Below are 56,230 nucleotides of genomic sequence, written 5' to 3' on the forward strand. Positions count from 1 at the left end.
GAGAGCGGCCGCGCGCTCGGCGACCTGGTCGGCCGCGGTGCGCGCCAGCACGACAAGCTCGTCGAGCTGGAGGTGGACGCTACGGAAGTTCTTGCCGATCACGTTCCAGTGCGCCTGCTTCCCGACCAGGGACAGGTCGACGAGGTCGACGAGCGTTGCCTGCAGCACCGCTCCGACGGCATCGCGGTCGGCGTCAGCCAACGGGCTGGTGATCGGGTTCTTGGCCATGGTGAAACGCGCCTCCTCAGACGGTGACGGTGAGCGCCACCTCGATGTTGCCGCGCGTCGCGTTCGAGTACGGGCAGACCTGGTGGGCCTGCTCGACGAGCTTCTCCGCGACCGCCTGGTCGAGTCCGGGGATCTTCACCGCGAGCTCGACGGCCAGCTGGAAGCCGCCGGTGCCGTTGGAACCGATCCCCACCTTGGCGGTTACCTCGGAGGAAGCGACCTGAATCTTCCCGGCGCGCGCGACGGCTGCGATGGCGGAGTTGAAGCACGCGGAGTAACCGGCCGCGAACAGCTGCTCCGGGTTGGTCGCGTCACCGCCGGGGCCGCCCATCTCCTTCGGGATCGACAGCACCTCGTCGATCACACCATCGGATGAACGAACCTCGCCGTTGCGGCCTTCGCCGTAAGCAGTCGCCTCAGCCGTGTACAGCGCTTCCATTCCGCTCTCCCTCGAGTCAGTGGCTTGCCTTCACTCCAGGAGAACGCATCGTGCACGACTTATCTGCCCGGTCGTGACTCAGTTCACGTCCAGTCGAGACGCCTGCCGCAGTGCGAACTCGGCCACCTGACGGCCGATCACCCGCAGGTTGCGGTCCACGTCGGCGTCCGAGCAGGCACCGTCGCCGTCGAACTTGACCTGGGCGGAGTTGATCGCGGCGCCCAGCGGGGTCGGCCAGCCGCGCAGCGCGTGCACGATCGAACGGACGGCGGCGAGCGTGTTCACCGCGGCCTGCCAGCCGTACGCGGCGGTGATGGTGCCGACCGCGCGGCCGTCGAGGTACGGGCGTTCGTCGTCGCGCAGGTCCTCGATGTAGTCGAGGGCGTTCTTGACCAGACCGGACACGGTGCCGTGGTAGCCGGGCGACACGACGATCACGCCGTCGCACCTGCGCAGGTCCTCGACCATCTTCATCGCGATGTCCGTGCGGTCCGGCACGGACGGGTCGTAGAACGGGAGCACCAGGTCAGGGCCGCTGTACTGGATCGTCTCCGCACCAATCTCGCGAGCACCCTCCAGGGCCACCCGCAGCGCCCGTTCGGACTGCGAGTCGGACCTGATCGAGCCCCCGATGCCCACCACCGTCACCGTCATGACAACGATCCTTCCACCTCCAGCTACCTGGAGATCCAGCACTACTCGCGAGTAACCTGCACCACATGTCCAACTTCCAGGCGGCCGCGCTGGCCGGTGCTCTCCGCTTCGCGTTCGGTCTCCCCCGTCCTGTGCGCCGGCTCATCGCCGGTACCCCGATCCGCCTGGACGGCCAGGACCTGCACCCCGAGGCGCAGCTGCTGCTCAAGCTCCAGCAGCTGTCCGGGACGGGGTGGCGCACGAGGACAGCATCCGAGAGCCGACTGGACCTGGAGTTGAGTACGAAGCTCGTCTCCGGTCCGAAGATCACCGGAGTGGGTACGCGGGAGCTCACGATCGGGGAGTTCGCCGGTCGTCTCTACACGCCGGACGGCCTCGCGGCGGGCTCCGCGTTGTTGATCTTCTATCACGGTGGCGGCTGGGTCACCGGCAGTCTGGAGAGCCACGACAACCTCTGCCGGTTCCTGGCCAGGGAGGCCGGTGTCCGGGTGCTCGCGGCCGACTACCGGCTCGCGCCGGAGTACCCGTTCCCCGCCGCGGCCGACGACGCGGCGGAGGTGCTGCGCTACGCCGTCACGAAGGCCGAGGACCTGGGCATCGACCCGAGGCGGATCGCGTTGGGCGGCGACAGCGCGGGCGGCAACCTGGCCGCGGTCACCGCGCACAGCGCCGAGGTCGACCTCGCGTTCCTGCTGCTCCTCTACCCCGCCGTGGACGCCTCGGTGCGCCGCCGCTCCCGCGAGATCTTCGGCAACGGGTTCTTCCTCACCGACGAGAAGATCGACTGGTTCATGGAGCAGTACGGCGCCGACGACAGGCACGACCCGCGCCTGTCGATCATGCTGGCCGAGGACCTGTCGACCCTGCCGCCCACCTACATCGCGACCGCTGGCTACGACCCGTTGCGCGACGAGGGCGAGGCCTTCGCGGAACGGCTGGCGGCCGAGGGTGTGCCGGTCGTGCTGCGCCGGCACGAGGGCCTGTTCCACGGCTTCGCGAACGTGCTCGGCGTCGGCGGGATCTTCCGCGAGGCCGTGTCCGAGGCCGTGGGCGCGCTCCGGACCGGTTTCGCGCTGGCCAACTCCGCTCAGGACGTGACCGAGACCGCCTGACGTCGGCGGCTGAAGATCCACCCGAGGCCGGCGACCACCAGTCCGGCCAGACCGGCGACGACGAAGCCGAGCGGGGGTCCGCTGTGGTCCACGGCGATCCCCGCGAGCGGCTGGCCGGCGGCGACGCCGAACGTGAACGCGGACCCCTGCAGTCCCAGCGCGAGCCCGCGGACAGAGGGCGGCGCGTGCCTGCTGATCAGCTCGGTCGAGGCGGTGATCGTCGGCGCGCACACGAAGTTCATCGGGATGAGCGCGAGCGCCAGCAACGCCACGTTGCCGTCGGCCAGGCCGACCGGGATCTCCAGCAACGCCATGCAGGCCAGCAGCACCACCCCGCCCGGCACCCGTTTGAGGCTGCCGTAGACGAGCCCGCCGATGGCCGAGGCGGCACACATCACCACGAAGATCAGGCCGAGCCAGCTCTGCCTGCCCGCGTGCTCCAGCGAGGCGATCGACGCGATCTCCATGCCGGACAACACCATCGTGGCGCCGAACGGGACGATCAACGCCGTGATCACCGGCCCGCGCAACCACTCCCGCACGCGCGGTCGCGGACCGGAGACGTCCTCGTCCTCGTGCACCAGCACCGGGTTCACGACGAAGAGCACCGCGCTCGCGGCCAGGATCGCCACGCCGATCGCGACGAGCGCCGTGCCGGTCGAGAACCTCGTCGCGAGCAGCACGCCGGCCGCGGGCCCGACCATGAACGACAGCTCGACCGAGATCGAGTCCAGCGAGAACGCGGGCCGCCGCTCCGGTTCGGGCACGAGCGCCGTCAGCGCCTGGCGGCCGATCGAGATCACCGGCACCGCCACGAGCCCGTTGGCGAACGCGAGCACGAGCAGCACGTAGTAGTCCATCAGCGGCGCCGTCACCCAGAAGGCGCCTTCGAGCACGCTCAGCGCCAGCACGAACCGCAGGCCCTTGCCGTCGACCAGCCTGCCCATCAGCGGCGACCCGAGACCGAGGCCGATCATGGTCGCGAACCCGACCGTGCCGGCCGCCGCGTAGCCCTTGTCGAGCGTGGTGACGACGTGCAACGTCACCGTCACACCCGCCGCCGTCGGGGGGATCCTGGCGAACAGCATCAGCAGCATCAGGGGACGGACCCCCGGCAGCGCCAGGACGTGTTTGAACGGGGCGAGGTTCACGGTGCCATCGTCACCTGACTGGCAACGGGTTTACGCGACCTGGCCAGCAGCCAGGCGACGCCCGCCACCAGCAGCCCGATCACGCCGACGATCGCGAACCCGGCGGGCGCCCCACCGCGATCGATCGCGACACCGGCGACCGGCGCGCCGATCGCGTTGCCCATGGTGAACGCCGACCCCTGCAACCCGAGCGCGAGGCCGCGGGCGGTGGGCGGCGCGAGCCTGCTGATGTGCTCGCCGGACGCCGCGATCAACGGCGCGCACATGAGGTTCATCGGCACGAGGAGCAGGCACAGCAGCAGCACGTTGCCGTCGCCCAGGCCCACCGGAATCTCCAGGGCGGCCATGAGCACCAGCAGCACGAGCACGCTGGGTGCCCGCTTCACGCCGCCGTAGACCAGGCCGCCCACGATCGACGCCGCGCACATCGCGAAGAACACCAGGCCGAGCCAGCTCTGCTTGCCGATGTGCTCCAGCGACGCGATCGCCGAGACCTCCATGCCCGCGAGGCACACGGTCGCTCCGACGCACACGACCAGTACGCCGACGATCCGTCCGCGCATCCACTCGAAGACGCGGGGCTTCGGTCCGTCGACGACCTCGTCCTGGTGGACCATCGGCGGGTTCACCCAGTACAGCAGCACTCCCGCGAGCAGGATCGAGGCGCCGATGAACAGCAACGCGGCGTTCGTGGAGAACTTCGTCGCGACGAACACGCCGAGCGCCGGCCCGCCCATGAACGACAGCTCGACCGAGATCGAGTCGACCGACAACGCGACCCGGCGCCGGCTCTCCGGCACCAGTGCGGTGATCACCTGCCGGCCGATCGACATCATCGGCACGCCGAGCAGCCCGACGGCGAACGACGTCACCAGCAACGTCCAGTAGCCCATCATCGGCGCGGTGAGCCAGAACGCCGCCGAGGCGGTGACGCTGATCGCGAGCATCGACCGCAGGCCGCGCTCGTCGATCAGCTTCCCCATCAGCGGGGCGCCGAGGCCCATGCCGATCGTGCCGGCCGCCCCGACCAGCCCAGCGGCGCCGTAGCCCTGGTCCAGCGTCACCGCGACGTGCAACGTGAGGATCACGCCGGTCGCCGCCGGGGGCATCCTCGCGAAGAACATCAGCAGTGCCAGCGGCCGGACTCCTGGCAGCATCAGGACGTGTTTGAAGGGGGCGAGGTCCACACCGCCATCCTCGTCTGGATGGCAAAAGGTTTTCTTTGCTAACGATGTGATTCGTACAGCTCTTCCAGCGCCCAGTAGGCCTTCGCGACGAACGGCCGTGCCTTCGCGTACCTCTCGACGAGCCCCTCGTCCGGTGTGATCGTCTGCATCGGCCGCACGAGGTCGACGGTCAACGACTCGATCTCGTCCAGCGCGCGCCACGCCAGCAGCGCGGCACCCACGGCCGAGCCCCCGGTGTCCTCGGTGAGGTGCAACGGCATCCCGAGCGTGTTCGCCAGCGTCTGGGCCCAGATCGGTGAACGGAAGGCGCCACCGGTGATCCGCAACGACTCCACGTGCGGCACGGCTTCGAGCACGAGCGCCAACTGCTGACACACACCCTCGACCAACGCCCTGGTGATCTGCGGAGGGGTGTGTTCGCGGCGCAGGCCGAGCAACGCGGCGTGTGCCGTCGGGTCCCACCACGGCGCGCGCTCGCCGAGCAGATAGGGCAGCGCGACCAGGCCGTCCGAGTCGACGTCGGCGGCCTGGGTGAGCAGCTCACCGACCGGGACTTTGAACATCTCCGCGGCCCACTGCGCGACCACACCGCCGTTGCTGATCGCTCCACCGCGAACCCAGAGGCCCTCACCGATGGCATAGCTGAAGGTGCGGCCCTCGGGGTCGACACCGGGTCCCCGCTGAGCCACCCGGAGCGCGCCCGACGTGCCGAGCGAGACCGCGCCGGCTCCCGGTGACGCCGCGCCGACGCCGAGGTTGCCCAGCGGCCCGTCGCCACCGCCGACGATCACGGGGATGCCGGGGCGCAGACCGGGGATCTCGGCCGTCAGCGGCGTGGAGTGGGTGGGCTCGACCAGCGGCGGGAGCTGATCGGCCGTGACGCCGGCGAACTCCAGGGACGGCTCGTGCCACTGCAGGGTGTGGATGTTCATCAGGCCCGTGCCGGAGCCGGACGAGTACTCGTTGACCAGCACGCCGGTCAGGTGCAGGTGCAGGAAGTCCTTGATCTGGCACCACTTCGCGGCGCGGACGCCGTGCTCGTGGAACCAGGCGAGCTTCATCAGCGGCGTGAACGAGTGGATCGGCGCGCCGGTCGCCTGGTGCAGCGCACGGCCTTCCTCGGTGCCCCGCAACCGTTCGGTCTGCTCGACCGCGCGGTTGTCGGCCCAGCTCAGCGCAGCGGTGACCGGACGCAGATCGGCGTCCAGGCCCATGATCGAGTGCATCGCGCCGGTCAGCGAGATGGCCCGGACCTCGGGCGAGGCCAGCTCGCGCAGCGCGTCGAACGCGGCGGCGAGCACCTGCTGCGGGTCATGGGTGGCTTCGAGACCACTGGTGTGCATCGGATAGGCACGTTCGGTCTGGGCGACGACGCGGGCCTGCGCGTCCACCGCGGCGACCTTCGTGGCCGTGGTACCGAGGTCTACGGCGAGAACGATCACTGGACGCCCCGCACGGCCGTGAAGACGCCGAAGCTCGGGGACGTCCGCAACGGGCCCCAGAACTCCTCGCCGCGCTCGTCGTCCGGCGTCACGGCCGGATGGCGCGCCACCTCGGCGAGACCCGCCCGGGTCAGCGCCGCGTCGAACACCCCGCGCTCCCAGTAGAAGGAGTCGAAGTCGAACGGCGGGTCGCCCAGCACGTGCACCTTGACCGGCTGCTTCACGTTCATCGGGCCGGTGCGGGTGACCTCGTAGCCGTAGCGGCCGTACTGGGCGAGCAGGTCCCAGTCCGCGTCCGGGTTCGGCACCAGCACGACGAGCCGGCCGCCTTCCGCGAGGTTCGCCTTCAGGTTGGCGATCATGGTGTCGAGCGCCTGCTCGTCCTCCGCGTAGCCGAGCAGCCACACGGCCGTGACGACGTCGAACTCGCCGAGCACGGGCAACGTCGTCGCGTCGTGCTGCTCGTAGGTGATGCCGCGCGGTTCGCGTTCCTCGACGTAACGCGCGTAGCCGATCATCTCGCCGGCCGAGTCGACGCCGACCACGCGAGTCGCGCCGAGGTCGTGGAACAGCCGTGCGTAGAACCCGGTTCCGCAGGCCACGTCCAGCACCGACTTGCCGAGCAGGTCACCGACCGCCGACAGCAGGGTGGCGCGCTCCGCCAGTCCGGTCGGGATGTGCTTGGCACGCTCGTAGATCGCACCCAGCGCGTCGTACTGCTCGTCGCTCTCCGCCATGGGGTCACCCTATGAGGGCGGATAGCGGTTCAACCACTCCTGGCTCGTCGGCGCGGCCGGGCTCGTCTCGGTTTGCCAGTCCGCGACCATCTGGTCGATCACCTCGCGGAACTGCACCCGTTCCACCCAGTCCGGCCGGATCTTGTCGATGCCGTGCAGCGCGCCGACGAGGTTGCCGCACATGGACGCCGTCGAGTCGCTGTCGCCGCCGTGGTTGACCGAGATGAGCAACGCCTCGTTCGGGTCGTCGGTGACCAACGCCGAGTACAACGCGATGGCGAGCGCCGTGTCGCCGACGCCGCCACGGCCCAGTTCCTCGACGCGGGCCACGCTCGGGTCGCCCAGCGCGGCGAGTTCGATGGCGTGCTCGATGCCCGCGACGACCTCTTCGTGGCCTTCCCGCCGGACCAGGAACTTCATCGCCGTGGTCACCGCATCGAGCAAACCCTTGCCCTGCAACGCCTCCTGCACCAGCACCGCGAACACACCGGCGGACAGGTACCCGCTCGGGTGCCCGTGCGTGAGCGCCGCCACCCTCATCGCGTCGTAGAACGCACTCGACGCATCCTCGGCGTACCAGGCGATCGGCGCGACCCGCATGACACCGCCGCAGCCCTTGGAGTCGTTGACCGGCCGCTCGATCGTGCCCGGCACGCCGGTCCTGGCGAACTCCTGCAACGCGCTCGTGCACGTGAGGCCGGGCGCCCGCATCCGGAAGAGGTCCTCGTGCGTGACGAGCCAGCCGTCGGGTTCGTCCGAAGTGGACAGAATGCCGCGAGCCTTGGTCCACGGCGTTTTCTGCGTGTGCAGCCACCGTTGGTAGGCGTGCTGCACGACGTTGTCGAAGTTCGCGTCGCCCTTGGTCCGCTCGCTGACGTGCGCCCTGATCATCGCCTCGAACGTGAACAGCGTCATCTGCGTGTCGTCGGTGATGGCGGCGTCCTCGGGCAGGTCCGTCACGCCGTCTGGGCCACACCTCTCGTAGACGACCTCCATCGGCAGGTTCTCGGTGTTCGCGCCCAACGCGTCACCGATCGCGCCGGCGATGAGGCAGCCACGCAACTTGCCCGTGTCGAACCTCGGCTCGTGCTTCGGTTGCTCCCGCACGACGAACTTGCGCCCTTGGTCGTCCACACCGAGCGTCAGCTCGACCTTGATGGTCCGCAGCGGCACGGCGTCGGTGCGACCGGACTCCATGATGCGTTGCAGCGCCTCGACGTCCGCCTGGTTCAGCCACGGTGACCGCTCCGCCGCGAACGTGCCGTGGCTGCCGCAACCGCACATCCGCAGGTGCTGCGAGCTGTCGTCGGCGAGGTCCCAGCACTTGAGCACCGTGTCGAAGCTCAGCCCGGGGTTGATGTGCAGGTAGGTCGGCCGCTTCCCGCGGAAGTCGCGGTGCACGACGATCCTCGTGACGAACGTGTTGAGCGAAACGCGGTGCCACAGCGTGGTTCCCTGCGGCAGCAGCTGCTCCGAGGTGTAGACGGCGAGCGTCTCCGGGTAGTCGAACGCCGTGGTCGACGCCTCGCCCGCGATCAGCACCTCACAGTGCATCGCGTTGTGCCCGAAGAGGTCCGGCGGCAGCCAGCCCGCCTGGACGTAGGCCAGGAGGCGCTCGACCGGTGTCGTGGGCGACGGCCCCCGCAGCGGCACGTGGGCCGGGTTCGGGTGCAGCTCACCACCCGCCGCGGGCACCCAGCCGACGACGGCGGGGAACCTCAGCTCGCTGGTCATGCCGTGCACGGACACGAACTCGGGGTCGTAGACCGGTTCCCACGGCCGCGGCTGCACGACGGCACTGCCCTCGGCGAGCTCGGTGCAGGTGCCGAGCACGTGCACCTCGACACCGTGCTTGGCCCACCTGCTGCTCGCCCGGACGACCCCGTCCTCGCCGGGAACGTCGAACCCGACGTCCCAGCCGTTGGTCGTCTGGTGCACGCCCTGGGGATCGACGCTGTACTCGGGCCCCTTGTGCTCAGCGACCCACTTCTCCGCGAGCGCGCGCGCTTCCTCCGGGCTCACCACGACCTCCGGTACAGCTCTTCGGCCACGTGCCGGACGTCGTGCTCGGGTCCGCCGTTCAGCGCGCCGGCGATCGCCCGTGCGACACCACGCCCTTCACCACGAACGGCCTGTGCCAGCGCGCCAGCCGCGGTGAACGGCTCCGCGTCGGGCAGGCCGTCGAGCTTCTCCGGCGTGAAGAGGTGGTCGGCGAGCAGGACCACCGCGTCGAGGGCGGGTGAGTCCGGGCCGTGGGTGAGCGCGACGAGTTCGGCGATCCGGTCGCGGTCGAGCCGGCGCACGGCGGCGGGCAGCGCCCAGATCAACGCGCCGGGCCCCTGCGAGCGGATGGTGGTGTTGGTGTGCCGGATCGGCACCTGGGCGAGTGCGGCCTGCCGTGACACCAGGTCGGGCTGGACTGCCGGCTGCGCGGCCCACTCGGCCAGCGCGGACTCCGGATCCTCCGCCGAACACGCGACCAGCTGGTCGACCAGTCCTGTTCGGACGCCGGCGCCCTGCGCGAAACCCTGATAGGCGGCCACGACCTGGTTGAGGCGCGGCGGCCTGATCCACTCGATCTCCCCCATCGGGGTCGGACCTTACCGGTCACGCGAGGCGACCGATGGCGATTGCGAGTTCCTTCCCGTCGGCCCCGTGCCCCCGAGCCTCGGTGCCGAGAACCTGGAGCCATTGGTTCAGTCGCTTGGAGTCGACCTGTTCGGCGCGGGTGACCGTGCTCGCGGCGATCCGCATCCCGTGGTCCACGTCGCCGGCACGGAGGTGCAGCGTCGCGAGGCTGGTCAGGTCCATGAGGTTGTCGCGTTCGAACCCGGGCTTGTGCGCGTTGACGGTCAGGCGCAGCGCGTTCAGCGCCATGGTGGCGTGCTTCGGCTCGGTGCCGCTGAGCGCGAAGCAGACATGCCCCCGCACCGTGTCGGCACCCCACTTGCGGAAGAACTCGAGCCACTGCGGGACTTCGCGATCGGCGTGCTGGGCGAAGTTGTCCTCGCTGCGGCTGGTCAGGCCGAGCGCACGATCGGCGATGCCCATCTCCGAGTACGCCCTCGCCTGATAGCACGCGGTGACGAAGCCGATAGCCCCGAACCGGGAGTCGGCGGCGGGCAGCTCGGCGAGGTGGAAGAGTTTCAGCGCCGCGTCCGGCTCACCGTTAAACATGTAGATGTGGCCCATGCGGCACAGCAGGAACGCGCTCAGCGCCGGATCGTCGGCCTGCTTGGCGTGTTCGAGCGCGCGAAGGTAGTGGTGGCGGGCCTGGTCGGGCAGCAGACAGTCGAACGACGCCAGTCCCACCACGCTGTGCAGGTCGGCGACCGCCAGGTGCAGCTCGCGCCGGACCGCATCGGTCATCGAGGCCCCGAACAGCACCTCGGACGCTTGCGCCTGGGCCACCGCCGCGGTTCGGGAGACGCCGCCACCGACCTGGTAGTCGAGCTGCCGCAAGGCTGCCGTCGCGGTATGGAGCCGACGGACGTCCGACATCCCGACCTGGCTGGGAGCGACGAACTCGAGGTCGGGAGTGGCCGCGGCGACTGGCTCGCCGAGGACAGCCTCGCCCACGATGATCGCGGCGGCACTCGCGAGGAACCTGCGACGCTTCACGGCCTCGTCCTCCCCAACCTCGTCTCGACGGTACTGAGGAACCTCGGCGAGGCCTAGGTACGAGCGGGGGACGCGGAGGCCGTCGGCGATGCGGGCGAGGACCCGGTAGGACGACCAAGACCGAGGGGCTGACCAGGCCGGACGCCGTCGTCGCGGTGAGCGGGCCCGCCCGGTGGGCGAGGGCGCGGCGCATGTCCGGTGCGTCCCAATCAACGGTCACGAACGCGACCGTACGCCCCCAAAGAACCGGAAAGCAGCAGGTAAAAGCCCCTGTCACCCGGTGAAGGGCGACAGGGGCCGGTTAAAGCCCTCAGAGGCGCTTGGCGAGCTCTTCCGCGACCTCGTAGGTGTTCAGCGCGGCACCCTTGCGCAGGTTGTCACCGCACACGAAGAAGTCCAGCGTGTTCGGGAAGTCCAGCGCCTGGCGCACGCGGCCCACGTACGTCGGGTCGCCGCCCACCACGTCGGCGGGCGTCGGGAAGCGCTTCGCGGCCGGGTCGTCGATCAGGACGATGGTCGGCTGCTCCTCGAAGATCTTGTGCGCCGCCTCGACGGTGACCTCGCGCGCGAAGGTCGCGTGGACCGACAGCGAGTGCGTGGTGACGACCGGGACGCGGACGCACGTCGCGGAGACCTTCAGGTCCGGGATGCCGAGGATCTTGCGGGCCTCGTTGCGGACCTTGAGCTCCTCCGACGACCAGCCGTCGTCCTTCAGCGACCCCGCCCACGGCACCACGTTCAGGGCCAGCGGGGCCGGGAACGGCGAGTCGTCGGCCGACAGACCGGCGGCCGCCAACGCCTCCGCCACGTCACCCGCGACGACACCGGCCTCCTTGCCGGCCAGCGCGGCGATCTCGGCGTACAGGCGGTCGATGCCGGACTGGCCCGCACCGGACGCGGCCTGGTAGGAGGCGACGACCAGTTCCTTGAGCTCGAACTCGCGGTGCAGGGCACCGAGCGACGCCATCATCGACAGCGTCGTGCAGTTCGGGTTCGCGATGATGCCGCGCGGGCGGTTGTCGATCTGGTCCGCGTTGACCTCGGGCACGACCAGCGGCACGTCCGCGTCCATCCGGAACGCGCCCGAGTTGTCGATGGCGATGGCACCACGAGAGGCGGCGATCGGGGCCCACTCCGCGGAGACCTCGTCCGGCACGTCGAACATCGCGATGTCGACGCCGTCGAAGGCCTCGGGCGACAGGGCGACGACCGTCAGGTCCTGGCCGCGCACGTTGATCTTCTTGCCCGCCGAGCGCGGGGAGGCGATCAACCGGATCTCGCCCCACGGCACGGAGGAGCGGGTGTTCATGATGTCGATCATCACGGTGCCCACGGCACCGGTCGCGCCCACCAGCGCGAGCACAGGCGCGCTCATCGTCCAGTCCCTGCGTAAACGACGGCCTCTTCGTCGGAGCCCAGGTCGAACGCGTCGTGCAGGGCACGGACGGCGTCGTCGAGCTGGGTGTCGCGGCAGATGACCGAGATGCGGATCTCCGAGGTGGAGATGATGTCGATGTTGACGCCGGCCGTGGCCAGCGCCTCGCAGAACGTCGCCGTGACGCCGGGGTGCGAGCGCATGCCCGCGCCGATCAGCGACACCTTGCCGACGTGCTCGTCGTAGAGGACCTGGTCGAAGCCGATCTCGCCGCGGGACTTCTCCAGTGCCGCCACCGCGCGCGGGCCGTCGACCTTGGCGAGCGTGAACGTGATGTCCGTGCGGCCGGACGCGGCCTGCGACACGTTCTGCACGACCATGTCGATGTCGAGCTCCGCCTGCGCCACGACGCGGAAGATCTTGGCCGCGATGCCGGGGTGGTCGGGAACTGCCGTCACGGTGATTTTGGCCTCGGACCGGTCGTGCGCGACGCCGGTGATCATCGCCTGTTCCACGGGAAGGTCCTCCACTGAACCGGACACGATGGTTCCGGTCTTGTTGCTGAACGAAGAGCGGACGTGCACGGGGACGTTGTAGCGCCGGGCGTACTCCACGCAGCGGAGCATCAGCACCTTGGCGCCACAGGCGGCCATCTCGAGCATTTCCTCATACGTGATCGTGTCGAGTTTCTTCGCGTTCGGCACGATGCGCGGGTCGGCGGTGTAGACGCCGTCCACGTCGGTGTAGATCTCGCACACGTCGGCCTTCGTCGCCGCCGCGAGCGCCACCGCGGTGGTGTCGCTGCCGCCACGGCCGAGCGTGGTGATCTCCTTCGAGTCCTGCGAGACACCCTGGAAGCCCGCGACGATCACGATGGCCCCCTCGGACATCGCGTCCTGGATCCGGCTGGGAGTCACGTCGATGATCCGGGCCTTGCCGTGCGCCGAGGTCGTGATCACGCCGGCCTGTGAGCCCGTGTACGAGCGCGCTTCCGCACCGAGTGAGTTGATCGCCATCGCGAGCAGCGACATCGAGATCCGCTCACCGGAGGTGAGCAGCATGTCGAGCTCACGCGCGGGTGGCACCGGCGAGACCTGGCGGGCGAGGTCGAGCAGCTCATCGGTCGTGTCGCCCATGGCGGACACGACGACCACGACGTCGTTGCCCGCCTTTTTGGTCGCGACGATGCGCTCGGCCACGCGTTTGATCCGCTCGGCACTCTCCACCGATGAACCGCCGTACTTCTGGACGACGAGCGCCACCGACCTGACCTCCTTCGCGCGACTAAAACCCCACGTCGTAGGCAGCCTACCCGGACCACCTGGTGAGACTCTGGAGCCGTGACGCGCGTGACTACTCTGTTCGCGTGTCGTCGAGCGTCGATGTCGTGGAGGCCCCAGCAGCCGTGCAGCAGAGCAGTGCGCGCTCGCGGATGGCCGAGGCGCTCAGACACCCCGCCGCGCTCTGGACGGCCCCCGCGATCATCTACCTGGCCGTCCGCCAGGTCGGTCTCCTCGTCCTGCAACTCGTCGTCGAGTACCAGAACAAGCTCACCGGCAAGACCGACACCGCGGTCGGCAACCTCAGGTCGTGGGACGGCGACTGGTTCCTCGGCATCGCGGCCGGCGGCTACGACGGCGTCCCGGCATCGCTGTACGACGCGTTCGGCAGGCGTACCGCGGAGACCCCGCTCGCCTTCTTCCCCGGCTATCCCGCGCTGATCAGGTGGGTCGACGGCCTGCCGGGCGTCGACGTGGTGGGCGCGGCGTTCGCGGTCAGCCTGATCAGTGGGCTCTTCTGCGCCTACGGTCTGTTCGTGCTCGGCCGCACGGTCCGCGACGGCTCGACGCCGGCCGGCCTGATCCTCGTGACGCTCTTCGCCGCGTCACCGATGGCCGTGGTGCTGTCGATGACCTACTCCGAGGCCACGTTCTGCGCGTTCGCCGCGTGGGCGCTGGTCGGTGTCGTGAAGAAGCGCTGGCTCCTCGCCGGCGTCTGCTGCGCGGCCGCGGGCCTGGTCCGTCCCACCGCGGCGGCACTGATCGCCGCCGTCGGCCTCGCCGCGCTGGTGGCGGTGATCGCCGACCGGCGTGACTGGCGGGCGTGGGCCGGCGGCCTCGTCGCCCCGCTGGGCATGCTCGGCTACGTCGGCTGGGTCGCGCTGCGCACCGGTGACCTCGCGGGCTGGTTCGGCGTGCAGCAACGCGGCTGGGGCTCGAAGTTCGACGGCGGCGTGGCGACCTGGGAGTTCGCCCTGGGCCACCTCGGCAACCCGCGCTCGGTCCTCGAGACCGGCACGGTCTGGCTCCTGGTCCTGGCGATCGTCCTGGTCTTCTACGCCTTCCAGCGCCGCCTGGAATGGCCGTTGATCGTCTACGGCCTCGGTGTCCTGCTCATGGACCTGGGCTCGAACGGCCTGATGAACTCCAAGGCCCGCCTGCTGGTCCCCGCCTTCACGCTGCTGCTGCCGCCGGCCCTGGTGCTGGCCCGCCGCCGCCCGTCCACCGTCCTGACGGTGCTGGGCGTCGCGACGCTGTTCAGCGCCTGGTTCGGCGCCTACTCCCTGGCCGTTTGGCAGTATGCGATCTGATGAACGAGCTGATCTCGAAGCGCTGGAGCCCCCGCGCCTTCGACGCCGACGCGACGATCTCCGACGACGACCTGCGCACCGTGCTCGACGCCGCGCGCTGGGCCCCCTCCCACGGCAACAGCCAGCCGGCCCGCTTCGTCGCGGGCCGTCGCGGCACCCCGACGTTCGACCGGATCTTCGACACCCTGACCCGCGGCAACAAGACCTGGGCCGGGCGCGCCTCGGTCCTGCTCATCGGCTGCGTGATCACCCAGGACAAGCGCGGTGACATCCCGAACGTCGAGTTCGGCCTGGGCCTCGCGATGGAGAACATGGCCCTGCAGGCCACCGACCTGGGCCTGATCTCGCACATGATGGGCGGCTTCGACAAGGACGCCGCCCACTCCGCGTTCGACATGCCCGCCGACGTCCGCCCGCTCGTGGCGATGGCCATCGGGCGGCAGGGCGACCTGTCGAACCTGCCGGAGGACCTTCAAGCCCGCGAACAGCGCGAACGCCTGCGCCACCCGCTGTCCGAGACGGCCTTCACCGGCACCTGGGGCCGGTCACTGTTCGGTTGAGAAGTACTTCGTCGCGACGTCGTTGTGCAGCGGGAACGCCAACGGCACGCAGTCGAAGATGACCTTCCGCTCGGACGCCTCCTCGTTCGGCACGAACGGCGGCATGTCCTCCGCGTTGATGGCGGGCGCGGTGGCGAACATCAGCACCGTGCCCCCGTCCGGCGTCGACACGAAGTGCAGTGGCCGCAGCTCACCGGGATCGATGCGCACGTTCGCTTCCTCTTCGAGCTCCCGCGCCGCGCTCTCCTGCCACGACTCGCCGCGGTCCATGAACCCGCTGACGAACGCCAGCTCCCCCACCGGCGGAATGGCCCGGCGCACGGTGAGCAGGCCGGTCCGCGGCCCGTCCTTGACCGGCACCAGCAGCACAACGACCGGCGACGGGTTCGCCCACACCATGTGTGCACAACTGGGACACTTGCGGGGGTAGGCAGCCGTGTCCGCGTACCGGGTGCCGCAGCTGTTGCAGAAGTCGTCGCGCGCCATGCACCGAACCTAGTTCAGGCGCCTCACGAGATTAAGGACGATCGCTCGAACGGCCAGCCAGAACAGGGCCGCGAGCCCGAAGTTGACGATCACCCGCAGCTTCGCGTCCGCGGGCGAGAAGAGGTCCTTGAACGCGAGCGCCAGCGGCTCGGCGAGGGACCTGACCGTGCTCGTGATGGGGTTGCCCGGGTTGGCCCCGCCGACGGTGAGCACGACGTGAACGACGAGCACGACCGCCAGCGCGAGGCCGACCCAACTGACCACTCCGGCGGCGATACCGACCACTCGTGTCCGCATACCGCCGGAATCTACTACTCAGTAGCGCGAGAGCGCACGCGCCAGCAGACCGGTCACGACCAGCCAGAACACGGCTGCGAGACCGTAATTCAGGAACACGTCGAGGTTGGCGTTCCCCGTCTGGAAGAGACCGGGGAAGAACAACGCGAGGGGCTCGGCGAGGGACTGGATGAAGCGGAAGAACGCGTTGGCGGCGTTCGCGCCAAGCACGATCATCAGGATGTAGAGCACCTCGATGAGGGCGAAGAGCGCGCCGATGCCGCTGATCACGCGGGAAGCCGTGCCGCGGCCACTGGTCGTACGTAATCTGGACATACATGAACTTTTCCCGGATACGAGCAGGTCAAAACTTGCAACTCGACCTGCTTCCGTCCCACGATCCGGTCCTCGAGTTCCATCCCGCCCCGGACTGTGGCTACTCTGTCGGACGTGTGGCGTTCCCTCCTGCTTCGCTGCCGTGACGGGGTCTGATCAGACCGGCCCCCCGTCGCGGGCTTCAGCGTTGCCGCCGGTCGTTCCCGTGAAACGACCCGCAGGAGTACGAGAACCATGACCAGCGACGACGCCTACACCTCCGGCACCAGCCGCATTCGCACGCCGTCCCGCCCGGCCCCGGACACCCAGCAGTCGTGGAACCGCCAGCTGGGCTCCTCCATGCCGTTCCACCGCTACCGCCCGTTCCAGGAGCTGGTAGAGGTCATCGACGTCCCCGACCGCACCTGGCCGGCCGCACGCGTCGAGAAGGCCCCGCTGTGGTGCGCCGTGGACCTGCGTGACGGCAACCAGGCCCTGATCGACCCGATGTCGCCCGCCCGCAAGCGCAAGATGTTCGACCTGCTGGTCCGCATGGGCTTCAAGGAGATCGAGGTCGGCTTCCCGGCGGCGTCCCAGACCGACTTCGACTTCGTCCGCGAGATCATCGAGGACGGCGCCATCCCGGACGACGTCACCATCCAGGTCCTGACGCAGTGCCGCGAGGAACTGATCGCCCGCACCTTCGAGTCCCTCCGCGGAGCGAGCAAGGCGATCGTCCACTTCTACAACTCGACGTCGATCCTGCAACGCCGCGTGGTCTTCCGCTCCGACCGCGACGGCATCAAGAAGATCGCCACCGACGCCGCGAAGTTCGCCAAGGAGCAGGAACAGCACTACCCCGAGACCGACTTCCGCTACGAGTACAGCCCCGAGTCCTACACCGGCACCGAGCTGTCCTACGCGCTGGAGGTCTGCAACGCGGTCCAGGCCGTCATCCAGCCCACGCCCGAGCAACCGCTGATCATCAACCTGCCGGCCACCGTCGAGATGGCGACGCCGAACGTCTACGCCGACTCGATCGAGTGGATGTCGCGCAACCTCGTCAACCGCGAGTCGATCATCCTGAGCCTGCACCCGCACAACGACCGCGGCACCGGCGTCGCGGCCGCCGAGCTGGGGTATCTGGCCGGCGCGGACCGCATCGAGGGCTGCCTGTTCGGCAACGGCGAGCGCACCGGCAACGTCTGCCTGGTCACGCTGGCGATGAACATGTTCAGCCAGGGCATCGACCCGCAGATCGACTTCTCCGACATCGACGAGGTCCGCCGCACCGTCGAGTACTGCAACCAGCTGCCGGTGCCCGAACGCCACCCGTACGGCGGCGACCTGGTCTTCACCGCGTTCTCGGGCTCCCACCAGGACGCGATCAAGAAGGGCTTCGAGGCCCTGGAGGCCGACGCCAAGGACGCGGACCAGCACGTCGACGACTTCCCGTGGGAGGTCCCGTACCTGCCGATCGACCCGAAGGACGTCGGCCGCAACTACGAGGCCGTCATCCGGGTCAACTCGCAGTCCGGCAAGGGCGGCGTGGCGTACCTGATGAAGCAGGAGCACCACCTGGACCTGCCGCGGCGCCTGCAGATCGAGTTCTCGCGGGTGATCCAGGAGGTCACCGACACGCAGGGCGGCGAGATCGGCCCGAAGGAGATGTGGGACGCCTTCGCGGAGGAGTACCTGCACGGCCGGGTGCCGCTGTACCTGCTCAAGCACAAGGCGTCGTCGGACGGCAGCGGCCACGAGGAGATCGCCGCGACGCTGCTGATCGACGGTGAGCAGCAGGAGATCACCGGGTCGGGCAACGGTCCGATCGCCGCGTTCGTCGACGCGCTCGCGTCCGTGGGCTACGACGTGCGCGTGCTGGACTACGCCGAGCACGCGCTGTCCGCCGGTGACGACGCCCGCGCGGCCGCCTACCTCGAGTGTGCGGTGGGCGACCGGGTGCTGTGGGGCGTCGGCATCGACAGCTCCACGGTCGCCGCCTCGTTCCGCGCGATCGTGTCGGCGATCAACCGGGCGAACCGCTAGCTAGCCGGTTACGAGCGACGGGGAGGACGCGTGCGGCACCAGCTGCCGCGGCGCGCCCTCCCCGTTCGCCCGCACGGCCCAGATGCCCTCTCCCGGCAGGCCGTAGGCGATGGTGTCGTTGTCGAGCCACACCACCTGGTCGTCGATCCCCCGCGTCTCGGCCAGGGGTGTCTCCACCATCGTGGTCAGGTCCAGCACGTGCTGGCGCCACGGTCGCGCGCCGTCGCCGGGCACGCGCTTCTTGAACGCCACCCGCTTGCCGTCCGGGGACAGTGACGGGCATTCGGCGTTCTCGCGCAACGTCTTCGCCGACTCGTCCACCGCGTCACCCTGGACCAGGTACGTCTTCCCGGCCGTGCTGAGCGTCGCGTAGTACGTGCGGTCGTCCGGGGCGAACGTGACGCCCCACCAGTTCATGTCGTTGACGGTCTTCATGCCCTCGACGTGCGTGCCCTCGATGTTGCTGGCGTAGGCCTCGGTCCGCTGGTCGAAGATCGCGGTGCGGGTGGAGAACGTGCCTGCTTGTGCGTATGAGTCGCCGGTGACGAACGTCGTCCACGACGCCATCCGCCCGTCCGCCGACAGCTTGGCGCGGTTGGGCACGCCGGCGACCTCCACGCGGCGGCGTTCGGTCAGCCCGCGGTCGACGAACACGGCCGTCGATCCCGGCAACGGGCCGGCGGCGTCCGCGAGGCACAGCCCCTGCCCACCGGCGGCGAAGAAACGCTTGCAGGACAACGAGCTCACCCGCCGCGGACCGGAGGGGTCGGTCAACGGCACCGACGCCACCTTGCCGCTCACGTCATCCACGAACACCAGCCGGCCGGACGACAGTTCGACCGGACCCTGTTCCACCGCAACGGAAATCTCGTCCGGCGCGCGCAGGGCGTAGGCGGTGGCGCCCGCACCCAGCGCGATCACGGCGGCGATGACGATCAGGACTCTCACCAAGCGAACCACGTCCAAAGAGCACCGAACAGAACGGAAGAAGCCGCGCGGGCGAGCACCTGCCCGGTCTGGAGCAGGGCCAGGCCGGACGTGCGCAGCTCGTCGGGGATCATCGGCCCGGCGACGGCCATGAGCACGCCGTCCGTGCACGCGTAGAACAGCCCGTGCAGCACCAGAACGCCGACGAGCAACGAGATTCCGGACGCGCCGATCAGCAGGAGGTACGCGCCGAGCAGCGCCAGGTGGCCGACGAGGAAGATCCTCCACCGGCCGATGCGGTCGGCCAGCGAGCCCAGCGGCACGGCCGCGAGCAGGTACACGCCGGCCGTCCCGAGCGGCAGCAACGCGATGTAGGCGAGCTCGACGTCGAGCTTCTTCTGCAGCAAGAGGTAGATGAACCCGTCGCCCAGCGTCAGGAACCCGAGCCCGCACGCGACCAGGCAGACCCGCCGGAACGGCCTGGAGCGCAACAGTCCGAACGCCGACCGCAGGGATATCGCCACGCGTGGCAGCACGTCGCGGTGGTCGCGCACGAACAGCACCAGGACCAGGAACCCGATCGCGGCGAAGCAGAAGCTCACCACGAATACCACGTCGTAGCGCGCCGGCAGCGTCCACAAGAGACAGAACGCCACCAGCGGGCCGAGGAACGCGCCCACGGTGTCCATGGCACGGTGGACACCGAAGGCACGTCCCAGTGCCGAGGGCTCGCTGCTCAACGTGATCAGCGCGTCCCTCGGCGCGGTGCGCAGGCCCTTGCCGGTCCGGTCGCCGGCCAGCACGAGCCCCATCGCGGTGGCCGAGGTCCCGGCGGCGAGCAGGCCGAGCTTGCCCAGCGCCGAGATCCCGTAGCCGAGGCCCGCCACGAACTTGCGCCGTTGCCAGCGGTCCGCCGCGTGCCCGCCCGCGACGCGGACCAGTGCCGTCACACCGGTGTAGATGCCGTCGAGCACACCGAACTGCAGCGGGGAGAACCCCAGCCCCAGCACGAGGTAGAGCGGCAGGATGGCGGTGACCATCTCGGACGAGACGTCCGTGAGCAGGGACACCGCACCCAGCGCGAGGACGTTCCCCGCGATCCTGCCGGTGCCACCCGCCGCCGGAGCCTGTCTAGCTGTTGCGATGTACACGACGGCCTCCGATCGACAGCCAGATCCGGCTAACAGCCAGATCGATTAGCGACAGTTGTAGGGACCGGCCTTGTCGCGCACCTTGCCCGCCGTGTCGATGACCTCCCACGAGTAGGAGCGACCGGACAGGGTGAACTTCACGACGCCGTGGGAGTCCGAGAACCAGTTCTCGACACCCGCCCGCGGCTTGACGGACTTGTACAGGTAGTCACCGCCGATGCCGATGATCGCGGAGCGCAGGCCGTTGGCCTCGTCGACCGAACCGCTCTTGTTCAACGGCTTCAGCCGCTCGTAGTGGTGGTCGTGACCGCTGAGCACCAGGTCGGCCTTGGCGTCCGCGAAGGCGTTCCACAGCGGCGTCATCTTGGACTTGTCGCCGTACTCGCCCGAGTTGAACCGCGGGTGGTGCCAGTAACCGACGACGCACGCCTTGGTGTTCGCGGCGAGGTCGGCCTTCAGCCAGTTCAGCTGCGTCGAGTCGGCACCCGTGTCGTACATCTTCTGGGAGTCGAACGAGACGAAGTGGAAGTCGCCGGCTTCCCAGCTGTAGTACGGCTTGCCCTGCGGGTAGGCCTGCGCGCCGAAGTACGCCTTGTACCCGTTGAGGTTGTCCTCCCACTCATGGTTGCCGGTCGCGGGGTGGGTGATGCTCTTGTACTTGCCCCACGACTTGTCGTAGTGGGCCATGAACTCCGAGATCGTGCCGCTGTCGTACTGGTTGTCGCCGACCGTGAGGACGTGGTCCGGCTTGATCTGGTCGATCAGCCTCGCCGTCTCGTAGTGCTCGTTGTTCGTCAACGAAGCGATGTCACCGGCGGCGACGACCGTGATGGTGTCGCCGGGTGCGGCCGGCTGGGTGGTCACCTGCACCGAGTTGCTCGCGGGACCGAGGTTCCCGGCGGCGTCACGGGCCTTGACGGTGTAGGTGAACGCCGTGCCTGAGGCGAGACCGGTGTCGGTGAACGTGGTGCCGGTCGGGCTGCCGACAACGCTGCCGTTGCGCAGGACGTCATAGCCGGTCACGCCGACGTTGTCGGTCGCGGCCGTCCACCGCAGGCTGACCGAGCTCGACGTGGTGCCCGTGCTGGTGAGCCCGGTCGGCGCGGTCGGTGCCGTGTTGTCACCGTTGGGGTTGCTGCCCCAGACCTCCAGGTCGAAGATCGAGTAACCCCACTCCGTGCCGCGCTTGGTGCCGTAGATCCGCACGTAGCGGCCCGACGTGCTGAGCGTCGTCTCGTCGACGCCGCCGTTCTGCCCGGTGAGGGTCTTCTTGGTGCTCCACGACGAGCCGTCGGCGGAGGTCTGGATCTTGTACTCGGAGGCGTACGCGGCCTCCCAGTTGATCCTGACCCTGGAGATGGTGGCGGTGCCGCCGAGGTCGACGGCGATCCACTGGGGGTCGACGCCTTCGAGGCTCGCCCAGCGGGTGGACGAGTCGCCGTCGACGGCGTTGGCGCCGCCGAAGGTCTCGGCCTCGACGGACGACACCGTGGTGGGTTTGTTGGCCGAAAGCAGGGAGTCAGCCGCGTTGGCCGTGCCGGATGCCGCGATCTGCGGCACCACCAGCGCGAACAGCGCTATCGCGACACCAGCTCTGGTGTGCTTTTTGATCACTTCGTTCCTCCTGGGCAAGGGCGGCGGCTCGAAGGATTAGTAAACAAGCTTTCCAATTGAGTTCGGACGTTAACGCCAGCCTGGCCAGGAGGTCAACGGGAGCGTCCCTGGATGAACGCATGACAGATCGGAGGTCTACCGGCGACACCGGGCGGTCATCGGCAGTCACGACGTGACCGATCGGCGCGTATGACCCGGATCACTCCAGGTCGGCTGGCATACCTCGCCGAGGAGCCGCCGGCACCCGCAACCGCGAGGCACCCCGGCGGAGTTCCGGAAACCGGACCGGGAAACCCCGGCCGCGTCACATCCGGTCATGCCCTTTCGGACAACCCGCGGCGGCCGTTCGGACGAACCGGAGGTGGTTCCTGTGGGCACGCTGAAGAAACACCCAGGCAGGGATCGTTCACGTGGCTCACGTACGTTCACCGATCATGAGCACCACAGCCAGCCTCGTAGTGCTGTTCCTGGTCGCTGTGGTGCCGCTGGCGCCGACAGAGGCCGTGCTCATCGGCGCCGGTGTCCTGGCCGCGTCCGGTGAGGCCCCGCTGTACCTGGTCGTCCTCGTGGCCGCCGCCGGCTGCGTCGTCGCCGACATGATCAACTTTAGCGCGGGCCGCCGGATGGGCATGCGGGCCCTCGACCGGGTGAACAGGAACGCCAGGGCGCGGGCGATGGTGGTGTGGACGGCCGACCAGCTCGGGACCAAGGGAGAGACGATCCTCATCGCGGCGCGGTTCCTGCCGGCGGGCGGCATCGTCGGCGCGTTGCTGGCGGGTGCGCTGAAGTGGCCGCTGCGCAGGTTCGTGCCCGTCGCGGTGATCGGGTCGACGCTGTGGAGCGTCTACCCCGCCACCGTCGGGTACATCGGCGGTCAGATCGTCGACGACGTGTGGCTCGCGATGCTGTTGTCGTTCGGCGTGGCCATGCTCATCTCGGTCCCGGTCGGCATGGCGATCCGTGCGCGCAACGCCAACCGCACTCTCTCGTACGCCGAGGCGTCGTCGTAGAGCACGGCGAACCGGTCCGCGGCCGCCAGCAGGGCGTCCACCTCGAACGCCATCTGGGCGTCACCGCTCAGCCGTTCCAGCAGTGAGATCCAGCGCAGGTTGAAGAGCATCAACGCGTCGCGCACGCGGCCGGGGCGGGCGGCGAACTCGGACCGGGTCACCACGAAGAAGCAGCCGCCGGGGAACACGCGCCGCTTCGAGTAGTCGAGCCAGCGCTCGGACAGGTCGAGCAGCGAGCCGCCGGCCATCACGACCTCGCGCGCGAAGATCTCCGCGGCCGTGTGGACCGTCGAGAGCTGCAGCTCTTCCTTGGCGCCGAAGTGCGAGAACACGCCGCTCTTGCTCATGCCGAGCTCGACCGCGAGCCGCCCGATGGTGACGCCCTCCAGGCCGTCGACCGAGGCGATCTCCGCCGCGCGCAGGAGGATCGAGCCACGACTGTCCATCCACCGAGGACAACGCAGAGCCCTGGAGAAACGAACGGGGCCACCTCGAAGTGAGGTGGCCCCGGCCGGAGAACACGAACTACGGGTTGAGCGCTTCGGTCACCGAAGCCGGTCCCACGAGCGGGACGTCGGGCGACAGGCCGTCGCCCTCCTCCACCAGCATCGGCTTCACCTCGTGCGGCTGGATCTCGCCGGACCGGATCTGCTCGGCCCAGTGGCACGCCACCTTGTGGCCGGGCTTGAGCTCCCGCAACGCCGGGCGCTCGGTGTCGCAGCGGGTCTGCTGCCGCCACGGGCACCGGGTGTGGAACCGGCAGCCGGTCGGCGGGTTCGCGGGCGACGGGAGGTCGCCCGCGAGCAGGATCCGCTCACGCCGGTCCTCGACCACGGGGTCGGGCACCGGGATCGCCGACAGCAGCGCCCGCGTGTACGGGTGCAGCGGCTCGGCGTAGAGGTCCTCGGAGGTGGCCTCCTCGACCAGGCCGCCGAGGTACATCACGCCGACCCGGTCGGAGATGTGCTTCACGACGGCGAGGTCGTGCGCGATCACCAGGTACGTCAGGCCGAACTGCTCCTGCAGGTCCTCCAGCAGGTTCACGACCTGGGCCTGCACCGACACGTCGAGCGCGGACACCGGCTCGTCGGCGACGATCAGGTCCGGGTTGAGCGCCAGCGCCCGCGCGATGCCGATGCGCTGCCGCTGACCGCCAGAGAACTCGTGCGGGTACTTGCGCAGCGCGGTGGCCGGCAGGCCGACGGCGGTGAGCAGCTCACGCAACCGCTTGCCGGTCTCCTCCTTGCCCTTGTCCAGGTCATGCGCCCGCAGGCCCTCGATGAGGATCGACTCCACGGACTGGCGCGGGTCGAGCGCGGACAGCGGGTCCTGGAACACCATCTGGATCCGGCGCCGCATCTTGCGCAGCTCTTCACCCTTGAGGGTGGAGAAGTCCTCGCCGTCGAAGACCATCTTGCCGGCGGTCGGCTCGTTGAGCCGCAGCATCGCCCGCCCGAGGGTGGACTTGCCGCAGCCGGACTCGCCGACCAGGCCGTACGTCTCGCCGCGCTTGATCTCGAGGTCGACGCCGTCGACCGCGTAGACGTAGCCGACGGTGCGGTCCATGAACACGCCCCGCTTGATCGGGAAGTGCACCTTCATGTCCTGCACGGAAACCAGGGTCTCGCTCATACCGGCACCTCCTCGGCGGCGGGAGTTCCCGGCACCACCGGGTTGTGGCAGCGGAGCAGGCGACCCAGCTGGTCCTCTTCCGCGGGCGTGACCTGAACGCACACGTCCAGCGCGTTCGGGCACCGGGGAGCGAACGCGCAGCCCTGGGCCCACGGGATGTTGTCGGCGACGGATCCCCTGATCGGCGTCAGCTTCTCGCCGTGCCCGGCGTCCAGGCGCGGGATCGAGGCCAGCAGGCCGTGCGTGTACGGGTGGCGCGGCTCCGCGAAGAGCGGGTGCCGCATGGCCTTCTCGACCACCTTGCCGCCGTACAGCACGTTGACCTCGTCGCACAGGCCCGCGACGACACCCAGGTCGTGGGTGATCATCACGAGCGCGGTGCCGAGGTCCTGCACCAGTTCCTTCATCAGAGACAGGATCTGGGCCTGGATGGTCACGTCCAGCGCCGTCGTCGGCTCGTCCGCGATCAGCAGCTTCGGCCGGCACGCCAGCGCGATCGCGATGAGCGCGCGCTGCCGCATCCCGCCGGAGAGCTGGTGCGGGTACTCCTTGAGCCGCCGGTTCGGGTCCGGGATGCCGACCTTGTCGAGCAGGTTCTTCGCCTCGATCATGGCCTCCTTGCGGGGCATGCCGCGGTGCCGTTCGAGCACCTCGGTGACCTGCAGGCCGATCGGGACGACGGGGTTGAGCGAGGACAGCGGGTCCTGGAAGACCATGCCGAGCTCGCTGCCGCGCTTGTCGCGCATCTGCTTGTCGGACAGCTTCAGCAGGTCCGTGCCGTCGTAGGTCACACTGCCGGTGACCACGGCGCCGCGCTTGGGCAGCAGACCCATGATCGCGAGCGAGGTCACCGACTTGCCGCAGCCCGACTCGCCGACGAGCCCGACCGTCTGGCCGGGTTCGACGTCGAAGCTGACGCCGTCGACCGCGCGGAACGGCTCTTCGCCCTTGCGCTGGAACACGACGGTGAGGTCACGAACTTCGAGCAGTGCCACGACGACTCACCGCCTGTTCTTCGGGTCGAGGGCTTCGCGCAGCGTCTCACCCATGAGCGTGAAGCCGAGCGCGACGACGATGATGCAGACCGCGGGCCACGCGGCGAGGTGCGGATGCGTGTCGAAGACGTTCTGCACGTCACCGAGCATCTGCCCCCACTCCGGCAGCCGGTCGTCCGGGTTGCCGAGGCCGAGGAACGACAGCGCGGCCGCCTCGATGATCGCGGTGGCGAGCACGAGCGTGGACTGCACGATCACCGGGCTGAGCGAGTTCGGCAGCATGTGCCGGAACACGATCGCGCCCTTCTTCACGCCGAGCGCGGTCGCCGCCAGCACGTGGTCGCTGTGCCGTTGCGCGAGCATCGAGCCTCTGAGCAACCGCGCGAACACCGGGATCTGCACGATCGCGACCGCGAGGATCACCGTGAACTGGCTGGGCCGCGCGAACATCGCCGCGATCGAGAACGCCAGCAGCAGCGACGGCAGCGACAGCATGACGTCGACGATCCGCATGACGATCGAGTCGACCCAGCCGCCGAGCGCGCCCGCGAGCGTGCCGAGGATCAACCCGCCGGTCAGACCGATGATCGTCGCACCGACGCCCACGATCAGCGTCTGCTGCGACCCGACCAGCAGGCGCGAGAAGAAGTCGCGGCCCTGCAGGTCACCACCGAGCGGGTGGCCGGGCTGGGGCGGCGGGATCTCGTTGCGCGCCTTGACGACCTGGTCGATCAGCATCGGGACCGACGGGTCCTGCGGCGCGAGCCACGGAGACAGCAGCGAGAGCACGAAGAAGAGGCCGATGATCACCGCGCCGGTGATGAACACCGGACTGCGGCGCAACCGCTTCCACGCGCTCGCCGCGAGCGAGACGCCGGCGGACTCGGCGAGTCCGTCGATCTTGTCCTTCTTGGAGGAGAGTCCGAGAACCACTGCGCTCACCTCGTCCTGATGCGCGGGTCGATGAGCGCGTACGAGAGGTCGACCAGCAGGTTGACCACGACGTAGACGATCGTGGCCATGATGATCAACAGCAGTAGCACCGGATAGTCACGCCGTTCGAACCCGATGGCGAGCGCCTGCCCGACACCGGCGAACGAGAACACCTTCTCGGTGAGCACCGCGCCGGAGAGCAACGCACCTGTCTGCAGACCGATCGTCGTGACGACCGGCAGCATCGCGTTGCGCAGCACGTGCCGGCGGCGGATCACCGGGGCGGTGAGGCCCTTGGACTCAGCCGTGCGCACGAAGTCCTCGTCGAGCACGTCGAGGACGGCGGCCCGGGTGATCCGGAAGATCACCGCGAACGGGATCGTGGCCAGCGCGATCGCGGGCAGGATCAGGTGTTCCAGCGCGTTCAGCGTCGCGTCGAACTCGCCGGTGATCAGGCCGTCGAGGGTGAAGAACCCGGTGACGCGGGTGGCGTCGATCGCGTCCTGCCGGCCCTGCGAGGGCAGGCCGAGCGCCGACGACGCCACGTCCTTGAGCAGGTAGGCCAGGAAGAACACCGGCACCGCGACGCCGATCAGCGAGCCGATGACGCTGAAGTTGTCGAACCAGCCGCCGCGGCGCTTCGCGGCGAGGTAGCCGAGCGGGACGCCGACCGCGATCGCGATCACGATCGCGAAGAAGCTGAGCTCGATCGTCGCGGGGAACCGCTGGAGGAAGATGTCGAGCGCCGAGTCACCGGGCTGGACACCGGTGGAGACGCCGAAGTCACCGGTCGCCGCGCGACCGAGGAACTTGAAGTACTGGACGAAGATCGGCTGGTCGAGGCCGAGCTGCTTGGTGAGGGCTTCGCGCGACTCCGGCGTAGCGCGTTCTCCCAGGAGGGCCGAAACCGGCCCTCCTGGGAGAAGTCGCAACCACGCGAAGAGCAACATCGAGAGCACCAGCACCACGCCGACCAGCTGAACCAGCCGTCGAATGGTGTAGCGGAGCACTTGAGCTACCCCGTTGTTCTCTTGTGGTGGGAGCTAGTCCGATCAGCCCTTGGAGGCCGAACCGAACTTCTCGTCGGTCAACGGGCTCGGGACGACACCCTTGATGTCCGACTTGAACACCAGAGCGGGCGGGGAGTGCGAGATCGGGACCGCGGGGAGGTACTCCTCCATGATCTTCTTGTTGATCTCTTCGTACAGCTTGGTGCGGTTGGCCTCGTTCGGCTCGGAGTCGGCCTTGGCCAGGTCCGCCGCGAGGGTGGCGCCCCACGGGGACGCACCGGTGTTGAAGCGGTTGTCGGTGCGGCCGAAGAACGTGCCGACCCAGTTGTGCGCCGTGCCGTTGTCGCCGGTCCAGCCCAGCAGGAACAGGTCCGAGAGGCCGTTGTCGACGTCGGTCAGGTAGCCGCCGTTCCACGGCTTGGTGACGACCTCGAGCTTGATGCCGGCGGCCTGCAGGTCACCGGAGATGGCGCCGAACAGGTCCTTCGGGGACGGCATGTACGGACGCGTGACCTCGGACGGCCAGTAGAACTTCAGCGTCAGGTCGGTGGCACCGGCCTCGGCCAGCAGCGACTTGGCCTTGTTCACGTCGTAGCCGACGGCCTGGACGCCGGAGTTGTAGCCGTCGACGGTGTCCGGCATGAACTGCGTCGCGACCTTGGCGCCCTCGGGCAGCTGCGACTTGACCAGCTGCTCGCGGTTGATCGCGTACTGGATCGCCTGGCGGACCTTGAGGTCGGCGAGCTTCGGGTTGTTCTTCTGGTTGATGCCCAGGTAGAACACGTTGAACGCCGGACGGATCGCGACGTTGAAGCCGTCGGTCTTCAGACCGGCCCAGTCGGCCGCGTTCGGCAGGTCGTACCCGTCGATGTCGCCGGCCTTGAGCGCCTGCTTGCGGGCGGTCTCATCCGGGATGATCTTGAAGACGATCTTGTCCAGCTTGGCCTTGGTGCCGTGGTAGGCGTCGTTCTTCACGATCTCCACGGTGTTGTTGGCCTTGTCGTACTTGCCGAACTTGAACGGGCCCGTGCCGGTCGGGTGCTCGTTCGCGTAGGCCGGGTAGGTGAACGCGTCACCGGCGGCCACGACGTTGTCCGCGTCGTACTTCTTGAGCGCCTCGGGGCTCGACATCGAGAACGACGGGAAGGCGAGGACCGACGGGAACTGCGAGGTGACCTTCGTCAGCTCGACGACCGCGGTCTTGGCGTCCTTGGCCGTGCAGGACTTGTACAGCGAGGGCTTGTCCGGCGTGGTCGCGAACCCGCCGAAGTTGTCCAGCCAGTACTGCGAGACGGCGTCGGACTGGCCGGCGCCCTTCTGGTTGTACCAGCGGTTGAAGTTGAAGCACACGGCCTCGGCGTTGAAGTCGGTGCCGTCGTGGAACTTCACGCCCTCCTTGAGGGTGAAGGTCCACGTCTTGCCGTCGGCGCTGGGCTCGTACTTCTCGGCCAGCGCGGGCTCGACCTCGGCGGTACCCGGCTTGAAGCCGACCAGACCCTCGAACATCTGACGGGCGACCCGGAACGTCTCACCGTCGGTCGCGTAGAACGGGTCGAAGAGCTTCGGTGCGCCGGCGGCGCCGAAGGTCAGCGTGCCGCCTTCCTGGCCGCCGCCGCCAGAGTCGCGCTGGGATTGCGCGCAACCGGACAGGGCGAGCGCGCTGACGCTGAGGAAGCCGATCGCGGCGACCCAACGGCGGCGAGCCGTTACTGAGTGGACCATCAAACACCCCTTGGACAATCCGCACATCTCACGGTGTGGTCGCCGACCATAACCGTTGTTCATACCCCCTCCGGGGTTACTCAGGTCACGATCCGGCCACTAGACCAGGCATTCTGATACGTCCGGCGCACGCTCGCTGACCCAACGTGAGCACCGTCGATGCGTCGAACGCTCTCCTAGGCTGTAGAAACAACGGCTGTAGAAACAACACCGGCACGCGGAGGAGGTCAGATGAGCAGGCAGGTCGAGTTCCGCGTGCTCGGCCCCCTCCAGGTTCTCCTCGACGCTGAACCACTGCTGGTCCGGGCGGGCCGGCAGCGGGCCCTGCTGGTGTCGCTGCTGCTGCGCGCGGGCACGTCGGTGTCGGTGGACGAGCTCGCCGCGAACGTGTGGGGCGAAGATCCACCCTCCCGTGGGCGGGCGACCCTCCAGACGTACGTCATGCGCCTGCGCCAGCTGCTCGGACCGTCCGTGCCGATCAGGACCGTGCCGGACGGCTACCTGATCGACGTCGACGAGAAGACGATCGACCTGATGCGCTTCGAACCGCTGATCGAGCAGGGCGAGCAGGAGCGCGCCGCCGGGAACCTGCAGGCCGCCTCGGCCGCGTTCGCCGCCGCGCTGGGGCTCTGGCGGGGTCCGGCCCTGGTCGACGTGCCGTCGGAGATCCTGCACCGCGACGAGGTGCCGCGGCTCGACGAGCGCCGCCTGCACGTGCTGGAACGCCGGGTCGAGGTCGACCTCGAACTGGGCCGCCACGGCGAGCTCGTGGCGGAGCTGTCCCGGCTGACGAGCGATCACCCGTTGCGCGAGCGGTTCTGGGCGCAGCTGATGGTGGCGCTGTACCGCTCGGGCCGGCAGAGCGAGGCACTGGCCGCCTACCAGCGCGTTTCGCGTCTACTGGGCGACGAGCTGGGCATCGATCCCGGCGACGAGCTGCGCCGCGTGCACGGCCAGGTGCTGTCCGGGTCGATCGGCTCGGTGGCCACGGTGGCGTCCGGTGCGCCGGTGGTCGCCGCGAAGCCCGAACGAGTCGTGCCGTCGCAGCTGCCCGCGGACATCCCGGACTTCGTGGGCCGCGACGAGGCCGTGTCGCTGATCGTGGCGCTGCTGCGGACCGCGCAGGGCGTGCCGGTCGTCACACTGGCCGGGCCGCCGGGCGTGGGCAAGACGGCGCTGGCCGTGCACGCGGCGCACCGGATGCGCGCCGACTTCCCGGACGGTCAGCTGTACGTGAACCTGCGCGGCTACGCCCCCGGCCCGCCGTTGAGCGCCGTCGACGTACTGCCGCGGTTTCTGCGGGCGCTGGGGACCGAGCCCGACCAGGTGCCGCTGGACCAGGACGAGCAGGAGGCGATGTTCCGGTCCACGCTGACCGGTCAGCGCGTCCTGTTGCTGCTGGACAACGCCTCGTCGGCCGAGCAGATCCGGCCACTGCTGCCGGGGTCGCCGGGGTGCGCGGTGCTGGTGACCTCACGCGACACGTTGCGCGGCCTCGCCGTCTCGCACGCGGCGTCGAACGTGCGGCTCGACGTGCTCGACTGGCACGAGACGGAGTCACTCCTCAAAGGCATCCTGGGCGCGGACGAGGTCGCGTCCCAAGAGGACGCCGCACTGGAGCTGGCGACCCTGTGCGCACATCTGCCATTGGCTTTGCGTATCGCGGCCGCGAACCTCGTGTCGCGTCCGGAACTGTCCATCGCGGACTACGTGGAGGAGCTGCGGGCCGGGAACCGGCTCGCCGCGCTGGCCGTGGAGGGCGACGAACGGGTCGCGGTGCACGCGGCGTTCGACCTCTCCTACACGGCGCTGAAGCCCGAGCTGGCGCAGATGTTCCGGTTGCTGTCACTGGTTCCGGGCACGGACTTCACCCCGGAGATGGCGGCCGCGCTGAGCGGACTGACCACTCAGGACGCTCGCCGGCGGCTCGACCGGCTGGCCACCGCGAACCTGATCTCGAACCACGCGCCGTCGCGCTACCAGTTCCACGACCTGCTGCGCGACTACGCGGCCGAGCGCCTGGCGTTCGAGGAAGGCCGCCCGGACTCGCGCCTCGCGTTGCGGCGGCTGCTGGACTGGGCGGTGCGCTCGGTCGACAACGCCACGCTGGCGATGAAGTCGACGCTGTTCCGCTTCCCGCGCCCGGCGCCGCTGGACAGCGTGGTGCCGCGGTCGTTCAGCACCAGCACCGTGGCCCTGACCTGGCTGGACGTGGAGCGGGCGAACCTGGTCGCGCTGGTGACGCACTCCGTGGAGCACGACCCGGAGAACTCGCCGTGGCAGCTGGCCGACGCCCTGCGCGGCTACTTCTACACGCAGGGCCTCACCGCGGAGTGGCGTGAGACCGCGAAGGCCGGCCTGGTGGGTGCGCGGGCGCCGCGAGACGAGCTCGGCCAGCTCGCGATGCTCTCGTCGCTGGGCACGCTGTACTGGGTGACCGGGCAACACCGCAACGCGCTGGGCTACTACCAGCAGGCCATCACCCTGCAGGAGGGCATCGACCTGCCGCAGGCGGAGGCCGCCGTCCTGTCCAACGCGGGCAGCGTCTACATCGACCTCGGCGAGCTGGAACACGCCGCCGACCACCTCGAACGCGCCCTGGTGATCGCCCGCCGGGTCCGCGCGCCCCAGGTGCTCGCGAACGCCCTGTTCAACCTCGGCGGCGTCTACATGCAGCTGGGCCAGCTCGACCGGGCCGCGTCGACGTTCGAGGAGGCACTGGAGGTCGGCACGCGCCTCGACTCGTGGATCACCCAGGCGAACTCGATGCGCGCGCTGGGCGAGGTGCACGCGTGGCGCGGCGAGCCCGACCTCGGCGCCACCTACTTCCTGCGGGCGAGCGAGCTGTACGAACGGGCCGCGGCCCGCAACTTCGGCCACACCATGCACGAGGGCATGGCCATCACGCTGATCATGCGCGGCCGGTTCGAGGAGGCCGCGGCCGAGGCGTCGGCGGCCATGCGGATCGCCCAGGACCTGGACAACGTCAAGAGCGTCTGCGACGCGATGAACCTGCTCGGCCGTGCGCTGGAGGGTGCCGGTCGCTTCGACGACGCCGTCGAGCAGTTCTCGTCGGCGCTGGCCATCGCGGTGGAGACCGGCTACTCGTGGGGCATCTGCTCGGCACGTCGCGGTCTGGCGTCGGCGTACCGCGGGGTGGGCCGCCACGAGGAGGCGCTGACGATGGCGTCGTCGGCGCTGGTCGAGGCAGGGCGGTCACAGTTCCGGTCGGCGGAGATGGAGGTGCTGCTCGTGCTCGGGCGCATCCACCTCGACACCTCGGACGCCTCCGGCGCCCTGGAATGCGCCCTGCGGGCCGCCTCGGTCGGCTCGGACTCCGGGCACCGCTGGGTGTTCGGCCGGGCGCTGCTGCTGGCCGGCGACGCCGCCTTCGCCCTGGGCGACGTCGACGAGGCGCGGACGCACTGGTCGTCGGCGCTGGAGGTGCTCAGCGTGATCGGAACGCCGGAGGCGTCGGTCGTCCGTGCTCAGCTCGAAGTGACGACGTAGTCGGCCCTGGCCCTGGTCTCGTCGACCGCGAACCAGCCTCGTTCGTACTGCTGCCACCGGAGGAAGTGCTCCCGGTGACGCTCGCCGTCCCGTGCCACGGCACGTTCCAGCCGCGCCTGCTCGTCACCGTGGTCGACGAAGATCGCCAGGCTCAGGCGGTGCGCGATGGCCTTCCTGGCCGAGGAGAAGCCCTCGAAGATGATGGTCCTTTGTGGATGGACGACCACTTCCAGACCTGCGTCCACACAGGGAAAGCCTGGGGACCAGTCGGTTTTCCGGTACCGGCCTGGTTGGCCGTCCGCCACGGCGTCGAGTGCCTGGGTGAGTCTCGGCCACCACGACGTCGTCGGGTCTTCCCAGGTCGCGAAGTGGTCGGTGCTGATCAGCTGGGCACCGAGCTGTGCGGCGAGGTCCTCGGCGAACGTCGACTTGCCCGCGCCGGTCGGGCCGTCCACCGCGACCAGGCGGGTGCCGCCCAGTCGCGGTGGACTCTGGTTCACATGCTCCGGCGACCAGATAGCGCACGCCCCAGCGTCAACTCGTCGGCGAACTCCAGGTCGCCGCCCATCGGCAGGCCGCTGGCCAGCCGCGTGACGGTCAGCCCCGGGAAGTCCCTGAGCATCCGGACGAGGTAGGTGGCCGTGGCCTCGCCCTCGGTGTTCGGGTCCGTGGCGATGATGACCTCGGAGATGTCGACACCGTCGGTGGCCGTGCCGATCCGGTTGAGCAGCTGCCGGATGCGAAGCTGGTCCGGCCCGACCCCGCTGAGCGGGTCGAGCGCGCCGCCCAGCACGTGGTAGCGCCCCTTGAACTCCCTCGTGCGCTCGATCGCCTGGACGTCCTTCGGCTCCTCGACCACGCAGACCAGGCTGAGATCCCGCTTCGGGTCGCGGCAGATGCGGCAGGTGGTCTCGGCCGAGACGTTGCCGCAGACGTCGCAGAAGACCACGCCCTCCTTGACCTTCTGCAGCGCGTTCTGCAGCCGCTCGATGTCGGCGGGTTCCGTGGCCAGGAGGTGGAAGGCGATCCTCTGGGCACTCTTCGGGCCGACGCCAGGGAGCCTGCCCAGTTCGTCGATCAGGTCCTGTACCGGGCCCTCGTACATCTCTTAGCCGAGCAATCCGCCGAGGCCGCCCTGAGCGAGCGGGCCGAGCTTCTGCTCCACGAGCTGCTGCGCCTTGGTGTTGGCGTCCTTGATCGCGGCGATCACCAGGTCCTGGAGGGTCTCGACGTCCTCCGGGTCCACGATCTTGGGGTCGATGGCGAGGTCCACGAGCTCGCCGCCGCCGGTGACCGTGGCGGTCACGAGGCCGTTGCCCGCGTTGCCGGTGATCTGCGTTTCGGCCAGCTGCTGCTGGGCTTCTGCCATCTGCTGCTGCATGTTCTGGGCCTGCTGGAGCAGGGCCTGCATGTCGAACTGACCGGGTTGCACCGCTGGTCCTCTCGGGGTGGGCCCGTTTCGGCTTTCTGGGCCTTGTTGGGGGTTTGCCTGGGGCCTTGCTGGGCTTTGGGGTCCAGCGTACGGGCTTGGTTTCCGATCTTGTCGGACCCTCTGAGTAGGTTGAGTTGTAGGGGTTCCCGGATCGGGGGGACGCCTGCGAAAGCTTGCGTTGGCGTTGGCGTTGGCGTTGGCGTTGGCGTTGGGGTTGGCGTTGGTGCGGGCGCGGGCGGTGGCTTGGGTGCGCTCGTTGTGTAGGGCGTCACCTTGGCTGGCGGGCGGCGGTTTCGTGTTCGTAGGTGGCTGACTTGTGTGAGGGTCTTGCGGTTGCTTTTTTGGGGCGCTGCCCCAAACCCCGCCAATCTGATCAAGAACCGGGCCGGCGCCGCACGCGGGTAGATGGCACGCCTGGTGCTTTGGGCGGCTTGCTGTTGCGTAGGTGTCTGGGGTGTGGGGTGGTTCCGTCACGAGCCGCGCCAGAGCGAGCCGCGCACGAGCTGTGTCACGACTCGTGACGGAACCACCCCACCCAGCTCGTGTTGTGAAAAGCCACGACTGCTCGGCTTCGCCGTCGCGTCGGCTCGCCTCCGGCATTGCGTCGATCTGGGTTTCCGGGGCGTATGGCTGGCTTGCTTTGCTAGGCCTTTTTCAGGGGGCGGGCGCCCAGTTCGTCGGCCAGCAGTTTGAGCACTACCGACTCCGGGTCTTGGGCCTCGGGCACCGTGGCCGGGTCTGCCGGGCGGGCGGCTTCGGCCAGCATCGCCTCTTCGTCGTCCGGTTCCGGCGGCAGGGGGTCGTCGGGCTCGGGCGGTTCCGGGGGCGGTGGGACGTCGTCTGCCGGTGGGCGCGGGGCCGGGCGTTGTTGCGGTTCTGGCTGGCGGGCGTTGTTGTTGTTCTGGGCCTGGCTGGGGCGGGTCGGGGCTGGGCGGGCGGCCTTGGCCGGGGCTGCGGCTTGGGGGGTGGCGCCTGGGGTGCCGTGGGTGCAGCGGACCTGCCAGGTGCCGCCCAGGACCGCGGCGAGGGCCGTGGCGATGGCCTCGGTGTTGCGGGGTTCCGCCAGGCGGCGGGCCAGTGGGGCCGAGGTGTGGGTGATCGTGACTATATTGCCGTCCACCTCGCTGACCATGGCGTTGGTCAGCATCGCCTCGGTGCTGCGGCTGGTGGAACGGACCGCGGCCAGCAGGTCGGACCAGATTCGGCGGACCGCCGTCGCGTCCATGTCACCGGAGGACGCCGGAGTTGCTGAGGCCGCGGGTTCCGGGGTTGCCACGGGTTCCGCGGGGGTTGGGGCCGGTGCGGCTACCGGGGTGGGGGCGGCGGGCTGGGTCTGCGCTGGGGCCGGGGCGGCTGCCGGAGTGGGGCGGGCAGGTGGGGCCTGCTGCCTTGGTGGTTCTGGTGCCTGGGCTGCGGGTTCGGGTGCCTGCTGGGACCTTCTGGTGAAGACCGGGGCGCCGGGTTGGGCTGCGGTCGGGTCGCCGGGAGCGGCTGCGACGGTGGCCGGGGGGCGACGCTCCAGTTGTTCCAGGCGTTGCAGGAGGGCGGCTTCCGACTGGCTCACCGAGGGTAGGAGCATGCGGGAGACGAGGAGTTCCAGCAGCAGGCGGGCGGCCGTGGCTCCGCGCATGTCGACCAGGCCCTGGTGGACGATCTCGGCGTAGCGGGTCAGGGCGGCCGGGCCGATGCGTTCCGCCTGGGCCGACATGGTGGCCAGTTCGTCTTCCGGGGCGCTGACCAGGTTGCGGTCGGCGGCGTCCGGGACCGCGCAGAGCAGGACGAGGTCGCGCAGGCGGTCCAGCAGGTCGCTGGCGAAGCGGCGGGGGTCGTGGCCCGCGTCCACCAGGCGGTCGATGGTGCTGAAGACCGCGGCGCCGTCGCCTGCCGCCAGGCCGTCGATCACGTCGTTGATCAGGGCCGAGTCGGTGACGCCGAGGAGCGTGAGGGCTCGCTCGTACTTCACGCCGTCGGGGCCCGCGCCGGAGAGGAGCTGGTCCATGACCGACTGGGTGTCGCGGGCCGAGCCGCCGCCCGCGCGGATCACCAGGGGGAAGACGGCCGGTTCGACGGCCACGCCTTCCGCGGCGCAGTTGCGTTCGAGCAGGGAGCGCATCACGCCGGGCGGGATCAGGCGGAACGGGTAGTGGTGCGTGCGGGAGCGGATGGTCGGGAGGACCTTGTCCGGCTCGGTGGTGGCGAAGATGAAGATCAGGTGGTCCGGCGGCTCTTCGACGATCTTCAGCAGGGCGTTGAAGCCCTGCGTGGTGACCATGTGCGCCTCGTCGATGATGAAGACGCGGTACTTGGACTCGGCGGGGGCGTAGAAGGCCTTGTCGCGGAGGTCGCGGGCGTCCTCGACACCGCCATGGGAGGCCGCGTCGAGCTCCACCACGTCGACGCTGCCGGTGCCGTTCGGGGCGAGGCCGATACAGCTGTTGCACTCGCCGCACGGGTCGGGTGTCGGGCCGTTCACGCAGTTGAGCGAGCGCGCCAGGATGCGGGCCGACGAGGTCTTGCCGCAGCCTCGCGGGCCGCTGAACAGGTACGCGTGGTTCACCCGGCCCGCCGCCAGCGCGGTGCGCAGGGGATCGGTCACGTGCTCCTGGCCGACGACCTCGGAGAACGTGGCCGGACGGTACTTGCGATACAGAGCGAGGGCCACGCCGCAGACAGTACCGGTGGACCCCGACAGAAAAAGGGGACCCCGTGCACCCACCAGAGCCCGCTTATCCTTGCTGCCTTCCGGCCCTGGGGAGGTTCGCGAGATGTGTGCCGCACGAGGTCCGACGCTAGTGTAGCGAACCCCCTAATTCGAACGTGTGTTCGAGTTGCCCACAGTGTTGTCCCCAGGTGTGGACAACTTCCGGCCCGTGGCGAGCATCAGCAGGTCAGGGACTGGAAGGTCGGGGATTCCGGTGTCCCGGAAACGCTTGCGAGCACCCCAGAACGGGCTCTTCAACACATGGTCGAGGGCGGCCTGGGCCGGTTCGGGCGGCATCTCGCGGACGCGGCCCAGCGGGCGGGCGATGTCCTGGCCGTGGACGAGGAAGTCGGCCAGCGGATCGATCGGGGCGGCCATCGGCGCGCGCTTCGGCGAGGCCGCCGTCTCGCGGATCCGCGCGATCAACTCCGACCGGGTGAACCGTGCGGCGATCGCGTGGGCTTGCTCGTCCACCATGCGTTCCCAGTCGAAGCGCGCCTTCACGACGCCGGTGAGCACGTCGCGCCAGCCGGTGCGGGTCGACGTGGTCAGGTGGGCGGCCATCGTCTGCATCGTCCAGCCGGCGCAGAGGGTCTCGCGCCGCCACTCGTCGTCGGTCAGGTCCTCGAGGAGGTCCGCGACGCCCAGGCGTTCGGCCTCCAGCCACTTCATGATCATGATTGCCCCTCGATGGCGGTCAGCCTGCGGCGCAGGAAGTCCCGTTCGGAGTCGGTGCCCGCGAGCGCGAGAGCCTCGCGGTAGGCCTCGGCGGCCTCGGTGTCACGGCCCAGGCGGTGCAGCAGGTCGGCGCGGGCCGCCCGGTACGGGTGGTAGTCGCGGAGCCTCGGTTCGCCGGCCAGCGTGTCGAGCAACGCGAGCCCGGCCGCCGCGCCGTCCCGCATGGCGACCGCGGCGGCCCGGTTCAGGGCGACCACGGGCGACGGCGTGAGCTGGTTCAGCACGTCGTAGAGCGCCACGATCTGCCGCCAGTCGGTGCTCTCGAAGTCCGGCGCCTCGTCGTGCAACGCGTTGATCGCCGCCTGCACGCCGTACGGGCCGTGTCCGCCCGTCAGCGCGCGCTCGGCCAATGCGCTGCCCTCGTCGATCATGTCGCGGTCCCAGAGCGTGCGGTCCTGGTCCTCCAGCAGTTCGGGACGGGCGTCCCGACGGGCGTGCACCAGCAGCATCAACGCCAGCAGCCCGGTGACCTCGCGGTCGGGCAGCAGGCCGCGCAGGATCCTGGCCAGCCGGATGGCCTCCTCGGCGAGGTCGGCGCGCTGGGCCGCGTAGCCCTCGGTGAAGATCGAGTAGACGGCCTGCAACACGCCGGGCAGGCGTTCCGGGAGCTCGTGCGGATCCGGCACGCGGAACGGGATGCGCGCCTGGCTGATCTTCTTCTTCGCGCGCACGATCCGTTGCTGCATCGTCGTGACCGGCACCAGGTACGCCCGCGCGACCTCCGGCGTCGTGAAGCCCGCCAGGCAGCGCAGGACCAGGGCGCCGCGGTCCTCCTCGGCCAGCGCCGGGTGCGCGCAGGTGAAGAACAGCTCCAGCCGCTCGTCCGGCAGGCCGTCGCCCACCGGCGGATCCGCCCGGTCGACCTCGACCTGCAGCAACGCCAGGCGCGCCGCGTACACCTGGTCGCGGCGCAGCCGGTCGACGGCCTTGCGGCGCGCGGTCGTGAGCAACCACGCGCCGGGCCGGTCCGGCACCCCGTCCACCGGCCAGTGCCGCAACGCCGCCTCGATGGCGTCGGAGGTGACCTCCTCGGCCAGGTCGAGGTCGCCGAAGCGCTTGACCAGGGTGGCGAGCAGCCTGCCGCGTTCCTCCCGGAACACCTGCTCGACGTTCATCGCAGGACTCAGAAGTCGAACTCGGCGATCGGCCGCACGACGACTGCCCCGCCGTCGCGCGAACCGGGGCACTTCGCGGCCCAGTCCAGCGCCGCGTCGAGGTCCGGCACGTCGATGACGTTGTAGCCGCCCAGCACCTCGCGGGTCTCGGCGAACGGCCCGTCGGTGACGGTGCGCCTGCCGTCCGGTCCGACCTGGACGGTGGTCGCGGTGACGAGGTCCGCGAGCGAGTGGCCGGAGACCAGGACGCCCGCTGCCCTCATCTCCTTCTCGTAGGCGATCCAGTCCTCGACGGTGCAGCTCGACTGCTGGTCAGACGCCGCGTGGATCAACAGCATGTACTTCACTTATGCCCTCCTCGGTTGGGTCTTACGGGATCACGACGAGCGGGCAGGCGCCAGATCGACACGGGGCTGGAACTTTTTCCGGCCACCCCCGTTTTGGGTCCCGGAACACCCGTCCGGTAAGGTTCTTCCCGGAGGATTCGCATAGCGGCCTAGTGCGCACGACTGGAAATCGTGTTGGGTTCACCCCCTCACGGGTTCAAATCCCGTATCCTCCGCTCGCTCACGAAGGGCGCCGAACCTCAACGTTCGGCGCCCTTCCGGCGTTACCGTTGCATGATGCTGCCCGAAGACCTGATGCTGCTGTTCGTCAACCAGCAGAACGGAAAGCTGCGGACCGACTCCTCGTCGGTGGAGAACGCGCTCGCCGGTGCCGTGCTCATCGAGCTCGTGAACTCGGGGCGCGTCGCGTTCGAGCCCAACGGCAAGAAGCTCCAGGTCGTCGATCCGACGCCGCTGAAGGATCCGCTGCTGCAGGAGTCGGTCGGCAGGTTCGACAAGCCGATGAAGCCGCAACGGGCCGTGGAGCGCCTGCGGAAGAAGGTGCGCGACAACGTCGCCGCACAGCTCGAAGCCCGTGGTGCCGTGCGCGTGCAACCGCGGAAGGTGCTCGGGATCTTCCCCGCCAAGAGCTACGTGATCACCGATGAGCGAGCGGCCGACGAGGTGCGCAAGGCGGTCGGCGAGGTCGCGCTCGGGTACCGGGGAGCGGACGCGCGCACCGGGGCGTTGATCACGCTGCTGTTCGCGGTCAAGGCCGTGCACAAGGTGGTCGACGGCGACAAGCGCGACATGACCAGGCGTGCCAAGGACGTCGCGGCCGGCAACTGGGCGGGCGACGCCGTGCGCAGGGCCGTCGAGGCGATCCAGGCCGGAGTGGTCGCCGCAACGGCCGCTGCCGCCGCCGCGTCCCAGGCTGGGTGACGCGGCGACGGCAGCGGTGGAGCCGGTTGCTAATTGAGGCGGTCGAGGATGTCCTCGATGGCGAACACGATCCGGTCGACGTTCGCGTCACCCGTGGACGGGCGGGCGCGGACGATCTGCGGGTCGTGGTCGCTCGCCTGGTCGGCGAACTCGGCGTTGATGTGGACCACGTCGTAGCTGAAGCGCGTGATGTTCCTGCTCACGACGAGGTGGTCGAGCGTCTGCGAGTTGCCCTCGAAGACGTAGCTGTACCGCTCGTTCGCGGGCAGCGTCTCGATCAGCGCCTTGAGGTTGCCGTCGCCGGTCAGCGTCTTGAGCGCGGGCGAGAACTGGTAGTCGTTCAGGTCACCGGCGAGGACGACGTTGGCGCCCCTGTCGATCGCGCGGATCTGCTCCGTGAACGCCTTCAGCGACGCCGCCTGCTTGACGCGCTGCACCTCGGAGGTGCGGTTCGGCGGCTGGTTGCGGCCGTGGATGGCCTCGTCGCCGCCCTTGGAAGCGAAGTGGTTCGCGACGACGAAGACCGTGCGGCCGCGGAACTTGAACTCGCCGGCGAGCGGCTTGCGGCTGTCCTCCCACGCGTCGTTGAGCGGGTCGATCCGGCCCGGTGACACGGAAAGCACCGCGCGACCGTGCTTCCGCACGACCTGGACCGGCGTCTTGAAGTCGCCGCCGGGACGGTCCACGAAGGACACCCGCTGCGGGTTGAAGAAGAAGCCGACGCGGATGTTGCCGCCGGGCTGGCCGCCGTCCTTGAGGTTCTCCGGGTCGATCTGGCGCCACTGGTAGCGCGGGCCACCCTTGGCGACGATCGCGTCGGAGAGCTTCCGCAGCGTCTGGTCCGCCGCGACGACACCGTCGTTGGTGGCGCCGTTGTTGTCCTGGATCTCTTCCAGCACAACGACGTCCGGGCTGCGGAGGTTGGTCGTGACGCCGTCGGCGAGCCGGTCGAACTTCTCCTGCGGGTCGGACGGGTCGAGGTTCTCGACGTTGTAGGTCGCGATCGAGAGCTCGGACTCCTTCTGCTGCGCGGTGACCTCGCGCTGCAGGTTGGACGAGACGTGCTGACCCAGCGTCAGAGCGGCCAGCGTGTAGCCGCCGAAGTTCGTGTACTCGATGGCACCGACGGTCGCGCCGGCGAAGACGTCACCGACGTCGGCCGCGGGCAGCGGGGTGGCCTTGATCTTCAGCCGGCCGCTGTTGGCCTGGTCGTAGCCGGTGTAGGTGGTGCCGCCGCGCTGGTTGCGGTTCTGGTCGGGGTTGACCGTCACCCAGACCTCGCCGAACGCGTTGCTCGGGCCCACGACGCGGGCGTCGTCGACCTGGACCAGCGTGCCTTCGAGCGACTCGAAGTAGTCGAGGCCGTACTTCTGCGGCTCCAGCGGGAGCTGCTCGATGCTGCCGCCGGGCGCGGGCAGGTAGCCGGCCGGGACGTTCTTCACGACGACCGGCGCCGGAACGGGGTTGCCCTTCGACACGGTGATCGTGGTGGGCGCGGTGATCTCGGTGAGCGTCTGGTTGGAGCCCGTCTCGCCGCCCGGCCGGTACTCCGCGATCGTGCCGCTGACCAGCACGCTGTCGCCGACGGCCACCGTCGGCGCGGTGCCGCCCGTGTAGACGAAGACGCCCTCGCTGGTGCGCGGATCGCTGTCCTGGCCGGTGACGTCCTGGATCCAGAAGCCGCGGTCACCCGTGGCGCGCGTGCCGGTGACGACGCCGGGGACGTTGGTGACCTTCTGGCCGAGCAACGGCGAGATGCGCGTGACGCCCTGGATGTCGTGGATGCGCTTGTCGCCGGGGGTGGGGTCCGGGTCGGGGTCGGGATCCGGGTTGCCGCCGCCCGGGGTCTCGCCCTTGGAGTTGGTCGGGGTGGGGTTGCCGGCCGTGAAGTCGGCGGAGTTGTCGTCGGTGTCGCCGAGCGCGGTGGCACGGGACGCCGACGTGGTGTTGCTCAGCACGGCCGTCGCGGCGCCCTCGCGGACAGCGGCGGAACCGTAGCCGACGAGGTCCTTGATCCGCGGCTCGGCCGCGCAGTCGGCGGCCGTCTTGCAGGTGAGCGGCGTGGTGCCGCTGACCAGCGCGATGGTGCCGTTGGTGGCGCTCATGGCGATCGTTCCGGTGGCGTCCGCGGCCGGCAGCTCGACGGTGCCGCCGCTGCCCTTGGCCTCGGCGACGAGGAACGTCCCGCCGGGCGCGATCGAGCCGGTCAGCGGGGTCACGCCCCACTGCGTGCTCGCGCCGGGGCTGGCCGAGATGTACTGGACAGTGAAGCCGTCGAGGCTGACCGGGGTAGTGCCCTTGTTGGCGAGCTCGACGAAGTCCTGCGTGAGGGTGGCGCCGGAGTTGCCGCCGCCTCCGTAGACCTCGGAGATCAGCGCGTCGGGACTGGGTGCGGCGACGGCGGGCACGGCGGCGAGCACGAGTGCCGCCACCGCTGTCCCGACGACGGGCAGGGTGGGTCTCAAGACTTCCTCCAGGGGATGCGGCGGACCGACGCATCCTTCCTCGATCGAGTGAGCTTTGGTAGCCGTTGTTACTAACGGTTAACCGGCTGGCCCATCAATCATCACTCGAACAAGTGTTCGACCTTGGTGTATGCTCTGTTTCGGAACGCCGGCCAGTGGACCCCTCCCAGGCACCGGCCGGCGTCCCTATGTTCAGTGCCATGGGGATCCTGAGCTACGAGCGCCGCCGCGCCGAGATCATCAACCAGACCGCGCTGCTGACGTCCGCCGTCGACGGCGCCGACCTGGGCATCCGGGTCCCGTCGACCCCGGACTGGACGCTCAACCAGCTGCTCCGGCACCTCGGCCTCGCGCACCGCTGGGCCGACGTGATGCTCCGCGAGAGGCTGCCGGAGATCGACTTCTCGCGCAACGGCGCACAACTCGTGTCGACGTATGTGGGTGAAACGACGTCCGCGCTGATCCCGTGGCTGACCGAAGGCGCCGCGTCGCTGGCGGAGGTGCTCGGCGAGGTCGACCCGGACGAGATGATCGCGCCGATGAGCGGCCACCCCGGCCCACGCGTGTGGTCGCGGCGGATGACGCATGAGACCGTGATCCACCGATGGGACGTGACGAACGCGCTGGGTGTGCCGTTCTCGCTCGACCCGGAGGTCGCCCAGGACACGCTGCGAGAGTGGACCGGTCTCGCCCTGCCCTATGCGTTCATGCGGTGGCCTGAGGAGACCGCTCCGCTGATCGGTCCCGGACGCACCGTGCACCTGCACGCCACCGATGTCGAGGCGGAGTTCGTGATCGACCTCACCGGCCCGGCGCCGGTGGTGCGGGAGGGGCACGAGAAGGCCGCGGTGGCGGTGCGCGGGCCGGTCGTCGACCTGGTGCTGGCCGTGTATCGGCGGCGGTCGTTGGAGGGGCTGGAGGTGTTCGGGGACGGCGAGCTGCTCGACCTCGTCCTGGAGCGCGTACGTTTTTGACCAGGGGCTTTGCTGGCTGCTGGAGAAGTTCCTGGCCGCGATGAGGTTCTGAGGAGGGGCCTCAAAGCTGACGCGGTGTCTTGATCGAGCGTCCCACTTCGACATCGGGTCCAAGCTCGCGTTCCAGCGGCACCGCATTGAGCCGGACGCCTGCGGAGCGCATGGCGCGAGCGCGCTGAAGCGCCACACGCCGGCCCGCGGCGCTCCGCGACCGCCATGCGTCGGACCGGTAGGTCTGGCCGGCGTGCTGGCGGTAGAGCCAGGTCACCCGTTCTTCGCAGAAGCCGTCCGTGACCTCGGACAGAGCTGCGAAAAGCGAAATGTCGTCTTCGGCCGGGAGGCCTGCCCATCCTCCCAGCGCGCGTACGGACTCGGTTCTCATCATCAGTCCGGCGCAGTGAACAGGCCAGTTTCCGTTTCGTTCGACGGCCCACTCGTTCGCCATTCCGGCAGCGATCACGCCGAAACCGAGCGCCGATGGATAACCGAGCCTTTCGCCGTCGGGCATCAGGTCGTCAGCCTGCCCTACGGCCCAATGAATCGAGTTCTCGACGAACCTCGACGCCAGCAGGGCGGTAGCTCCAGGCAGCAGCAAGTCGTCGTGGTCCAGCACTTGCACGAGTCCGCCGGTGGCCCGGGACAGCGCCAGATTGCGCGTGACGGCGAGCCCGAGTTGTCCGCCGTTCGCTTCATACTTCGCGTGCGGCATATCGTCAAATAGCCCGGACAGCTTTGGCTCTTCACCGTCTTCTTGGACTATCCACTCCACGCTCCATCCGTCCGGCATTTCCTGAGCGGCGACGCTCAGTGCCGTTTCACGGAGGAACTGCGCGGATGGCGCATATGCGGCCGTGATGACCGAGACGACCGGCATGAAACGACCTCGATCCGTTGAGCACGAGCTGCCAGGGTGCCTGGACGTACTAACACAGCGGCCCTCTCGAACTGTCCCATGTACAGCGCTTTCAGTGCCATTTCTGCCGCGTTGGCCGCCGAGCGGGAGCCGCCACGGGCAGACGAAGCACGCCGCCGGATAGGACACTGAGGGCATGAGCGAACAGCGGACGCTGACCGCAGCGGTGCACCAGGAACAGGGACGCTCGATCAAGGCCACGGACGGCCACCTGCACGTCCTGGACTCCAGCAACCACGTCGTGGCGATCTACGCGCCGGACAACTGGAAGTCAGCCGATGACGACGGCGCACAGGAGAACTGAGACCAGAACTGAGACGAAACGTCAGAGCCCCGGTTGCCATGATCGGCAACCGGGGCTCTGAGCAGCGGTGGCGGTGGGATTTGAACCCACGGAGGCTTTCACCTCACACGCTTTCGAGGCGTGCTCCTTCGGCCGCTCGGACACGCCACCGGTAAAGACAATACACAGGCGCGGGGAGCGGGTTAACGCTGGGTCCGGAAGAAGCGTTCCAGCAGGTCAGCGCACTCGTCCTCCAGCACGCCGCCCCGTACCTCCGGCCGGTGGTTGAGGCGGCGGTCGCGCACGACGTCCCACAGCGAGCCGACGGCGCCCGTTTTGGGCTCCCACGCGCCGAAAACGAGACGGGAAACACGCGCGAGGACCAGGGCGCCGGCGCACATCGTGCACGGTTCCAGCGTCACGGCGAGGGTGCAGCCGTCGAGGCGCCAGCCGTCGCCGTACTTCTGGGCGGCCTGGCGCAACGCCAGGATCTCGGCGTGCGCGGTGGGGTCGCCGGATGCCTCGCGGGCGTTGCAGGCCTCGGCGAGGATCGTGCCGTCCGGTGCGAAGACGACGGCGCCGATCGGGACGTCCGTGCCGGCGGCGGTGGCCGCGTTCAGGGCCGCCCGGACCATGTCCTCCTCGGTGATCACGCCTGGATCGTGTCGAGCAGCTTGGTGAACTCGTCGATGAAGCCGATGCGCTGGGCGATCATCTGGAGCTGCTCGTCCGGGTAGAGGTCGACCTCGTCGACGATGATCTGGAACTCGTGGGCGGGCATGCCCAGGTCGGCGAGGATGCCGAGGTCGCCCTCCGGCCAGAGCTCGTTGTCCTCCTCGTCGGGTGGTTCGACGCGCAGGAGGTCGAGGACGTCGGCCGCGATGTCGTAGTCGAGGGCGGCGGCCGCGTCGGAGAGCAGCAGGGCTACGCCGCCGGGGACGGGGCGCAGGACGATGAAGAACTCGTCGTCAACGGCGAGGAGGCCGAACACGGCGCCGGTCGACCTCAGTTGGCGCAGCTGTGTGATCGCCGCGTCCAGCTCCGACAGCGCGGAGCTGTCCATCCTGCTGCACCGCCAGCGGCCGTCCTCTCGGACGACCGCGACCGCGAAGCCGTTGACCGGCTCCTGCTGTGTCATGTGCACACCGTAGGGCCCAGACGACCTTCCCGGTAGCCGAGGTGGTGGCACCATCGGTGGATGAGCACAACTACGCCGGACCCTCGTCTCGCCGGACTGCTCGAAGGGGCGCGTTCGCTGCAGCCCCGCACGGTGGCGCTGCGGCGTCAGATCCACAAGCACCCCGAGCAGGGACTTCAGCTCCCCAGGACGCAGGCGGCGATCCTGCACGCGTTGGAGGGGCTGCCGGTCAAGGTCACGAAGGGCGAGTCGACGACGTCGGTCGTGGCGGTGCTCGAAGGTGACCGGCCGGGGCCGACGGTGCTGCTGCGCGGCGACATGGACGGCCTGCCGCTGCAGGAGGCGACGGGGCTGCCGTTCGCGTCCGAAGTGGACGGCAACATGCACGCCTGCGGCCACGACACGCACGTGGCGATGCTGGCCGCCTCCGCGCGCCTGCTGTCGGACCGGCGGGACGCTCTGAGGGGGCGAGTACTCTTCATGTTCCAGCCGGGCGAGGAGGGTCATCACGGCGCCCGGTACATGATCGAGGAGGGCCTGCTCGACGACGGCGTGGAGAAGGCGTTCGCGCTGCACATCACGTCCACGATGAAGTCGGGTGTGGTGACGTGCCGGCCGGGCCCGATGATGGCGTCGGCGGACTCGTTCCACATCCACGTGAAGGGCCGCGGCGGCCACGGCGCGATGCCGCACAACGCGCTGGACCCGGTGCCCGCGGCGGCGGCGATGGTCGGGGCGATCCAGACGATGCTCGGGCGGCGGGTCAGCGTCCACGAGCCGGCGGTGGTGACGGTCGCGCAGATCAACGCCGGTACGACGACGAACATCATCCCCGAGGTGGCGACCCTGGACGGGACGATCAGGACGTTGTCCGAGGCGACCCGTGCTCTGGTGCACAAGGAGCTCAAGCAGGCCGTGAAGCACACGGCCGCCGCCTACGGATGCCACGCGGAGGTCAGCATCGTGCCGGGGTATCCGGTGACGGTGAACGACGACGTCATCGGCGCGCACGTGGTCGACCTGGCGGCGCGGGCGATGGGCGCTTCGTGGAGTGAGCCGATGCAGGACCCGCTGATGGGCGCGGAGGACTTCTCCTACGTGCTGCAACGGGTGCCGGGGGCGTTGGCGTTCCTCGGGGCCTGCCCGCGGGGGATCGACCTCGACGACGCGGCGCCGAACCACTCGAACCGGGTGCTGTTCGACGAGGCCGCCATGGAGCACGGGGTGGCGATGTACGCGGCGTTCGCGCTCGACGCCCTCCGGTAGGTCCTGGCACGCGTCACACGGAATGATGGGCGCGTGCGAGACGTGTGCGTGATCGGACTGGGACTGATCGGCGGCTCCGTGCTGCGGGCCGCCAAGGCTGCCGGACGCACGGTGTGGGGTGCGACGGCCGGCCAGGAGGACGCCGACAGGGCACGCGCTGAGGGCTTCGACGTCACCACCGTCGACGAGGCCCTCGGCCGGAACCCGGACGCGCTCGTCGTCCTCGCCGTGCCGTTGCCCGCGTTGCCCGACCTGCTGCGCAAGGTCCCCGCCGGCACGCGGCTCACGGACGTCACCAGCGTGAAGGGGCCCGTGCACGACGCCGTGCACCGGTATGCGCCGCACGCGCGTTTCGTCGGCGGGCATCCGATGGCCGGTACGAGCCGCAGCGGCTGGGACGCGGGCAGCGCCACGCTCTTCGAGAACGCCGCCTGGGTCGTCACGCCCGAGGAGGCGGACGACCACCTCGACGACGTCATGCAGCTCGCGCTCGACCTGAAAGCGCACGTCGTGCCCACGACGCCGGAGGAGCACGACGAGGCCGTGGCGCGGATCAGCCACCTGCCGCACATCATGGCGGCGATCCTGGCCGCGGTCGGGGCCGACGGCGGACCTCTGGCCATGGCGCTCGCGGCGGGCAGTTTCTCCGACGGCACGCGGGTCGCGGGCAGCAGGCCCGAACTGGTCCGCGCGATGTGCGAGGGGAACCGGGACGCGCTGCTGATGGCCGTCGACGACGCGCTGGGACGGCTCGGTGCCGCCAGGGGCTCGCTCGCGTCCACCGGCGGGCTCGCGAAGACGATCGAGGCCGGTCACGAAGGCCGGAACGCGCTGGTCAACCAGCCGCAACGCACCCAGGTCACGATCGACCTGACCAAGCCGGGAGCACTCGCCGCGTTGCGCAACCTCGGGTCTCGCGGGGGCCGTGTGGTTGGTCTGAACGGCCGCACCGCCACTGCGGAAACGTCGTAAGGTCGCCGGATGGATCGACGGACGCTCGCCGGTGGGCTCGGTGGTCTCGCGCTCGTCGTCGGCGCCGTCGTGGCGCTGCGCACCGGTGACGCGCCGGACACGCTGAAGCGGGAAATCGCCGACGACGTCGAGGTCGTGGCGCTGCAGGAGCCGATGAAGCCCTCCAACCCCAGGGCTCAGGCGCTCGACGCGGACGCGCTGCAGATCGCGTGGAACGGCTCCGCGTCGGCGTACGAGGTGCGCTGGAACGGCAACCAGCAGCTCGTGCCCGGCCCCGAGGTGGAACTGCCCGGCCTCAACCCCGACGACGAGGTCGACGTCGAGATCCGGGCGGTCAGTGCCACCGGCAGGCGCTCGGAGCCGCTCAAGATCACCGCGAGGCCCACGGACGTCTACAACGGCGAGTGGGACGACCAGCTCGTCGGCCAGCCGGACAGGTTCGACGGCCCGGAGGCCCTGGACCCGCGCAAGTGGCGGGTCGAGGCCGAGCCGGAGTGCCTCGGGCTGCGGCCGTTCGGGCCGGGCAAGCGCATCGACGTCGACTGCCCGATGGCGGCCTTCCAGTCGAACACGCCCATCCGGTTCGGGATGCCCGCGGCGGACGGCGCGACCGGCCGAGCGATCATCAGCGTCGCGGGCGCCGTCGAGTCGAGTCACGTGCGGCTGACGCTGCTGCCCGACCCGTGGCAGTACGTGCAGGAGACCGACGCGCAGCCCAAGGGCACGGTCAGCCTCGACATCACGACGCAGGGCACGCGGATCATCGCGGACGCGGAGCTGCCCCGCACCGGCAAGCAGGTCACGCTGGGCGACTCGCAGATGACCGGGCTCGTCGCGGGCGTGCGGCACCGGTGGGAGATGCGGGTGCTGCCGGACGCCGTGGTCGCGCTCCGGGACGGCGTGGTGGTCGCCTACGAGCCCGTCGCGATCAAGGAACGGCTGGTGCACCCGCGGATCCGCATCGACGGTGGCGGCTTCCTGGACGCGTTCGGCGTCGGGGGTGTGCCGGAGCGCGTCGCGCCCACCGAGATCGTCCCCCTCGACCGGGACGTCGAACTGCCGCAGGACGCCGTCGCGGCGAAGCTCGTCCGGCCGGCGCCCGGCAACCAGGTCACGGTCACCGACCTGCCCGTCGGCGCCAGGAAGGTCCCGGCGGCGCAGGAGACGCAGCTCGTGGTCATCCGCAGGCCCGAGAGCCGTCCCGGCACCCTGCCCCGGCTCGCGGACCGGCCCGGCGGCATCAAGACGGGTGGTCCACGGCTGCACGTCATGCACGAGGACGGCACGAAGCCTCCACAGCCGTTGCCCGCCAAGGGACGCATCCTCATCACGGCCGAGGTCAACGCCATCGGGCACCGCGGCGTCGAGCTCGAACTGGACGGCAGGCGGATCGTCGCGCTGCCCACGAACGAGCAGGGTCCGGCGGTCCCCGGCAGGCACGAGTTCTGGCTCGACACCGGAAACCTGACCTCCGGGTCACACGCTCGGCTCAAGCTCAGCGTCCTTCCGGCGGACGGTGGCGAACCCGTTATCGCCGAAACCGTGTTCGAGCTGGGGTGAACGCCTTAGCGTGACCGCTATGAAGCGGGCCGCCTTCGTCGTCGTGGGCCTCGCGTTGGTGGCGGGCGTGATCGTGCTGCGCGACCCCGGCGGGAGCGACTCGGGCCTGCCCACCGTTCCCCCGCCGCCGACGAAGCTCAAGGCGTACGCGGCGGAGCAGGTGCTGGCGCCGAGCCCGCACGGCCGCCCGGCCACGCCCGCGAACATCGTCGCCCGCACGGGTCACCACAAGATCCAGCTCAACTGGACCGGCGACGCGCCCGCGTACGAGGTGCGGTGGGGCGACAGGTCGCGGCTCGTCACGCGTCCCGGCACCCAGCTCAACGGCCTCGAGAACGAACGCGAGCAGCAGATCGAGATCCGCGCGGTCGACTCGTTCGGCCAACGTTCGCAGCCCGCCCGCACCAAGGCGACCCCGCGCGCCGACAACGCCCCGTACACGTTCGCCGACCGCTTCGACGGCTCCGACGAACCCGACCCGCAACGGTGGCGGCTCGCCAAGCGCACCGACTGCGCCCGCGCCACCTCCGGCGACGGGGACGACCACGACCGGCTCGTGATCAGCAGCAGCTGCGGCACGCGCGCGGTGACGCTGAGGTCGCGCACGCCGTTCGTCCGCGGCGACGACGAGAGCCGGCTCGTGGTCGAGACCGACGCCCCCGGCACCGGCGGCAAGCTGCTGCTCGACCTCGTGCCGGGCCCGGTCAGCGTCCAGGGCGAGCCGGTGCCGCCGAACACGATCCGCGCCACGATCTCGACCGACGTCGCAGGCAACTCGATCGTCGAGCTCGTCCCGGACGGCACGGCGGTCAAGCCCGTCCCCGCCGCGCTGCCGGGTGTGACCGTGCGCTGGGAGATCGTGCTGACCAGCAGCGGCGTCCAGGTCGTGCGCGACGGGGACGTCCTCGCCACCTCGCCGTTCGTGCCGCAGTGGCGTGAGGCGACGGCCCTGGTCGGGGTCGCGGCGCTCGCGGGCGACCGGATCCGGGCCGGCATCGACCTGATCGGCTACCGGACCCCCAAGGCCGACACCCCGCTCACCGGCCCGACGCCGCACGTGCGCGTCGACGGCCCGGCGAACGCCAGCGCCGACCCCCTCCCGGACGTCACCGCAGGTCAGCTGCGCATCGCGTTGATACCGTCGCGAGAGAGCGAGCCCGTCACGGCGGTGAAGGTCAACGGCATCCAGGTGCCGTTGCGACCGGCGGTCGAGGGCACGCCGTGGAAGCCGGGCGCGGAGTATCCCGCCGTCGCCGACCTGCCCGAAGAGGCCTTCACCGACAACCTGAACGTCCAATTGGTCACCCAGGAACGCGTCCAGATCACCCACACCGACGTCGAGCTGACCGGTCCGAAGTCCGTCACGCGACGCCAGGCGGAGACGCCACTGGTGGACGCGCGGCCGGCGCTCGCCGACCCCGTCCCCGAGGTCCTCGACGCCGGTGGCCAGCCCATCGAGAACGGCGCCGCCTTCACCCGCGGACGGGTGGTCCTGGAGGTCCGCGTCAACGCCCTCGACGCCGCCGTGGCGGGCCTCGCCGGGTTCGAGATCAGGCTCGACGGCACCCACATCGCCACCGTCCCGACCACCGCGGACGGACCCGCCGCCGCGGGCCGGTGGCGGATTTCACTCACCACGACGGACCTGAGCCCCGGAGCGCACGCCATCGAGGTCAAGGCCTTCAGTACCGATTCAGGAGTCCACCCGGAAACGGGTTACGTTCCCTTTTTGCTGAAGCCCTGAGTGGCCCAAGATGGACCCATGGCCCGCGCACTGATCATCGACGCAGCCCGCACGCCGTTCGGCAGGTACCGGGGAGGTCTCTCCGGCATCCGGGTGGACGACCTCGCGGCGCTGCCCATCGTCGACCTGCTGCGCCGCTATCCCGGTCTCGACCTCGCGCGCATCGACGACGTGCTGCTGGGCGACGCGAACGGCGCCGGCGAGGACAACCGCAACGTCGCGCGCATGGCCACGTTGCTGGCGGGCCTGCCGGTCTCCGTGCCGGGCGTGACGCTGAACCGGCTGTGCGCCTCCGGCGGCGAGTCGATCATCCAGGGCGCGCGGGCGCTGCTCACCGGGGACGCGGACCTGGTCATCGCCGGTGGTGTCGAGGGGATGTCGCGGGCGCCGTTCGTGACACCCAGGCCGGACAAGGCGTTCCCGGACCGCCTGGAGACCGTGTCGACGGCCCTCGGCTGGCGACTGGTGAACCCGCGGATGCCCAAGCACTACACCATCCCGCTGGGACTCGCCGCCGAGAACGTGGCTCACGAACTCGGCATCACCCGCGACCAGATGGACAACTTCGCGTTGCGCTCACACCGCCGTGCGGCTGCGGCGTGGGATGCCGGCGTGCACGAGGGTTTCGCGTTCCCGGTGCAACTCCCGGACGGAACGGCGATCCGCCGCGACGAGAACGTCCGTGCCGACACCAGCATCGACAAGCTCTCCAAGCTGAAGCCCGCGTTCTCGGAGAACGGGTCGGTGACGGCGGGCAACGCGTCACCGCTCAACGACGGCGCGCTGGCGGCGTTGCTCGGCACCGAGGCGATCGCGTCGGAACTGGGCGTCGAGCCGCTGGGCGAGGTGCTCGGGTCGGCGACCACGGGCGAGGAACCGCACAGGTTCACGATCGCGCCGGTGCCGGCGATCCGGAAGTTGTTGAAGCGCCTGCACATCGACGCCGCCGACATCGACCTCTGGGAGATCAACGAGGCCTTCGCCGCGATGGCCTTGTCGGTCGTGCACCACCTTCCCGAGATCGACAAGGAGAAGGTCAACGTGCACGGCGGCGCGATCGCGTACGGGCACCCGCTCGGCGCCTCGATGCCGCGCGTGATCATCGACCTGTGCCGCCACCTGCGCGCACGTGGCGGCGGCGTCGGCATCGCGGCCGCGTGCGTCGGTGTCGGCCAGGGCGTGGCGGTCGCGGTCCGCGTCTAGTCTTCCGGCGGTTTCGGGTGCAGGATGTCGCGCGCCTGCTCGGCGGCGCGCACGATGCCCTCGCTGACGAAGTCCAGGAAGCGCGCGATGTTCTCCAGACGGGTGGCGGCCGGCGTCCCGGAACCGAGGACGCTGACGCCCTCCCGCGCGGCCTCGGCGAGCCGGGTGGTGCCGGCGGCGCTGGCGATCATCGACTGGTACCAGATGTCGCCCTCGTCGACGACGTAGCGCTCACGGCGCCCCTCGTCGCGCCGACGGCCGATCAGGCCCTGCGCCTCCAGGTACGACATCGCCTTGGAGACCGACGCCGGACTGACCTGCAGGTGCCCCACCAGTTCCGCCGCGGTGAGGCTGCCGGAGTCGGTCGCGTAAAGGCTCGCGAGCGCCCTGGCCGTCATCTTCGGCAGGCCCTGACCCATGAAGATGCCAGAGAACATCTCCTCGAACTCCCGCACGGCCTCGGGATCACGTCCGTCGGCGCGCTGGGCCGCCTGCCGTCCACGGGGTGACGCCTGCCTGCGCCGCTGGGCCCGGCGTTCGGTGGCGAGGTGGGCGAGATCGGCCTGGTAGCCGGTGGGGCCGCCGTTGCGCATCACCTCACGCGTGATCGTCGAGGTGGGCCGGTCCAGGCCCCGCGCGATCTCCGCGTAGGCGAGTCCGTCGGCCAGGCCGATGGCGATCTGGCGGCGGTCCTGCTGGGTGAGTCGACCTCCTGGCATGCCGCGACCCTAACCACCGGTCGCGGGCGGGGTGGCCTAGCGGCTGGCCTTCACGCCGGTCAGGAACGCCGACCACGCCTGGTCCGACACGGGCAGGTGGGTGGCCGGTGCCTTGCTGTCCCGGATGCCAACGCCACGACCGACCTCGACGCAGTCACTCGAAGTGCCGCTGTAGCTGCTCTTCCGCCAGGTCGTCATGTGCCCGTCCCCTCAGGTCAGCATGCTTTTGATCAACTCCCTCGATTGTTCCTCATCCAAGGCCTGCACGGCGAGGGCCTTCAGCACTTCGTCGTAAGCGGTGATCGAGCCCTTGTCCTCCAGGAACAGGTTGGAGTTGTGGCTCTCCAGGTAGACGACCGGCTCGAACTTCTCGTAGGCCAGCTTGGTGAACGAACCGGCGAGTCCGGCGTGCGTCCCGATCGAGAGGGGGACGATCCGCACGGTGACATAGGGCAGCGCGGACATGCGAAGTAGTTCGCACAGTTGCTCGACCATCAGCTGGGCGCTTCCGACCTGTAGTCGCAAAGCCTGCTCATGGATGTAGAAGACGAACTCCCGGCTGGGGTGGAAGACCGCCCTTCGCCCCGACTTGGCTGCGACGATCTCGGCCACCTGGTCGGCCGGCACCTTCGGAACCGCGCGCACCACCTCGGCCGAGTACTGCGCGAGCTGGAGCAAGCCGGGGACGAGGTCCATCGCCCACACGAAGATCTTGTTGGCGAGTCGTTCCTGGTCGATCAACGTACGCAACTGGTTGGGCACACCGTCGTCGTTGAACTCGAGGTAACCCTTCTCGCGTGTCTGGCGGTACAGCGCGAGCAGGCGGCGGGCCTCGGCCGCCTCGACCCGGCAGAGGCCGAGGAGCATCGCCAGCTCCACCTCTGTGACGCCGCCCTTGCCCTGGACCAGGTCCGAGACCTTGGCCTCTTCCCAGTCGAGCAGCTCGGCGATCCGCCGCTGGGTCATCCCGGTGGACTGGATGGCGTCACGGACGCCATCACCGAACGAGCGACCGACCACGCTCGAAAATCGTTTCGGCATGGTCGGACGCTAGAAGCTCAGCCCCGGTCTCCTCCATCGTTTGGGCACGACTCGCCACGAAGGAAGTACTTCTTGGACGGGTTCTAAATCCGCTTCGAGATCAGCGGGTACTCGACGACGAGGCCGTTGGCGTCGACCTTGATGTTCTGCTCGAACCCGCCGCTCTTGAACCGCACCACCGAGAGGTCGTCGCCGACCGACACCGTCCGGTAGGTCTGCGTGACGGCGCGGACGGACAGGTCCGGCAGCGACACCCGCACGACGGGCAGTGCGTGCTCGCCCGGTTCGCGGTGCAGGCCCAGGCGGCGGATCGGGATGGCGTTGAACAGCACGGCGAACTGGACGTCGACGTCCAAGGCGTCGTTGAACGTCTCGCGCTTGCTGCCCTGGCCGTGGTCGATCAGCCAGGCGCCGTCCTCGGTCCGCGACAGGGAGCACTGCCGTTCCTCGAGCACCGTGGCCGTGCGCAGCAGCAGGCGGTTCACCTGGCCGCTCTCGTCCACGGACACCTCGAAGGAGGCGTTGAACTGCTCCTCGGGGCCGGCGGCGACGAGGCGACCGGACGCGCGCAGGCGCTGGTCGTTCGACAGCAGCAGGCGGACCTGTTCGAGCCTCGGCTCGTGGATGCCCTGCCAGGTGAACATCTCTGGCCGGCGGGCAGAAGGAGAGCGGGTCTCCCCAGAGGTGACCCGCCCCGCGTCAGTGGCGTTGAAGGAGTTCACTCATCCACCTGGAAGGATGTCCTTGATCTTCTCGGCGACCGAGTCGACCTGCTCTTCGTGACCGAACCTGCCTGCGACGAAGTCCGCCGCGGCGTCGATGCCCTGGTCGACCTTCTCGTGGTTCTGCTCGGCCAGGTCGAGGGCCTTGTTCTTGATCTCGTCGAAGTTCATGTGGTGCTCCTTCGTCCCTGACGCAGGGTACCCGAGTAGGCCCCGCGTGTTGATAGCCGCGATCACGCTAACTGCGCCTGGACAAGTCGGCTCGGCGACAACGATGATGGCCCCGCCGCCGCCTGGTCGGCCGCCGTCGCGGCCAGAACCAGGAGGACACGCCACATGACACGGCTCCTGCGTGGAGTTATGTCCGCAGTGCTGCTGTTGCCGCTCGTCGCAGTCCCTTCGGCCAACGCCACGGCCGGGCTTCAGGGGAAGGCGAGGTTCACGGTGACGACCACGGCCACGAACGTCGCGGCCCGCAGTGACCGGCGCCCGGTCGCCGGTGGGGTCCACGACCGCAAGGTCGGCAAGACGTTCATCTCGTGGTCCGGCCAGTACGAGGACAGCTACGTCCAGACGTACGACCACCGCGCGGCCACGTGGTCCGCGCCCAACCGGATCGCCGACGGCGACTCCGACGCGCACAACTACCCGACGATGGTCCAGGCCCGCGACGGGCACCTGCTGATCTTCCGCGGCATGCACAACGTCGAGCTGCGCATGTCCCGCTCGCCCCAGCCCCACTCGGCGGACGGCGTGTGGGAGGAGACGCTGATCTCGAAGAACGCGGCCACGTACCCGATGCCGTTCGTCACGCGCGACGGCACGATCTACGTCTTCTACCGCGAGACGACGCGCGACCTCGACGGCACGACGCCCACGGACACGCGCCCGATGCTTTACGTGATGTCCAAGGACAACGGCAGGACGTGGAAGACCTCCATGGAGCTGACCGGGGACCGGTTCGCGATCGGGTCGACGGCCCGCGCGGACAACATGAACGAGATCTACATCGGCCAGCTCCGCCTGGAGGACAACGGCCGCGTGCGGATCGTCTACACGCTCGCGGGCGGCGGGTTCGAGGGCAACAAGCACGACCGGTACCACCGCAACATCTACTACACGTGGTTCGACCCGCGGAACCGGCACTTCTACTCGGCGTCCGGCAAGGACCTGGGCACGCAGATCGACGACGCCGACCAGGAACAGCACCTGAAGGTCGCGGAGACCCCGCTGACCCTGCCGAACAACGTGAA

General features: G+C 69.5%; 53 protein-coding genes, 2 tRNA genes, 1 other RNA gene and 2 pseudogenes (2 of these 58 running past the window's edge). 16 read left to right on the forward strand and 42 right to left on the reverse strand.

Going from position 1 to position 56,230, the window contains the following annotated elements; all coding sequences use genetic code 11:
* From ACRSBM_RS38920 to ACRSBM_RS38930, 3 genes are all read right to left on the reverse strand, one after another.
* A protein-coding gene (locus ACRSBM_RS38920) for a Dps family protein (RefSeq protein ID WP_434451722.1) crosses the window boundary here: on the reverse strand, positions 1-228 show its 5' portion. 249 nt of this gene lie to the left of the window's left edge; only the first 228 of its 477 coding nucleotides appear in the window; its start codon is at positions 226-228; its stop codon lies off the left edge, out of view.
* Between the two features lie 16 nt (positions 229-244).
* The gene (locus tag ACRSBM_RS38925; protein ID WP_030477612.1) at positions 245-667 is read right to left on the reverse strand and encodes an organic hydroperoxide resistance protein; all 423 of its coding nucleotides are present in this window, start codon (positions 665-667) and stop codon (positions 245-247) included.
* A 78-nt stretch (positions 668-745) separates the two neighbouring features.
* The gene (locus ACRSBM_RS38930; RefSeq protein WP_434451723.1) at positions 746-1,321 is read right to left on the reverse strand and encodes an NADPH-dependent FMN reductase; all 576 of its coding nucleotides are present in this window, start codon (positions 1,319-1,321) and stop codon (positions 746-748) included.
* Between the two features lie 65 nt (positions 1,322-1,386).
* Here ACRSBM_RS38930 and ACRSBM_RS38935 point away from each other — a divergent pair, with 65 nt between their 5' ends.
* Positions 1,387-2,433, forward strand: a complete 1,047-nt coding sequence (locus tag ACRSBM_RS38935) for an alpha/beta hydrolase (protein WP_434451724.1) — start codon at positions 1,387-1,389, stop codon at positions 2,431-2,433.
* Here the strand turns inward: ACRSBM_RS38935 and ACRSBM_RS38940 are convergent.
* From ACRSBM_RS38940 to ACRSBM_RS38980, 9 genes are all read right to left on the reverse strand, one after another.
* Positions 2,409-3,584 (reverse strand): MFS transporter, encoded by a 1,176-nt coding sequence (locus ACRSBM_RS38940; protein WP_434451725.1) that lies wholly within the window; start codon positions 3,582-3,584, stop codon positions 2,409-2,411. The genes ACRSBM_RS38935 and ACRSBM_RS38940 overlap by 25 nt on opposite strands.
* Entirely contained in the window at positions 3,581-4,771 is a 1,191-nt protein-coding gene (locus tag ACRSBM_RS38945; protein ID WP_434451726.1) for an MFS transporter, read from the reverse strand. Before ACRSBM_RS38945 ends, ACRSBM_RS38940 begins: the two co-directional genes overlap by 4 nt.
* Before the next feature lie 38 nt (positions 4,772-4,809).
* Positions 4,810-6,213: a gluconokinase gene (locus ACRSBM_RS38950; RefSeq protein ID WP_434451727.1), complete on the reverse strand. Its 1,404-nt coding sequence runs from the start codon at positions 6,211-6,213 to the stop codon at positions 4,810-4,812.
* Entirely contained in the window at positions 6,210-6,950 is a 741-nt protein-coding gene (locus ACRSBM_RS38955; RefSeq protein WP_434451728.1) for a class I SAM-dependent methyltransferase, read from the reverse strand. Before ACRSBM_RS38955 ends, ACRSBM_RS38950 begins: the two co-directional genes overlap by 4 nt.
* Before the next feature lie 9 nt (positions 6,951-6,959).
* Positions 6,960-8,972: an ADP-ribosylglycohydrolase family protein gene (locus tag ACRSBM_RS38960; RefSeq protein ID WP_434451729.1), complete on the reverse strand. Its 2,013-nt coding sequence runs from the start codon at positions 8,970-8,972 to the stop codon at positions 6,960-6,962.
* Complete coding sequence (locus ACRSBM_RS38965; RefSeq protein WP_434451730.1) at positions 8,969-9,538, reverse strand: hypothetical protein; 570 nt, start codon at positions 9,536-9,538, stop codon at positions 8,969-8,971. The genes ACRSBM_RS38960 and ACRSBM_RS38965 overlap by 4 nt, the downstream gene beginning before the upstream one ends.
* Positions 9,539-9,557: 19 nt before the next feature.
* Complete coding sequence (locus ACRSBM_RS38970; RefSeq protein ID WP_434451731.1) at positions 9,558-10,571, reverse strand: hypothetical protein; 1,014 nt, start codon at positions 10,569-10,571, stop codon at positions 9,558-9,560.
* A 310-nt stretch (positions 10,572-10,881) separates the two neighbouring features.
* Entirely contained in the window at positions 10,882-11,946 is a 1,065-nt protein-coding gene (locus ACRSBM_RS38975) for an aspartate-semialdehyde dehydrogenase (protein ID WP_434451732.1), read from the reverse strand.
* A complete protein-coding gene (locus ACRSBM_RS38980; RefSeq protein ID WP_434451733.1) occupies positions 11,943-13,208 on the reverse strand; it encodes an aspartate kinase in 1,266 nt (421 codons plus the stop codon). Before ACRSBM_RS38980 ends, ACRSBM_RS38975 begins: the two co-directional genes overlap by 4 nt.
* 104 nt (positions 13,209-13,312) lie before the next feature.
* Between ACRSBM_RS38980 and ACRSBM_RS38985 the strand changes: the two genes are divergently transcribed.
* Positions 13,313-14,536, forward strand: a complete 1,224-nt coding sequence (locus tag ACRSBM_RS38985; RefSeq protein WP_434451734.1) for a hypothetical protein — start codon at positions 13,313-13,315, stop codon at positions 14,534-14,536.
* Positions 14,536-15,096 carry a nitroreductase family protein gene (locus ACRSBM_RS38990; protein WP_434451735.1) on the forward strand — a complete coding sequence of 187 codons (561 nt, stop codon included), beginning with the start codon at positions 14,536-14,538 and terminating at the stop codon, positions 15,094-15,096. The genes ACRSBM_RS38985 and ACRSBM_RS38990 overlap by 1 nt, the downstream gene beginning before the upstream one ends.
* On the opposite strand, the gene ACRSBM_RS38995 is transcribed toward ACRSBM_RS38990, so the two are convergent.
* Genes ACRSBM_RS38995 through ACRSBM_RS39005 form a run of 3 tightly spaced genes read right to left on the reverse strand, consistent with a single transcriptional unit; the run spans position 15,082 to position 16,194 of the window.
* On the reverse strand, positions 15,082-15,582 hold the full coding sequence (locus ACRSBM_RS38995; protein WP_434451736.1) for an NUDIX domain-containing protein: 501 nt from the start codon (positions 15,580-15,582) through the stop codon (positions 15,082-15,084). The two genes, ACRSBM_RS38990 and ACRSBM_RS38995, sit on opposite strands and share 15 nt — an antisense overlap.
* A gap of 9 nt (positions 15,583-15,591) precedes the next feature.
* Positions 15,592-15,879 (reverse strand): hypothetical protein, encoded by a 288-nt coding sequence (locus ACRSBM_RS39000; protein WP_434451737.1) that lies wholly within the window; start codon positions 15,877-15,879, stop codon positions 15,592-15,594.
* Positions 15,880-15,897: 18 nt separating this feature from the next.
* Complete coding sequence (locus tag ACRSBM_RS39005; RefSeq protein ID WP_434451738.1) at positions 15,898-16,194, reverse strand: hypothetical protein; 297 nt, start codon at positions 16,192-16,194, stop codon at positions 15,898-15,900.
* 234 nt (positions 16,195-16,428) lie between these two features.
* Between ACRSBM_RS39005 and leuA the strand changes: the two genes are divergently transcribed.
* Positions 16,429-18,219 carry a 2-isopropylmalate synthase gene (gene leuA, locus ACRSBM_RS39010; RefSeq protein WP_434451739.1) on the forward strand — a complete coding sequence of 597 codons (1,791 nt, stop codon included), beginning with the start codon at positions 16,429-16,431 and terminating at the stop codon, positions 18,217-18,219.
* On the opposite strand, the gene ACRSBM_RS39015 is transcribed toward leuA, so the two are convergent.
* The 3 genes and pseudogenes from ACRSBM_RS39015 to ACRSBM_RS39025 all read right to left on the reverse strand — a co-directional run bounded on the left by ACRSBM_RS39015 (position 18,220) and on the right by ACRSBM_RS39025 (position 21,911).
* Complete coding sequence (locus tag ACRSBM_RS39015; RefSeq protein WP_434453403.1) at positions 18,220-19,104, reverse strand: hypothetical protein; 885 nt, start codon at positions 19,102-19,104, stop codon at positions 18,220-18,222. It abuts the gene before it with no gap.
* Positions 19,093-20,297, reverse strand: a pseudogene (locus tag ACRSBM_RS39020) (MFS transporter); the annotation flags it as partial. The gene ACRSBM_RS39015 and the pseudogene ACRSBM_RS39020, both read right to left, overlap by 12 nt.
* Positions 20,298-20,342: 45 nt before the next feature.
* Positions 20,343-21,911 (reverse strand): discoidin domain-containing protein, encoded by a 1,569-nt coding sequence (locus tag ACRSBM_RS39025; protein ID WP_434451740.1) that lies wholly within the window; start codon positions 21,909-21,911, stop codon positions 20,343-20,345.
* 434 nt (positions 21,912-22,345) lie between these two features.
* On the opposite strand from ACRSBM_RS39025, the pseudogene ACRSBM_RS39030 reads away from it, so the two are divergent.
* Positions 22,346-22,765: pseudogene (locus tag ACRSBM_RS39030) on the forward strand (DedA family protein); the annotation flags it as partial.
* A gap of 20 nt (positions 22,766-22,785) precedes the next feature.
* Here the strand turns inward: ACRSBM_RS39030 and ACRSBM_RS39035 are convergent.
* The 6 genes from ACRSBM_RS39035 to ACRSBM_RS39060 all read right to left on the reverse strand — a co-directional run bounded on the left by ACRSBM_RS39035 (position 22,786) and on the right by ACRSBM_RS39060 (position 29,213).
* The gene (locus ACRSBM_RS39035) at positions 22,786-23,367 is read right to left on the reverse strand and encodes a TetR/AcrR family transcriptional regulator (RefSeq protein ID WP_434451741.1); all 582 of its coding nucleotides are present in this window, start codon (positions 23,365-23,367) and stop codon (positions 22,786-22,788) included.
* Between the two features lie 79 nt (positions 23,368-23,446).
* Complete coding sequence (locus ACRSBM_RS39040; RefSeq protein WP_434451742.1) at positions 23,447-24,553, reverse strand: ABC transporter ATP-binding protein; 1,107 nt, start codon at positions 24,551-24,553, stop codon at positions 23,447-23,449.
* Positions 24,550-25,548: an ABC transporter ATP-binding protein gene (locus tag ACRSBM_RS39045; protein WP_434451743.1), complete on the reverse strand. Its 999-nt coding sequence runs from the start codon at positions 25,546-25,548 to the stop codon at positions 24,550-24,552. Before ACRSBM_RS39045 ends, ACRSBM_RS39040 begins: the two co-directional genes overlap by 4 nt.
* 6 nt (positions 25,549-25,554) lie before the next feature.
* Complete coding sequence (locus ACRSBM_RS39050; protein WP_434451744.1) at positions 25,555-26,481, reverse strand: ABC transporter permease; 927 nt, start codon at positions 26,479-26,481, stop codon at positions 25,555-25,557.
* Between the two features lie 5 nt (positions 26,482-26,486).
* Positions 26,487-27,491 (reverse strand): ABC transporter permease, encoded by a 1,005-nt coding sequence (locus ACRSBM_RS39055; RefSeq protein WP_434451745.1) that lies wholly within the window; start codon positions 27,489-27,491, stop codon positions 26,487-26,489.
* Positions 27,492-27,533: 42 nt separating this feature from the next.
* Complete coding sequence (locus tag ACRSBM_RS39060; RefSeq protein ID WP_434451746.1) at positions 27,534-29,213, reverse strand: ABC transporter substrate-binding protein; 1,680 nt, start codon at positions 29,211-29,213, stop codon at positions 27,534-27,536.
* Between the two features lie 231 nt (positions 29,214-29,444).
* Between ACRSBM_RS39060 and ACRSBM_RS39065 the strand changes: the two genes are divergently transcribed.
* Positions 29,445-32,723 (forward strand): AfsR/SARP family transcriptional regulator, encoded by a 3,279-nt coding sequence (locus ACRSBM_RS39065; protein WP_434451747.1) that lies wholly within the window; start codon positions 29,445-29,447, stop codon positions 32,721-32,723.
* On the opposite strand, the gene ACRSBM_RS39070 is transcribed toward ACRSBM_RS39065, so the two are convergent.
* The 8 genes from ACRSBM_RS39070 to ACRSBM_RS39105 all read right to left on the reverse strand — a co-directional run bounded on the left by ACRSBM_RS39070 (position 32,702) and on the right by ACRSBM_RS39105 (position 39,056).
* Positions 32,702-33,223, reverse strand: a complete 522-nt coding sequence (locus tag ACRSBM_RS39070) for a uridine kinase family protein (RefSeq protein ID WP_434451748.1) — start codon at positions 33,221-33,223, stop codon at positions 32,702-32,704. The two genes, ACRSBM_RS39065 and ACRSBM_RS39070, sit on opposite strands and share 22 nt — an antisense overlap.
* Positions 33,220-33,828 carry a recombination mediator RecR gene (gene recR, locus ACRSBM_RS39075; RefSeq protein ID WP_434451749.1) on the reverse strand — a complete coding sequence of 203 codons (609 nt, stop codon included), beginning with the start codon at positions 33,826-33,828 and terminating at the stop codon, positions 33,220-33,222. Before recR ends, ACRSBM_RS39070 begins: the two co-directional genes overlap by 4 nt.
* A gap of 3 nt (positions 33,829-33,831) precedes the next feature.
* The gene (locus tag ACRSBM_RS39080) at positions 33,832-34,134 is read right to left on the reverse strand and encodes a YbaB/EbfC family nucleoid-associated protein (RefSeq protein ID WP_434453404.1); all 303 of its coding nucleotides are present in this window, start codon (positions 34,132-34,134) and stop codon (positions 33,832-33,834) included.
* A gap of 664 nt (positions 34,135-34,798) precedes the next feature.
* Complete coding sequence (locus ACRSBM_RS39085) at positions 34,799-36,817, reverse strand: DNA polymerase III subunit gamma and tau (protein WP_434451750.1); 2,019 nt, start codon at positions 36,815-36,817, stop codon at positions 34,799-34,801.
* A 30-nt stretch (positions 36,818-36,847) separates the two neighbouring features.
* Positions 36,848-36,944: signal recognition particle sRNA small type (gene ffs / locus ACRSBM_RS39090), an RNA gene on the reverse strand.
* 17 nt (positions 36,945-36,961) lie between these two features.
* Entirely contained in the window at positions 36,962-37,534 is a 573-nt protein-coding gene (locus ACRSBM_RS39095) for a maleylpyruvate isomerase family mycothiol-dependent enzyme (protein ID WP_434451751.1), read from the reverse strand.
* Complete coding sequence (locus tag ACRSBM_RS39100; RefSeq protein ID WP_434451752.1) at positions 37,531-38,709, reverse strand: RNA polymerase sigma factor; 1,179 nt, start codon at positions 38,707-38,709, stop codon at positions 37,531-37,533. Before ACRSBM_RS39100 ends, ACRSBM_RS39095 begins: the two co-directional genes overlap by 4 nt.
* 8 nt (positions 38,710-38,717) lie before the next feature.
* Entirely contained in the window at positions 38,718-39,056 is a 339-nt protein-coding gene (locus ACRSBM_RS39105) for a YciI family protein (RefSeq protein ID WP_434451753.1), read from the reverse strand.
* A 130-nt stretch (positions 39,057-39,186) separates the two neighbouring features.
* On the opposite strand from ACRSBM_RS39105, the gene ACRSBM_RS39110 reads away from it, so the two are divergent.
* Positions 39,187-39,271 (forward strand) — tRNA-Ser (locus ACRSBM_RS39110).
* Between the two features lie 61 nt (positions 39,272-39,332).
* On the forward strand, positions 39,333-39,977 hold the full coding sequence (locus ACRSBM_RS39115) for a GOLPH3/VPS74 family protein (RefSeq protein WP_434451754.1): 645 nt from the start codon (positions 39,333-39,335) through the stop codon (positions 39,975-39,977).
* Positions 39,978-40,006: 29 nt separating this feature from the next.
* Here the strand turns inward: ACRSBM_RS39115 and ACRSBM_RS39120 are convergent, their stop codons facing one another.
* Positions 40,007-42,442, reverse strand: a complete 2,436-nt coding sequence (locus ACRSBM_RS39120) for an endonuclease/exonuclease/phosphatase family protein (protein WP_434451755.1) — start codon at positions 42,440-42,442, stop codon at positions 40,007-40,009.
* Between the two features lie 200 nt (positions 42,443-42,642).
* On the opposite strand from ACRSBM_RS39120, the gene ACRSBM_RS39125 reads away from it, so the two are divergent.
* The gene (locus tag ACRSBM_RS39125; protein WP_434451756.1) at positions 42,643-43,416 is read left to right on the forward strand and encodes a maleylpyruvate isomerase family mycothiol-dependent enzyme; all 774 of its coding nucleotides are present in this window, start codon (positions 42,643-42,645) and stop codon (positions 43,414-43,416) included.
* 61 nt (positions 43,417-43,477) lie between these two features.
* Here ACRSBM_RS39125 and ACRSBM_RS39130 read toward each other — a convergent pair whose 3' ends face one another.
* On the reverse strand, positions 43,478-44,290 hold the full coding sequence (locus ACRSBM_RS39130; protein WP_434451757.1) for a glycosyltransferase family 2 protein: 813 nt from the start codon (positions 44,288-44,290) through the stop codon (positions 43,478-43,480).
* 175 nt (positions 44,291-44,465) lie between these two features.
* Between ACRSBM_RS39130 and ACRSBM_RS39135 the strand changes: the two genes are divergently transcribed.
* Complete coding sequence (locus ACRSBM_RS39135) at positions 44,466-44,633, forward strand: hypothetical protein (RefSeq protein ID WP_434451758.1); 168 nt, start codon at positions 44,466-44,468, stop codon at positions 44,631-44,633.
* A gap of 65 nt (positions 44,634-44,698) precedes the next feature.
* On the opposite strand, the gene ACRSBM_RS39140 is transcribed toward ACRSBM_RS39135, so the two are convergent.
* From ACRSBM_RS39140 to ACRSBM_RS39150, 3 genes are all read right to left on the reverse strand, one after another.
* Positions 44,699-44,783: transfer RNA gene (locus ACRSBM_RS39140), tRNA-Ser, on the reverse strand.
* 32 nt (positions 44,784-44,815) lie between these two features.
* Complete coding sequence (locus ACRSBM_RS39145; RefSeq protein ID WP_434453406.1) at positions 44,816-45,247, reverse strand: nucleoside deaminase; 432 nt, start codon at positions 45,245-45,247, stop codon at positions 44,816-44,818.
* Between the two features lie 14 nt (positions 45,248-45,261).
* Positions 45,262-45,750, reverse strand: coding sequence for a tRNA adenosine deaminase-associated protein (locus ACRSBM_RS39150; protein WP_434451759.1), 489 nt, complete (start codon positions 45,748-45,750; stop codon positions 45,262-45,264).
* Positions 45,751-45,810: 60 nt separating this feature from the next.
* Here ACRSBM_RS39150 and ACRSBM_RS39155 point away from each other — a divergent pair, with 60 nt between their 5' ends.
* The 5 genes from ACRSBM_RS39155 to ACRSBM_RS39175 are packed head-to-tail and all read left to right on the forward strand — an operon-like array spanning position 45,811 to position 52,495.
* A complete protein-coding gene (locus ACRSBM_RS39155) occupies positions 45,811-47,016 on the forward strand; it encodes a M20 metallopeptidase family protein (protein ID WP_434451760.1) in 1,206 nt (401 codons plus the stop codon).
* 33 nt (positions 47,017-47,049) lie between these two features.
* Positions 47,050-47,988, forward strand: coding sequence for a prephenate dehydrogenase (locus ACRSBM_RS39160; protein WP_434451761.1), 939 nt, complete (start codon positions 47,050-47,052; stop codon positions 47,986-47,988).
* Positions 47,989-47,997: 9 nt separating this feature from the next.
* Positions 47,998-49,548 carry a hypothetical protein gene (locus ACRSBM_RS39165; RefSeq protein WP_434451762.1) on the forward strand — a complete coding sequence of 517 codons (1,551 nt, stop codon included), beginning with the start codon at positions 47,998-48,000 and terminating at the stop codon, positions 49,546-49,548.
* A gap of 19 nt (positions 49,549-49,567) precedes the next feature.
* Positions 49,568-51,292 (forward strand): hypothetical protein, encoded by a 1,725-nt coding sequence (locus tag ACRSBM_RS39170; protein ID WP_434451763.1) that lies wholly within the window; start codon positions 49,568-49,570, stop codon positions 51,290-51,292.
* A gap of 18 nt (positions 51,293-51,310) precedes the next feature.
* A complete protein-coding gene (locus tag ACRSBM_RS39175) occupies positions 51,311-52,495 on the forward strand; it encodes a thiolase family protein (RefSeq protein ID WP_434451764.1) in 1,185 nt (394 codons plus the stop codon).
* Here the strand turns inward: ACRSBM_RS39175 and ACRSBM_RS39180 are convergent.
* The 5 genes from ACRSBM_RS39180 to ACRSBM_RS39200 form a co-directional block, all read right to left on the reverse strand.
* Positions 52,492-53,214 (reverse strand): helix-turn-helix domain-containing protein, encoded by a 723-nt coding sequence (locus ACRSBM_RS39180; protein WP_434451765.1) that lies wholly within the window; start codon positions 53,212-53,214, stop codon positions 52,492-52,494. The genes ACRSBM_RS39175 and ACRSBM_RS39180 overlap by 4 nt on opposite strands.
* A 36-nt stretch (positions 53,215-53,250) precedes the next feature.
* Positions 53,251-53,412 carry a DUF397 domain-containing protein gene (locus tag ACRSBM_RS39185; protein WP_434451766.1) on the reverse strand — a complete coding sequence of 54 codons (162 nt, stop codon included), beginning with the start codon at positions 53,410-53,412 and terminating at the stop codon, positions 53,251-53,253.
* Between the two features lie 12 nt (positions 53,413-53,424).
* Complete coding sequence (locus tag ACRSBM_RS39190; protein ID WP_434451767.1) at positions 53,425-54,255, reverse strand: Scr1 family TA system antitoxin-like transcriptional regulator; 831 nt, start codon at positions 54,253-54,255, stop codon at positions 53,425-53,427.
* Positions 54,256-54,338: 83 nt separating this feature from the next.
* Complete coding sequence (locus tag ACRSBM_RS39195; RefSeq protein WP_434451768.1) at positions 54,339-54,977, reverse strand: putative glycolipid-binding domain-containing protein; 639 nt, start codon at positions 54,975-54,977, stop codon at positions 54,339-54,341.
* Entirely contained in the window at positions 54,978-55,148 is a 171-nt protein-coding gene (locus ACRSBM_RS39200) for an antitoxin (protein WP_434451769.1), read from the reverse strand.
* Positions 55,149-55,337: 189 nt separating this feature from the next.
* Here ACRSBM_RS39200 and ACRSBM_RS39205 point away from each other — a divergent pair, with 189 nt between their 5' ends.
* Positions 55,338-56,230, forward strand: partial view of a BNR-4 repeat-containing protein gene (locus ACRSBM_RS39205; RefSeq protein ID WP_434451770.1) — the 5' portion only. 421 nt of this gene lie beyond the right edge of the window; the window shows 893 of its 1,314 coding nt (coding positions 1-893); it begins with the start codon at positions 55,338-55,340; its stop codon lies beyond the right edge, outside the window.

This window comes from Lentzea xerophila, assembly GCF_051094245.1.
GTDB lineage: Bacteria > Actinomycetota > Actinomycetes > Mycobacteriales > Pseudonocardiaceae > Lentzea > Lentzea xerophila.

Bases quoted from the DNA above. Each gene is read 5' to 3' on its own strand.
- ACRSBM_RS38925 (WP_030477612.1), bottom strand. From the start codon at position 667: ATGGAAGCGCTGTACACGGCTGAGGCGACTGCTTACGGCGAAGGCCGC.
- ACRSBM_RS38930 (WP_434451723.1), bottom strand. From the start codon at position 1,321: ATGACGGTGACGGTGGTGGGCATCGGGGGCTCGATCAGGTCCGACTCG.
- ACRSBM_RS38935 (WP_434451724.1), top strand. From the start codon at position 1,387: ATGTCCAACTTCCAGGCGGCCGCGCTGGCCGGTGCTCTCCGCTTCGCG.
- ACRSBM_RS38955 (WP_434451728.1), bottom strand. From the start codon at position 6,950: ATGGCGGAGAGCGACGAGCAGTACGACGCGCTGGGTGCGATCTACGAG.
- ACRSBM_RS38965 (WP_434451730.1), bottom strand. From the start codon at position 9,538: ATGGGGGAGATCGAGTGGATCAGGCCGCCGCGCCTCAACCAGGTCGTG.
- ACRSBM_RS38975 (WP_434451732.1), bottom strand. From the start codon at position 11,946: ATGAGCGCGCCTGTGCTCGCGCTGGTGGGCGCGACCGGTGCCGTGGGC.
- ACRSBM_RS38990 (WP_434451735.1), top strand. From the start codon at position 14,536: ATGAACGAGCTGATCTCGAAGCGCTGGAGCCCCCGCGCCTTCGACGCC.
- ACRSBM_RS38995 (WP_434451736.1), bottom strand. From the start codon at position 15,582: ATGGCGCGCGACGACTTCTGCAACAGCTGCGGCACCCGGTACGCGGAC.
- ACRSBM_RS39000 (WP_434451737.1), bottom strand. From the start codon at position 15,879: ATGCGGACACGAGTGGTCGGTATCGCCGCCGGAGTGGTCAGTTGGGTC.
- ACRSBM_RS39005 (WP_434451738.1), bottom strand. From the start codon at position 16,194: ATGTCCAGATTACGTACGACCAGTGGCCGCGGCACGGCTTCCCGCGTG.
- leuA (WP_434451739.1), top strand. From the start codon at position 16,429: ATGACCAGCGACGACGCCTACACCTCCGGCACCAGCCGCATTCGCACG.
- ACRSBM_RS39035 (WP_434451741.1), bottom strand. From the start codon at position 23,367: ATGGACAGTCGTGGCTCGATCCTCCTGCGCGCGGCGGAGATCGCCTCG.
- ACRSBM_RS39040 (WP_434451742.1), bottom strand. From the start codon at position 24,553: ATGAGCGAGACCCTGGTTTCCGTGCAGGACATGAAGGTGCACTTCCCG.
- ACRSBM_RS39060 (WP_434451746.1), bottom strand. From the start codon at position 29,213: ATGGTCCACTCAGTAACGGCTCGCCGCCGTTGGGTCGCCGCGATCGGC.
- ACRSBM_RS39065 (WP_434451747.1), top strand. From the start codon at position 29,445: ATGAGCAGGCAGGTCGAGTTCCGCGTGCTCGGCCCCCTCCAGGTTCTC.
- recR (WP_434451749.1), bottom strand. From the start codon at position 33,828: ATGTACGAGGGCCCGGTACAGGACCTGATCGACGAACTGGGCAGGCTC.
- ACRSBM_RS39080 (WP_434453404.1), bottom strand. From the start codon at position 34,134: ATGCAGGCCCTGCTCCAGCAGGCCCAGAACATGCAGCAGCAGATGGCA.
- ACRSBM_RS39095 (WP_434451751.1), bottom strand. From the start codon at position 37,534: ATGATCATGAAGTGGCTGGAGGCCGAACGCCTGGGCGTCGCGGACCTC.
- ACRSBM_RS39100 (WP_434451752.1), bottom strand. From the start codon at position 38,709: ATGAACGTCGAGCAGGTGTTCCGGGAGGAACGCGGCAGGCTGCTCGCC.
- ACRSBM_RS39115 (WP_434451754.1), top strand. From the start codon at position 39,333: ATGCTGCCCGAAGACCTGATGCTGCTGTTCGTCAACCAGCAGAACGGA.
- ACRSBM_RS39125 (WP_434451756.1), top strand. From the start codon at position 42,643: ATGGGGATCCTGAGCTACGAGCGCCGCCGCGCCGAGATCATCAACCAG.
- ACRSBM_RS39130 (WP_434451757.1), bottom strand. From the start codon at position 44,290: ATGCCGGTCGTCTCGGTCATCACGGCCGCATATGCGCCATCCGCGCAG.
- ACRSBM_RS39135 (WP_434451758.1), top strand. From the start codon at position 44,466: ATGAGCGAACAGCGGACGCTGACCGCAGCGGTGCACCAGGAACAGGGA.
- ACRSBM_RS39145 (WP_434453406.1), bottom strand. From the start codon at position 45,247: ATGGTCCGGGCGGCCCTGAACGCGGCCACCGCCGCCGGCACGGACGTC.
- ACRSBM_RS39150 (WP_434451759.1), bottom strand. From the start codon at position 45,750: ATGACACAGCAGGAGCCGGTCAACGGCTTCGCGGTCGCGGTCGTCCGA.
- ACRSBM_RS39155 (WP_434451760.1), top strand. From the start codon at position 45,811: ATGAGCACAACTACGCCGGACCCTCGTCTCGCCGGACTGCTCGAAGGG.
- ACRSBM_RS39165 (WP_434451762.1), top strand. From the start codon at position 47,998: ATGGATCGACGGACGCTCGCCGGTGGGCTCGGTGGTCTCGCGCTCGTC.
- ACRSBM_RS39170 (WP_434451763.1), top strand. From the start codon at position 49,568: ATGAAGCGGGCCGCCTTCGTCGTCGTGGGCCTCGCGTTGGTGGCGGGC.
- ACRSBM_RS39175 (WP_434451764.1), top strand. From the start codon at position 51,311: ATGGCCCGCGCACTGATCATCGACGCAGCCCGCACGCCGTTCGGCAGG.
- ACRSBM_RS39180 (WP_434451765.1), bottom strand. From the start codon at position 53,214: ATGCCAGGAGGTCGACTCACCCAGCAGGACCGCCGCCAGATCGCCATC.
- ACRSBM_RS39185 (WP_434451766.1), bottom strand. From the start codon at position 53,412: ATGACGACCTGGCGGAAGAGCAGCTACAGCGGCACTTCGAGTGACTGC.
- ACRSBM_RS39190 (WP_434451767.1), bottom strand. From the start codon at position 54,255: ATGCCGAAACGATTTTCGAGCGTGGTCGGTCGCTCGTTCGGTGATGGC.
- ACRSBM_RS39200 (WP_434451769.1), bottom strand. From the start codon at position 55,148: ATGAACTTCGACGAGATCAAGAACAAGGCCCTCGACCTGGCCGAGCAG.